Annotated in this window: 49 protein-coding genes; 29 read left to right on the top strand and 20 right to left on the bottom strand. The window is 62.9% G+C overall.

Translation table 11 applies throughout. The annotated features are described in order from the left end of the window. On the bottom strand, positions 1-932 hold a 932-nt coding region (locus ACT4OC_RS29185; protein ID WP_444842528.1), incomplete at its 3' end, for an alpha/beta fold hydrolase. 164 nt (positions 933-1,096) lie between these two features. Continuing rightward, complete coding sequence (locus ACT4OC_RS29180) at positions 1,097-2,653, bottom strand: flavin-containing monooxygenase (RefSeq protein ID WP_444842527.1); 1,557 nt, start codon at positions 2,651-2,653, stop codon at positions 1,097-1,099. Positions 2,654-2,780: 127 nt separating this feature from the next. On the opposite strand from ACT4OC_RS29180, the gene ACT4OC_RS29175 reads away from it, so the two are divergent. From ACT4OC_RS29175 to ACT4OC_RS29160, 4 genes are read left to right on the top strand one after another with little or no spacing between them, the layout of a single operon-like run. Continuing rightward, positions 2,781-3,392 (top strand): TetR/AcrR family transcriptional regulator, encoded by a 612-nt coding sequence (locus ACT4OC_RS29175; protein ID WP_444842526.1) that lies wholly within the window; start codon positions 2,781-2,783, stop codon positions 3,390-3,392. A gap of 24 nt (positions 3,393-3,416) precedes the next feature. Next, a complete protein-coding gene (locus ACT4OC_RS29170) occupies positions 3,417-4,382 on the top strand; it encodes a DUF1932 domain-containing protein (protein ID WP_444842525.1) in 966 nt (321 codons plus the stop codon). A gap of 10 nt (positions 4,383-4,392) precedes the next feature. After that, positions 4,393-5,532: an epoxide hydrolase family protein gene (locus tag ACT4OC_RS29165; protein WP_444842524.1), complete on the top strand. Its 1,140-nt coding sequence runs from the start codon at positions 4,393-4,395 to the stop codon at positions 5,530-5,532. Positions 5,533-5,564: 32 nt separating this feature from the next. After that, positions 5,565-6,797 carry an acetyl-CoA C-acetyltransferase gene (locus ACT4OC_RS29160; RefSeq protein ID WP_444842523.1) on the top strand — a complete coding sequence of 411 codons (1,233 nt, stop codon included), beginning with the start codon at positions 5,565-5,567 and terminating at the stop codon, positions 6,795-6,797. Between the two features lie 131 nt (positions 6,798-6,928). On the opposite strand, the gene ACT4OC_RS29155 is transcribed toward ACT4OC_RS29160, so the two are convergent. From ACT4OC_RS29155 to ACT4OC_RS29145, 3 genes are read right to left on the bottom strand one after another with little or no spacing between them, the layout of a single operon-like run. Beyond that, on the bottom strand, positions 6,929-8,518 hold the full coding sequence (locus ACT4OC_RS29155) for an ATP-binding protein (RefSeq protein WP_444842522.1): 1,590 nt from the start codon (positions 8,516-8,518) through the stop codon (positions 6,929-6,931). Beyond that, entirely contained in the window at positions 8,515-9,219 is a 705-nt protein-coding gene (locus tag ACT4OC_RS29150; RefSeq protein WP_444842521.1) for a response regulator transcription factor, read from the bottom strand. The genes ACT4OC_RS29155 and ACT4OC_RS29150 overlap by 4 nt, the downstream gene beginning before the upstream one ends. Before the next feature lie 24 nt (positions 9,220-9,243). After that, positions 9,244-10,707 (bottom strand): DUF4153 domain-containing protein, encoded by a 1,464-nt coding sequence (locus ACT4OC_RS29145; protein WP_444842520.1) that lies wholly within the window; start codon positions 10,705-10,707, stop codon positions 9,244-9,246. 270 nt (positions 10,708-10,977) lie between these two features. On the opposite strand from ACT4OC_RS29145, the gene ACT4OC_RS29140 reads away from it, so the two are divergent. The 3 genes from ACT4OC_RS29140 (at position 10,978) to ACT4OC_RS29130 (ending at position 14,193) form a co-directional block, all read left to right on the top strand. Next, positions 10,978-12,327, top strand: coding sequence for a glycoside hydrolase family 3 N-terminal domain-containing protein (locus ACT4OC_RS29140; RefSeq protein WP_444842519.1), 1,350 nt, complete (start codon positions 10,978-10,980; stop codon positions 12,325-12,327). Positions 12,328-12,413: 86 nt separating this feature from the next. Continuing rightward, positions 12,414-13,640 (top strand): acyl-CoA dehydrogenase family protein, encoded by a 1,227-nt coding sequence (locus ACT4OC_RS29135; RefSeq protein WP_444842518.1) that lies wholly within the window; start codon positions 12,414-12,416, stop codon positions 13,638-13,640. A 7-nt stretch (positions 13,641-13,647) separates the two neighbouring features. Then, complete coding sequence (locus ACT4OC_RS29130) at positions 13,648-14,193, top strand: flavin reductase family protein (RefSeq protein WP_444842517.1); 546 nt, start codon at positions 13,648-13,650, stop codon at positions 14,191-14,193. 117 nt (positions 14,194-14,310) lie between these two features. Here the strand turns inward: ACT4OC_RS29130 and ACT4OC_RS29125 are convergent, their stop codons facing one another. Together ACT4OC_RS29125 and ACT4OC_RS29120 are read right to left on the bottom strand one after the other, a co-directional pair. After that, entirely contained in the window at positions 14,311-15,843 is a 1,533-nt protein-coding gene (locus ACT4OC_RS29125; RefSeq protein WP_444842516.1) for a CYTH and CHAD domain-containing protein, read from the bottom strand. Positions 15,844-15,870: 27 nt separating this feature from the next. Further along, the gene (locus tag ACT4OC_RS29120; protein ID WP_444842515.1) at positions 15,871-17,265 is read right to left on the bottom strand and encodes a TAXI family TRAP transporter solute-binding subunit; all 1,395 of its coding nucleotides are present in this window, start codon (positions 17,263-17,265) and stop codon (positions 15,871-15,873) included. Positions 17,266-17,400: 135 nt separating this feature from the next. Here ACT4OC_RS29120 and ACT4OC_RS29115 point away from each other — a divergent pair, with 135 nt between their 5' ends. From ACT4OC_RS29115 to ACT4OC_RS29105, 3 genes are all read left to right on the top strand, one after another. Then, positions 17,401-18,456, top strand: coding sequence for a glycosyltransferase family 4 protein (locus ACT4OC_RS29115; protein WP_444842514.1), 1,056 nt, complete (start codon positions 17,401-17,403; stop codon positions 18,454-18,456). Between the two features lie 30 nt (positions 18,457-18,486). Next, positions 18,487-19,176 carry a class I SAM-dependent methyltransferase gene (locus ACT4OC_RS29110; protein WP_444842513.1) on the top strand — a complete coding sequence of 230 codons (690 nt, stop codon included), beginning with the start codon at positions 18,487-18,489 and terminating at the stop codon, positions 19,174-19,176. 124 nt (positions 19,177-19,300) lie between these two features. Beyond that, positions 19,301-19,918, top strand: a complete 618-nt coding sequence (locus ACT4OC_RS29105; protein ID WP_444842512.1) for a hypothetical protein — start codon at positions 19,301-19,303, stop codon at positions 19,916-19,918. Positions 19,919-19,949: 31 nt separating this feature from the next. On the opposite strand, the gene ACT4OC_RS29100 is transcribed toward ACT4OC_RS29105, so the two are convergent. Further along, positions 19,950-21,611: an aminotransferase class III-fold pyridoxal phosphate-dependent enzyme gene (locus tag ACT4OC_RS29100; protein ID WP_444842511.1), complete on the bottom strand. Its 1,662-nt coding sequence runs from the start codon at positions 21,609-21,611 to the stop codon at positions 19,950-19,952. Between the two features lie 35 nt (positions 21,612-21,646). Here ACT4OC_RS29100 and asd point away from each other — a divergent pair, with 35 nt between their 5' ends. Next, the gene (gene asd, locus ACT4OC_RS29095) at positions 21,647-22,525 is read left to right on the top strand and encodes an archaetidylserine decarboxylase (protein WP_444842510.1); all 879 of its coding nucleotides are present in this window, start codon (positions 21,647-21,649) and stop codon (positions 22,523-22,525) included. Here asd and ACT4OC_RS29090 read toward each other — a convergent pair. The 5 genes from ACT4OC_RS29090 to ACT4OC_RS29070 all read right to left on the bottom strand — a co-directional run bounded on the left by ACT4OC_RS29090 (position 22,522) and on the right by ACT4OC_RS29070 (position 25,059). After that, positions 22,522-23,322, bottom strand: a complete 801-nt coding sequence (locus ACT4OC_RS29090; RefSeq protein ID WP_444842509.1) for an SDR family NAD(P)-dependent oxidoreductase — start codon at positions 23,320-23,322, stop codon at positions 22,522-22,524. The genes asd and ACT4OC_RS29090 overlap by 4 nt on opposite strands. 1 nt (position 23,323) lies before the next feature. Continuing rightward, the gene (locus ACT4OC_RS29085; protein WP_444842508.1) at positions 23,324-23,476 is read right to left on the bottom strand and encodes a hypothetical protein; all 153 of its coding nucleotides are present in this window, start codon (positions 23,474-23,476) and stop codon (positions 23,324-23,326) included. Between the two features lie 119 nt (positions 23,477-23,595). Then, positions 23,596-23,817 carry a hypothetical protein gene (locus ACT4OC_RS29080; protein ID WP_444842507.1) on the bottom strand — a complete coding sequence of 74 codons (222 nt, stop codon included), beginning with the start codon at positions 23,815-23,817 and terminating at the stop codon, positions 23,596-23,598. A 146-nt stretch (positions 23,818-23,963) separates the two neighbouring features. Then, on the bottom strand, positions 23,964-24,281 hold the full coding sequence (locus ACT4OC_RS29075; RefSeq protein ID WP_444842506.1) for a hypothetical protein: 318 nt from the start codon (positions 24,279-24,281) through the stop codon (positions 23,964-23,966). 166 nt (positions 24,282-24,447) lie between these two features. Continuing rightward, entirely contained in the window at positions 24,448-25,059 is a 612-nt protein-coding gene (locus ACT4OC_RS29070) for a S24 family peptidase (protein ID WP_444842505.1), read from the bottom strand. A gap of 149 nt (positions 25,060-25,208) precedes the next feature. Between ACT4OC_RS29070 and ACT4OC_RS29065 the strand changes: the two genes are divergently transcribed. Further along, positions 25,209-25,796 (top strand): GcrA family cell cycle regulator, encoded by a 588-nt coding sequence (locus ACT4OC_RS29065; protein WP_444842504.1) that lies wholly within the window; start codon positions 25,209-25,211, stop codon positions 25,794-25,796. After that, entirely contained in the window at positions 25,765-26,340 is a 576-nt protein-coding gene (locus ACT4OC_RS29060) for a hypothetical protein (protein WP_444842503.1), read from the top strand. Before ACT4OC_RS29065 ends, ACT4OC_RS29060 begins: the two co-directional genes overlap by 32 nt. Here the strand turns inward: ACT4OC_RS29060 and bamA are convergent. Then, the gene (gene bamA / locus ACT4OC_RS29055; RefSeq protein ID WP_444842502.1) at positions 26,321-28,672 is read right to left on the bottom strand and encodes an outer membrane protein assembly factor BamA; all 2,352 of its coding nucleotides are present in this window, start codon (positions 28,670-28,672) and stop codon (positions 26,321-26,323) included. The genes ACT4OC_RS29060 and bamA overlap by 20 nt on opposite strands. Before the next feature lie 246 nt (positions 28,673-28,918). Here bamA and ACT4OC_RS29050 point away from each other — a divergent pair, with 246 nt between their 5' ends. From ACT4OC_RS29050 to ACT4OC_RS29025, 6 genes are all read left to right on the top strand, one after another. Next, positions 28,919-29,974 (top strand): hypothetical protein, encoded by a 1,056-nt coding sequence (locus ACT4OC_RS29050; protein WP_444842501.1) that lies wholly within the window; start codon positions 28,919-28,921, stop codon positions 29,972-29,974. 202 nt (positions 29,975-30,176) lie between these two features. Further along, positions 30,177-31,451 (top strand): CaiB/BaiF CoA transferase family protein, encoded by a 1,275-nt coding sequence (locus ACT4OC_RS29045; RefSeq protein WP_444842500.1) that lies wholly within the window; start codon positions 30,177-30,179, stop codon positions 31,449-31,451. Positions 31,452-31,473: 22 nt separating this feature from the next. Continuing rightward, the gene (locus ACT4OC_RS29040) at positions 31,474-32,607 is read left to right on the top strand and encodes an alpha-hydroxy acid oxidase (RefSeq protein ID WP_444842499.1); all 1,134 of its coding nucleotides are present in this window, start codon (positions 31,474-31,476) and stop codon (positions 32,605-32,607) included. Positions 32,608-32,658: 51 nt separating this feature from the next. Next, entirely contained in the window at positions 32,659-32,925 is a 267-nt protein-coding gene (locus tag ACT4OC_RS29035) for a hypothetical protein (RefSeq protein ID WP_444842498.1), read from the top strand. A 243-nt stretch (positions 32,926-33,168) separates the two neighbouring features. After that, positions 33,169-33,522 carry a phasin gene (locus ACT4OC_RS29030; RefSeq protein WP_444842497.1) on the top strand — a complete coding sequence of 118 codons (354 nt, stop codon included), beginning with the start codon at positions 33,169-33,171 and terminating at the stop codon, positions 33,520-33,522. A gap of 170 nt (positions 33,523-33,692) precedes the next feature. Then, positions 33,693-34,652, top strand: coding sequence for a hypothetical protein (locus ACT4OC_RS29025; RefSeq protein ID WP_444842496.1), 960 nt, complete (start codon positions 33,693-33,695; stop codon positions 34,650-34,652). On the opposite strand, the gene ACT4OC_RS29020 is transcribed toward ACT4OC_RS29025, so the two are convergent. Continuing rightward, complete coding sequence (locus ACT4OC_RS29020) at positions 34,649-34,834, bottom strand: hypothetical protein (RefSeq protein ID WP_444842495.1); 186 nt, start codon at positions 34,832-34,834, stop codon at positions 34,649-34,651. The two genes, ACT4OC_RS29025 and ACT4OC_RS29020, sit on opposite strands and share 4 nt — an antisense overlap. Positions 34,835-35,599: 765 nt before the next feature. Between ACT4OC_RS29020 and ACT4OC_RS29015 the strand changes: the two genes are divergently transcribed. The 5 genes from ACT4OC_RS29015 to ACT4OC_RS28995 all read left to right on the top strand — a co-directional run bounded on the left by ACT4OC_RS29015 (position 35,600) and on the right by ACT4OC_RS28995 (position 38,793). Then, positions 35,600-35,818 carry a hypothetical protein gene (locus tag ACT4OC_RS29015; protein WP_444842494.1) on the top strand — a complete coding sequence of 73 codons (219 nt, stop codon included), beginning with the start codon at positions 35,600-35,602 and terminating at the stop codon, positions 35,816-35,818. A gap of 4 nt (positions 35,819-35,822) precedes the next feature. After that, complete coding sequence (locus ACT4OC_RS29010) at positions 35,823-36,116, top strand: hypothetical protein (protein WP_444842493.1); 294 nt, start codon at positions 35,823-35,825, stop codon at positions 36,114-36,116. A gap of 84 nt (positions 36,117-36,200) precedes the next feature. Continuing rightward, on the top strand, positions 36,201-36,629 hold the full coding sequence (locus ACT4OC_RS29005) for a GNAT family N-acetyltransferase (RefSeq protein WP_444842492.1): 429 nt from the start codon (positions 36,201-36,203) through the stop codon (positions 36,627-36,629). Positions 36,630-36,893: 264 nt separating this feature from the next. Continuing rightward, a complete protein-coding gene (locus tag ACT4OC_RS29000; RefSeq protein ID WP_444842491.1) occupies positions 36,894-37,625 on the top strand; it encodes a Crp/Fnr family transcriptional regulator in 732 nt (243 codons plus the stop codon). A gap of 103 nt (positions 37,626-37,728) precedes the next feature. Continuing rightward, positions 37,729-38,793: an IS630 family transposase gene (locus ACT4OC_RS28995; RefSeq protein ID WP_444842490.1), complete on the top strand. Its 1,065-nt coding sequence runs from the start codon at positions 37,729-37,731 to the stop codon at positions 38,791-38,793. 9 nt (positions 38,794-38,802) lie between these two features. On the opposite strand, the gene ACT4OC_RS28990 is transcribed toward ACT4OC_RS28995, so the two are convergent. Further along, the gene (locus ACT4OC_RS28990; RefSeq protein ID WP_444842489.1) at positions 38,803-39,579 is read right to left on the bottom strand and encodes a cyclase family protein; all 777 of its coding nucleotides are present in this window, start codon (positions 39,577-39,579) and stop codon (positions 38,803-38,805) included. 292 nt (positions 39,580-39,871) lie between these two features. Here ACT4OC_RS28990 and ACT4OC_RS28985 point away from each other — a divergent pair, with 292 nt between their 5' ends. Together ACT4OC_RS28985 and ACT4OC_RS28980 are read left to right on the top strand one after the other, a co-directional pair. After that, the gene (locus ACT4OC_RS28985; RefSeq protein ID WP_444842488.1) at positions 39,872-41,977 is read left to right on the top strand and encodes a molybdopterin oxidoreductase family protein; all 2,106 of its coding nucleotides are present in this window, start codon (positions 39,872-39,874) and stop codon (positions 41,975-41,977) included. Positions 41,978-42,049: 72 nt separating this feature from the next. Next, positions 42,050-42,832, top strand: coding sequence for an enoyl-CoA hydratase/isomerase family protein (locus ACT4OC_RS28980; protein ID WP_444842487.1), 783 nt, complete (start codon positions 42,050-42,052; stop codon positions 42,830-42,832). On the opposite strand, the gene ACT4OC_RS28975 is transcribed toward ACT4OC_RS28980, so the two are convergent. Together ACT4OC_RS28975 and ACT4OC_RS28970 are read right to left on the bottom strand one after the other, a co-directional pair. Further along, complete coding sequence (locus tag ACT4OC_RS28975) at positions 42,829-43,257, bottom strand: GlcG/HbpS family heme-binding protein (protein ID WP_444842486.1); 429 nt, start codon at positions 43,255-43,257, stop codon at positions 42,829-42,831. The two genes, ACT4OC_RS28980 and ACT4OC_RS28975, sit on opposite strands and share 4 nt — an antisense overlap. 3 nt (positions 43,258-43,260) lie before the next feature. After that, positions 43,261-46,251, bottom strand: coding sequence for an FAD-binding and (Fe-S)-binding domain-containing protein (locus ACT4OC_RS28970; protein WP_444842485.1), 2,991 nt, complete (start codon positions 46,249-46,251; stop codon positions 43,261-43,263). Positions 46,252-46,421: 170 nt separating this feature from the next. Between ACT4OC_RS28970 and ACT4OC_RS28965 the strand changes: the two genes are divergently transcribed. Together ACT4OC_RS28965 and ACT4OC_RS28960 are read left to right on the top strand one after the other, a co-directional pair. Beyond that, positions 46,422-47,621, top strand: a complete 1,200-nt coding sequence (locus ACT4OC_RS28965) for a pyridoxal-phosphate-dependent aminotransferase family protein (RefSeq protein ID WP_444842484.1) — start codon at positions 46,422-46,424, stop codon at positions 47,619-47,621. A 40-nt stretch (positions 47,622-47,661) separates the two neighbouring features. Further along, positions 47,662-48,459: an enoyl-CoA hydratase/isomerase family protein gene (locus tag ACT4OC_RS28960; RefSeq protein ID WP_444842483.1), complete on the top strand. Its 798-nt coding sequence runs from the start codon at positions 47,662-47,664 to the stop codon at positions 48,457-48,459. A gap of 142 nt (positions 48,460-48,601) precedes the next feature. Here ACT4OC_RS28960 and ACT4OC_RS28955 read toward each other — a convergent pair whose 3' ends face one another. Further along, entirely contained in the window at positions 48,602-49,495 is an 894-nt protein-coding gene (locus ACT4OC_RS28955) for an NAD-dependent epimerase/dehydratase family protein (RefSeq protein ID WP_444842529.1), read from the bottom strand. A gap of 131 nt (positions 49,496-49,626) precedes the next feature. After that, positions 49,627-50,331, bottom strand: coding sequence for a glycosyltransferase family 2 protein (locus ACT4OC_RS28950; RefSeq protein WP_444842482.1), 705 nt, complete (start codon positions 50,329-50,331; stop codon positions 49,627-49,629). A gap of 276 nt (positions 50,332-50,607) precedes the next feature. On the opposite strand from ACT4OC_RS28950, the gene ACT4OC_RS28945 reads away from it, so the two are divergent. Then, positions 50,608-52,383 carry a hypothetical protein gene (locus ACT4OC_RS28945; RefSeq protein ID WP_444842481.1) on the top strand — a complete coding sequence of 592 codons (1,776 nt, stop codon included), beginning with the start codon at positions 50,608-50,610 and terminating at the stop codon, positions 52,381-52,383. Positions 52,384-52,678 lie beyond the last annotated feature (295 nt).

Below are 52,678 nucleotides of genomic sequence, written 5' to 3'. Positions count from 1 at the left end.
TCCGCCACGCGCTTGACCAGCGCGACGCAGCGGTCGGGTTGCGTCATCGGCAGCATGTGGCCGCCTTCCGTCAGTTCCAGATCGAGTGCGGGGCAGACGATCTTCATCGCCTCGCCCTGGCCGCGATAGTCGAGCAGGCGGTCGCCGCGGCCGAACAGCATGGCCATGGGAATGTCGAGGCTCTTGTAGCGCGCCATGTAGGCCGGCAGCACGTCGGGCACTGCCATCAGGTCGGAGGAGGTGGCGAAGAAAGAGCCGGGACGCAGGCCGAGCAATCCGCCGGCGCGCATCGGGAAATCGGCGGGGGCGGCTTCCGGCGCGAATACTTCCTTCAGCAGGATAGGCCCGCGGCGGATGCCGAGCGGCGTCGCCACCGTCCAGGCCACGGCCTTGCGCATCAATGGCGAAGCGATCTCGAGACCCTTGAACACGTCGGGCGCCGACTCGATCGCATGTGTCAGCGGCGCGAGCAGTGCAAGCCCGCCGGCGCAATCGGGATGGTCGAGCGCAATCGCCAGCGACAGCGCGCCGCCGAGCGAATGGCCGACCAGCAGCGGCTGCTTGAGGTCGAGCCGGCGGATCAGGGTCGCGATCGTCTTAGCTTGCGCGGTCAGCGTGGCCGGTGCGTCCTCGGGGCGGGTCGAATAGCCGGCGCCGGGCCGGTCGACGAGGATGACGCGATAATCGTTGGCGAGCTTGTCGGCCATGGCGTAGCCGAAATGCAGCAGATTGCCGCCGAGCCCGTGGATCATGACGATCGGCGGCTTGGCTCCGCCGATGTCGACGTAGTGGATGCGCTGCCCGTCGATGTCCATGAACTGGCCGCGCGGCGGCAGCAGGGCCTCGACGCGCTTGGCGGTGTTGGAGGTGAACCAGACGAGGCCGGCGGCGACGACGGCAAGCAGCAGGATCAGTCCGAGAAGGAAAGCCATGAGAAACCCTCTTCAGAAAACGGGGTCAGTGTAGCCGCGCCGCCCGCGCGGCGCCACTGGAGCATGATCCGGAAAAGTGTGAAGCGGTTTTCCGAAAAGATCATGCTCAAACAATAATCTAACGCGCGATGACGATTCATCCCAATCTCATCGCGCTTTTCAGCTTAGGCGCGCAAGCGTTCCCTGGCGGGCGCTTCCGCCTTGGCAAAGATCAGGACGCCGTCTTCGACCTTGCCAAAGCGCAGCGCCAGCATGTCCTTGGCGTAGTTCTGGTACAGCTTCCACGGCCGCTTCGAGCCCTGTTTTGGCAAAATGTCCTTGGCGCGCTGCATGTAGCCGGAGGAGAGCGGCGGGGTCGCGTCCGGGATGACCTCGGGATCGACATTGCGCGGCGTGCAGTATGCGTGACCGTTGCGATCCATGTGGTTGAGGATGCGGCACATGTACTCGGCGGTCAGATCCGCCTTCAGCGTCCAGGACGCGTTGGTGTAGCCGAAGGTGGAGGCAAGGTTCGGGATGTCGGAGAACATCATGCCCTTGTAGCTCATGGTCGCGCCGGGATTGATGGTCTTGCCGTCGACGACGACCTGCGCACCGCCCATCAACCGCATCACGAGGCCGGTGGCGGTGACGATGATGTCGGCCGGCAGCACCTCACCGGACTTCAGCTTGATGCCGGTCTCGGTGAACGTCTCGATCTCGTCGGTGACGACGGAGGCCTTGCCCTCGCGGATCACCTTGAACATGTCGCCGTCGGGCAGCAGGCACAGCCGCTGGTCCCACGGGTTGTAACGCGGCGTGAAATGCTTCTGCATGTCGAAGCCTTCGCCGAGCTCGGCCTTCGCCATCTCGATCAGCCGCGCCTTGGCGCCTTCCGGCTTCTTGCGCGCGAGATTATAGAAATACATCTGCAGCAGGATGTTCTTCCAGCGCGTCAGCCCGTAGGCCAGCTTGTCCGGGAGTCTCGCGCGCAGCCAGTTGGCGATCACGTCCTTGGCCGGGCGCGAGACCATGTAGGTCGGCGAGCGCTGCAGCATGGTGACGTGCGCGGCGGTCTCGGCCATCGCGGGCACCAGCGTCACCGCGGTGGCTCCGCTGCCGATCACCACGACGCGTTTTCCCGCATAGTCGAGATTTTCGGGCCATTTCTGCGGATGCACGGTCAGGCCCTTGAAGCGCTCCATGCCCGGCCAGCCCGGCATGTAGCCGGCGTCGTAGTCGTAATAGCCGCTGCACATCCGCAGGAAGTTGCAGGTGAAGGTGAGGGGGCCGTCGGGCCCATCGACGTCGAGCGTCCAGCGGCCCTGCCCGCTCGACCACGACGCGCGCTTGACCTTGTGGTGGTACCGGATCTTGCGGTCGATGCCGTTTTCGCGCGCGGTGTCGTTGAGATAGGTGAGGATGGAAGGACCATCGGCGATCGCCTTCTCGCCGCGCCAGGGGCGGAAGCGGAAGCCGAGCGTGTTCATGTCGGAATCGGAACGTATGCCTGGATAGCGGAACAGGTCCCAGGTGCCGCCGAGGGCGTGGCGGCCCTCGAGAATGACGAAGGACTTTTTGGGGCAATCGCGCTGCAGGTGGAACGCCGCGCCAATGCCCGAGAGGCCGCCGCCGACGATGATGACGTCGAGATCGGTCTGTTGCGGTTTGAAGGGGGTGACGTTAGAGGCGCCGGCCGGCTCACTGCCCGCCACGGTTCGCGCCGACACATGCTCCTGCATAGGTTCACTCCCTCGAGCAACTGGGCTAAGCGTGTCCGGTTATATTGTGTTTCTTTTCTGACACGTGGTATTGTCAGAATAAAGCATCTGACAAGAAGCTATGTCAAGCGATCGGTTTGGGGAGAACATGACCACAGCGCGGGCAAGGAACTACGCGGGATTATCGGCCGAGGAACGGCGGCTGGCCCGGCGCGAGCGGCTGATCGAGGGGGCAATCCGCGCCTATGGCGAGCTCGGCTATCGCAATACCACGGTAAAGGCGGTGTGCGAGGCGGCCGGGCTGACCGAGCGATACTTCTACGAGTCCTTTGCCAACAGCGAAGCCTTGCTGGTGGCGGCCTTCGAGACGGTTTCGCGGCGGGTGTTCAATTGCCTGGAGGAGGTCCGGAAAGAGCACAGCGGTCCGGCCGAGGAGCGGGGCCACGCCGTGCTGCGGGCCTACTACCAGATATTGAAGGACGAGCCGGACGGCGCCCGGCTGTTCGTGATCGAGATCGCCCGGGTGGGACCTGCGGTCGATGCGGTCTGGGCCGGCCTGCTGCAGCAGTTCGGCGACGTGCTGGCGCGGATGATGGCGCCCGACAGCGACATCAAGCCGAAGCCGGGCGAACTGGTGCGCGCCGGCGTGGTCGGCGGCGTGGTGCAGATCGCCAAGGAATGGATCAGGAGCGGCTATGCGCGCAGCGTCGATGCGGTTGCAGCGGATGCGCTGAAGATTTGCCGCGTGCTGGCCGCATAGCTCGCCGCTCGATCTTGCCGGCCGATGCGGCTACGCTCCGCCGCAAATCGGAGGCGTTTTCGAACAATGGCTAGTGATCCCAAAGGCTGGAAAGTCGGCCTCGTCGGCTATGGCGAAGTCGGCCGCATCCTCTCCGAAGACCTTCGCAAGGCCGGCGTTGCCGTTGCCGCCTACGATATCAAGCTCGACGACGACCGGGCGCCGCCGTTGCGCGATCATGCCGCTGACATCGGCGTTCAGCTCGCCAGGTCGCATGCCGATCTCGCCAGCCAGGCCGATCTCATCATATCCGCCGTCACCGCAAGCCAGGCGGTTCCCGTCGCGGAAGCCTGTGCGCCGGCAATCCGGCAGGGCACCTGGTATCTCGATTTCAATTCGGCCTCGCCCGGTGCCAAGCAGCGTGCCGCCGCGCTCATTGACGGCGCCAACGGCCGCTATGTCGAGGGCGCGGTGATGACCTCGGTGCCGCCCTATCGCATCAAGGTGCCGCTCTTGCTCGGCGGCGGTGGCGCACAGGAGCTCGCACCGCTGCTGGTCGCGCTCGGCTTCGATGCCAAGGTTTGCAGCGATCAGCTCGGCGTCGCCTCCGCGGTGAAGATGTGCCGCAGCATCATGATCAAGGGCCTGGAGGCGATGGTGATCGAGAGTTTCACCACCGCGCGCGCCTATGGCGTCGAGGACGCAGTGCTTGTTTCGCTCAAGGAAACCTTTCCGGGCATCGACTGGGAAAAGCAGGGCGCCTATTTCTTCCAGCGCGTGATCGAGCACGGCCGCCGTCGCGCCGAGGAAGTGCGCGAGGTCGCCGAAACCGTGCGCGAAGCAGGCCTGACGCCATGGTCCGCGCAAGGCACCGCTGAGCGGCAGGCCTGGGTCGCCGATCTCGCGGATGACGGACTGTTCGGCGCCAGGGGCACCAGGGAGTTTGCCCGCAGCGCGGACTGGCGCACCGAGGCCGACCGCATTCTTGCGATGTTGAAAGACGAGAAGTAGGGGAGCGTCGATGACTGCTGTCAGCCCGTTTCGCATCGCGGTCCCGGACGCAGTTCTGGACGATCTGAAATCGCGGCTGCGCAACACGCGCTGGCCGGAGGCCGAGCTGGTCGGCGACTGGAGCCAGGGCGCGCCGCTGAAATGGATCAAGGACATCTGCACTTACTGGGCCGAGCAATATGACTGGCGCAACCGCGAGGCGCTGCTCAACCGCTTCGCGCAGTTCACGACCGAGATCGACGGGCTCGGCATTCACTTCATCCACACCCGCTCGCCGCACAAGGAGGCGATGCCGCTGATCATCACCCATGGCTGGCCGGGCTCGGTGGTGGAGTTTCACAAGGTGATCGGCCCGCTGGTCGATCCCGTCGCCCATGGCGGCAACGCGGCGGACGCATTTCACGTCGTCTGCCCGTCGCTGCCGGGCTTCGGCTTCTCGGCGAAACCAACGACGACGGGCTGGGGCGTGGATCGCATTGCGCGGGTGTGGGCCGTGCTGATGGATCGCCTTGGCTATGCACGCTATGGCGCGCAGGGCGGCGATTGGGGCTCGGCGGTGACGACCGCGCTCGGTGCGCTGGATGGCGATCACTGCGCCGGCATCCACATCACGCTGGCGATGGCGACGCGCCCCAACGTCGAGGGCAAGCCGACGGCGGAGGAGGCGCGGGCGCTTGAGGGCATCAAGCATTACGCCGACTGGGATTCCGGCTATTCCAAGCAGCAGGCGACCCGGCCACAGACGCTCGGCTACGCGCTGACGGATTCGCCGAGCGGGCAAGCGGCCTGGATCCTCGAGAAGTACTGGGCCTGGACCGATTGTAACGGGCATCCCGAAAATATCTTCACCCGGGACGAGCTGCTCGACAACGTCATGCTCTATTGGGTCACGGCGAGCGCCGCCTCGTCGGCGCGGCTCTACTGGGAGAGCTTTGGCCCGAAGCGGCGCACGGCGCACACCGTCAAGGTGCCGACCGGCGTTGCGGTGTTCCCCAAGGAAATCGTGACGCCTGTGCGCAAGTGGATGGAGGCGAGCTATGCCAACATCGCGCATTGGAGCGAGATGCCGAAGGGCGGCCATTTCGCGGCGTTCGAGCAACCTGACCTCTTTGTCAAGGAAGTACGCGACTACTTCCGGAAAATTCGCTGAACAGTCGCCAACAGAAGAAATCGAGGAACAACATGGCCGACGCATTGATCATCGACGCCTGTAGAACGCCGCGCGGCGTCGGCAAGGCCGGCAAGGGCGCGCTGTCGGGCATTCATCCGCAGCAGCTCGGCGCCACCGTGTTGCGCGCGCTCGCCGAGCGCACCGGCATCGACACCGCCGAGGTCGACGACATCGTCTGGGGCTGCAGCGCGCAGGTCGCGACCCAGAGCGGCGATCTCGGGCGCATGTCGGCGCTCGATGCCGGCTATGACGTGCGCGCCAGTGCCGTGACACTGGATCGCTTCTGCGGCTCGGGCATCACCAGCGTCAACATGGCGGCCAGTTCGATCATGGCAGGTTCGGAGGATCTCGTGATCGCCGGCGGCTGCGAGATGATGTCGATGGAAGGCCGCAGAGGCGGCGGTCCGATGATGATGGATGTCGGCAATCTCCGCCTCCGCGCCCAGCATCCGCAATCGCATCAGGGCGTCTGCGCCGATGCGATTGCGACCATGGAAGGCATCTCGCGGCAGGACGTCGACGCGCTCGGGCTGGAGAGTCAGAAGCGTGCGGACGCCGCCATCAAGGCCGGCCATTTCAAGAAGAGCCTCGTGCCCGTCTATCGCGAGGATGGCACGCTGGCGCTCGACCGTGAGGAGTATCCGCGGCCGCAGACCACGATGGAAGCGCTGTCGCAGCTCAAGCCGGCATTCCCCGCGATCGCGGACTATGCGCTCGATGACAAGGGTACGACCTACCGCAAGCTGATCCTCGACAAGTATCCCGATCTCGACATCAACTTCGTGCATCACGCCGGCAATTCCTCCGGCGTGGTCGATGGTGCCGCGGCGATCCTGCTGGCCTCGACCGAATATGCGAAGAAGCACGGCCTGAAGCCGCGCGCCCGCGTGGTAGCGACCGCCAATATGGGGGATTCGCCGACATTGATGCTGAATGCGCCGGTGCCGGCGACGCGCAAGGTGCTGGCCAAGGCGGGGCTCACCCTCGACGACATCGACCTGTTCGAGATCAACGAGGCCTTTGCGGTGGTCGCGGAAAAGTACATCCGCGACCTCGAGCTCGACCGCGACAAGGTCAACGTCAACGGCGGTTCGATTGCGCTTGGCCATCCCATCGGCGCCACCGGCTCGATCCTGATCGGCACCGTGCTGGACGAATTAGAGCGGCGCGACCTCAAGCGCGGCCTGGTGACGATGTGCGCTGCCGGCGGCATGGCGCCGGCGATCATCATCGAGCGGGTCTAAAGCATGATCCGGAAAAGTGTGATGCGGTTTTCCCTGCGACAAACGCGAAGCGTTTGCGCGGAGATCATGCTCAAACAAGAAGAACTTTAAGCGCGATGACGCTTCCTTCCAGTCTCATCGCGCTTTAAGGACTACGCCGCGGGGAACTGCAGCTCGAAGACGGCGCCTTGCTCGGTGGGCTTCAGCCGGATCGAGCCGCCATGGCTCGCCATGATGGCGCGCACGATGGCGAGCCCCATGCCGGTGCCGCCGGTGTCGCGCCGCGTGGTGAAGAAGGCGTCGAAGATGCGGTCGCGGTTGGCTTCCGAGATCGGATCGCCGTCATTGCTTATGGTTATGCGTATCGCCGCATCGTCATTGGCGGCCTCGAGTCGGACGTGCCTGGCATTGTGCCGGATCGCATTGTCGGTGAGATGCGTGAGCACGATCAGCGCCTTCTCCGCGGACATCCCGATCAAGCGATCGAGGCAGCCGCTGGCAGTGATGGCGCGGGTCGGGTAGCGGCTCTTCAGGGCGTTGACGACAGAGGAAAGCTCGCTGCTCTCGTTCTGCGGCGCGCCCTCGGCGCGGGCGAGTTCCCGCAGCCGCTGCGTCATGGTTTCGAGCCGCTCGGCATCGCCGAGGATGTTGGAGACGAAGTTCTTCTGCTCCATCCGCGTCAGGCTCGCCGTGTGCCCCTGCAGCGATTCCAGCAGCAGCTCCGCGGCGCCCTTGATCGAGGTAAGCGGCGACTTCAGCTCGTGGGTGAGATGGGCCGAGAAGGTCGCGATGTAGTCCGACCGCCGCGAGAGCTGTTCGGCCATGCCGAAGAAGCTCTTCGACAACTGCGCGAACTCGCGCGTGCCGTAATGCGCCAGGGGCCGGAACGCGTCGCGATCGCCGCGGCCGATACGATCGACCCGACTGACGAGCTCGCGCATCGGGCGGGTGATGGTGCGGCGGAAGACGAGGCCGATGAGGATGGTGCCGAGAACGACGGCGAGTGTCGCAAGGATGAACTTGCCGCGCTCCTGGTACAGATGATCGAAGATGTTGCTCGGCGTCCGCGAGGTATAGATCACGCCCGCGACACGGTTGTTGACCAGCACCGGCATGGCGGAGAAGACATGCACACCGACACCGCGGCTGATGGAGTAGATCGGCGGCGGCGTCTTGTCGGGCTTACGGATGCGCAAGGCCGCGTGGTACTGGCCTTTCAGGGCTGCGGCGATCTCCTCGATATGCGCGAGGGACTCGCCGACTTCATGCCGTCCCGCGATGACGACGCCGTTTGGGTCGAGAATGCGGAAACCGGCGAGCGTGACCTTCTGCGTCTCCAGGATGATCGGCATCAGCCGCGCGCCGATCTCGGTATAGAGCGGATTGGCCGGCGGTGCGGGCTTTGCATCGGGGCGGCGCATCAGCAGGTCGTTAGACGCAAGGTCGAGTGCGGGACGGATCGGGGTGACCCGGTCTTCGGGATCCGGGCGCGCTTCGGGCGGCAGCTCGGGACCGAGGACGAGCCCCTTGTCGAGGCGGGCCTCGACCTCGCGGGCATAGACAGCTGCCAGCACGCGACTCTGCGCAATCAGCTCGGCCTGGGTCTGGCGGATGAGCTGGTTGTCGTAGAGGCGAAAGAAGAACAGGCCGACCAGCGGCAGCGTTGCGACCGACGCCAGCACCGCAAAGATGACGAGGCCGAGCGAGGGCCGCCATTTGTCGCGCCCGGCAGCGTCACTCATGTCTGCGGCTCGCAGCGGCCGAGCTTGAAGCCGACGCCATGAATGGTCTCGATCACATTGTCGCAATTCACCGCCGCGAGCTTGGCGCGGATATTTCGGATATGGCTGTCGATGGTGCGATCGGAGACCTGGATGTTGAGCTGATAGGCGGCGGCCATGATCTGCTCGCGGCTGAACACCGAGGAGGGCCGGGTAAGGAACGCGCGCAGGATGCCGAACTCGATCGCGGTCAGGCGCAGCGGCGTGCCGGCGAAGGCCGCGACATGCCGGTCCGGATCGACCGAGAGGGCGCCTTGCGCCAGCGGAGTGTGCTGACCGTTCGCGTCGGTCGCGCGGGCAACCGAGCGCCGCAGGATGACATTGATGCGGGCCACCAGCTCGCGCGGGCTGAACGGTTTTGTGACGTAGTCGTCGCCGCCGATCTCCAGCCCGAGGATGCGATCGATCTCCTCGTCGCGGGCCGAGAGGAACAGGATCGGCACGTCGGAGGATTTGCGGATCTCGCGGCAGACGTCGAGCCCGTCGAACTCGGGCATGCCGATGTCGAGCACGACGAGGTCGGGCCGGTCGCTGGCAAAGCGGCTCAGCGCTTCCTTGCCGTCGCGTGCTTCCGAGACCGCCATGCCGGCCTTCTTCAGCGCGACCCGAATGACCTCCCGGATATGCAGGTCATCGTCGACAATGAGGATGCGGTGCGTCACGCATTTCTCCCGATCGATATTTGCTCAACCTGGCGCACGCTTCTCCTGCCCATCCAGATATCGTTTCAGCCGCCAGTCTCGCAGACCCCAGGCACGCCACGAAGCCGTCTCGCGCTGGAATCTATCTACGAGGGAATCGCGCCGGGAAACAAGCGTCAATTCACCCTCGTGTATTCTTGGCATCTTGTTGATGCCGGGCACGGCCTGGGGCCCGAGGCTGAGCAGGTAGTTGATGTCGGCATCCACGCCCTTTCCGGTCATTTCACGGCTGTGGCTGACATTGTAGTCGGAGATGATGGCGGCAAAGTTCGTCAGGGAACAGGCGTAAAGCGTCGACAACGCTGCGATCAGGTTGAGGCGGATCAGCCAGGCGTTGCCACGCTGCAGGGCGATGCGGGCGACGATCAGCACAAGTCCCGTCGCCACCAGAAGCATCCAGATGAAGGCGGCGATCCGCCAGTAGGTGAGCAGGTAGGTCTGCACATAGAGATCGAGGCGCAGGATGGACGAGATGACCAGCATCACGTTCTGTGCGACCCAGAGATAGACCAGAGGCCGGATCACCTTCGATTGCTCGGCCGGGCCACCGGGGCGCATCGCGACCAGAACGAAGCCGGCGGCGAGCAGCGCAGTCAGGATCAGCGGGTAGGCGCCGCGATGGGCGTAGCCGGCGAAGGTGATGTCGGCGGGCAGCGCGGCGTTGCCCCAGAGGTAGACAATGTCGAGTGCGGTCTGCACGGCGAACAGCAGGTTGAACAGGATCAGCGAGCGCAGGACGGTCGCCGTGCTGAGGAACTCGGTCACGCCGATGACGGGTTCGGACGTGGTAACCTTCGCCTGGGTGCGATGCCAGCGTAGCCAGACGAACGGCCAGATCAGGGAAAGTGCCAGCCCCCAGAACAGGATTCGCGGCAAGCTCAAATTCGCAGTGAGCTTCGCCAGATTGCCCGCGGACATCCACTTCTCGATCAGCGGATTGGCCGACGCGAACAGCAGCAGGAAGACGCAGCTCATCAGCACCGGCACGATCCACACCGCAATGCCGGAGGAGATGCGCGGCAAGTCGAGGGCATCGATGCCATCGCGGGTCAACCTGAGCGGCGCGAACAAGTAGAGTTCGCGCAGCGCGCGGGCGCGATCGGCGAGGCTGTCAAAGCCGGGGTTTGTGAGCATCGCCGCTGCTACGCCCAAAGCCAGCAGCACGAAGCTCAGCGAAATTGCATTCAGATCTTCGATGGCGGGCGCCAGACCGGCAATCAGGACGAGGCCCGCGGGCAGAAGCCGTCCGCGATCCAGCGAGGCAAGGTTGGTCAGCAGCGCACAGCCGGCTAGCACGATCGCGAAGATGACGAGGCTAATGCCAACATGTTCCTCGTAGAACAGCCAGTCGGCGAGCGCTGCCAGACCAGCCGCTGCGGCAAACCTGATCGCGATCACGTTGGTCCGCACAGGAGCAGCGACGGTTTCCGGCTGAGCAGGGTTGTTCATGGCGGCGAAGCCTCTCTGTGTGATGCGCAAGGAGATGGTTGCGGGTGTGACCGGCGGGCTGTCGCACAGCCACCATCCGTCATTGGCTAGTCGTGTGGGAACGGGCATGAAGAATCGATCAGTTGAGTTGCGATGCGGACTGTGAACGGCGGTTGTGCAGTTGACGGGAGCGATGTCTGCAGGAGTTCAGGTATTTCATGCAGAAATCGTGCAGAGGCGATTATTCGCTGGAGCCGCGGAGCCATTGCCGTTACGAGGCGAGCTGCCTCGATGTCGAGGGCTCAGTTCATGGGGCGGCTCGTTCAGATGGTCAGTCGTATCGGCGCTGCGCTGCTGTGGCCTCTCGCGCTGGCCTTCCTGTTCATCGGATTCAACAAGAACGATCCCTACCTGATCTCGCTACGCGGCACGGGCAACATCGCCGTCTGCGCGTCCGGCTTCCTTGTTGCGATCGTCCTGATCTGGCGCGGCTACTGGGCCGGCGCGAGGCGGATTCTGGTCCTGCTGTGGTGCCTCGTGCCGCTATCGATGCTGGCGGCGCATCTGCGTTTCGAGTTGCGCAAGCACGACGTGCTTCAAACGGAAGCTTCCACAGCCCACGAACTCGGCCGGCACTTCGTCGTCGGCTACTCCTCCTTCGACGAGGTGGCTGCCTTGGCGGAGAAGGGCCTGATCGCCGGCGTATATGTCACCCGGCACAATCTCGGGGGCCGCAGCGCGCAAGCCCTCAGATCGGAAATCTCCGCGCTGCAGGCCCGGCGGCGTGCCGCGAACCTGCCGCCCCTGATCGTTGCGGCCGATCAGGAAGGTGGCATCGTATCGCATCTTGCGCCCGTGCTGACCGAACTGCCGCCGCTCGCGACCTTGGCGGAGCTGCCCGGTGACTTGCGCGAGCGCATGGCCGAGGAATATGGGCGGATCCACGGCCGGGAATTGGCGGCCCTCGGCGTCAATCTCAACTTTGCCCCGGTGCTGGATTTGCGCCCCGAGAAGAAGATCACGCGATTCGATTTCAACACACTGATCGGGCGGCGCGCGATTTCGGGCGATCCTGGCAAGGTGGCCGCTGTTGCACTACCCTATATCCGCGGTCTCGAGATGTCGGGGGTCGGTGCGACGGTGAAGCATTTTCCCGGGCTCGGACGCGTGCGCGGCGATACCCATCATTTCAGCGCCGACCTCGCGGCTGACGTCGACGAGCTCGAGATCTCCGACTGGCGTCCCTTCCGGCAGGCGCTGGGAGGCTCACGGGCGGCGCTCATGGTCGGACATGTCAGGCTGACCGCGGCCGATCCGGATCGCGCCGCGTCGCATTCGAAGAAGGTGATCGACGGCATCATCCGCCGCAAATGGAACTATCAGGGCGCTGTCATCACCGACGACCTGGTGATGGGTGCGATCTATCAGAAGGACGTCTGCAGCGCCGTGGTCGAGGCGATCAATGCCGGCGTGGACCTGCTGCTGGTCGCATTCGATGGCACGCAGTTCTATCGGGTGTTCGCCTGCGCTTCGGCGGCGGCGGGCAAGGGAAGGCTGGACGCGGGGATGCTCGAACGGAGCGAAGCGCGGCTGAAGGGTCTCCTGCGGCGTGGGGAGCAGACGGCCGACAACGCGGACTAGCCATGCCCGCCGCCTCCCTTGATCGGCTGACATCAAGGGATAAACTGCAGCCGGCCGGCTGAACTGAGCCGGGCGAGGAAGCGCCGATGCCCGGAAGCACCCGCAAGCCCGATGTTCGCCTTGTCTCGGGGCAGGGCACGGATGGCTATGCCGACATGGTCGCGCGTGCCCGCGCGCTGATCCCGGACCTGCGCGAGCGCGCCTCGCGGACCGAGGCGCTGCGCCGCCTGCCACCCGAGACCGAGCGCGCTTTGCACGAGACCGGCCTGTTCCGCATCCTGCAGCCCAAGCGGCTGGGCGGTGCGGAGCTCGACTATGTCGCGCTGGTCGATTGCGCCGATGCGCTGGGGCAGGCGGATGCATCGGTGGCGTGGAATTTCGCCAATCTTTCCAGCCACCACTGGATGCTCGGCATGTTCGATTCCCGAGCGCAGGACGCGGTGTGGAACAAGGACGTCAACGCGTTGATTGCGTCGTCCTTCATCTTTCCGGCCGGCCGCGCCCGCAAGGCAAAGGGAGGCTATACGCTGAACGGCCATTGGCCGTTCTCGTCGGGCGTCGAGTCCTGCGAGTGGAACATGCTCGCCGGCGTGGTCGAGACCGATGACGAGGCCGACGGCATCGAGTACCGCATCTTCCTGCTGCCGAGGAGCGACTACACCATCAACGACACCTGGAACGCGACCGGCCTTTGCGGCACCGGCTCGAACGACGTCAAGGTGAGCGATGCTTTCGTCGCCGGCCACATGTCGATTGCGATCGGCGAGTTCACCGGCGGACCTACGCCCGGCAGCGCCGTCAATCCGAATGCGCTCTACGCACTGCCGGTGTTCTCGTTGTTTCCCTACGTGCTGTCGGGCGTAGGTCTCGGCAACGCGCAGGCGTGTCTGGACGATTATGTCGAGCTGGCCCGGCATCGCGCCTCGACGTACAACCGCGCCAAGCTCTCCGACTTGCAGACGACGCAGATCAAGATCGCGGAGGCTTCCGCCAAGGTCGACACCGCTCGGCTCCTGATGCGCACCAACTGCATCAACGCCATGGCCGACGCGCGGCGCGGCCACATCCCCGACATCGCGGAAAAGACGCGGCTGCGGCGCGACGGCGCCTTTTCCGTCAATCTCTGCACCGAGGCGGTGACGCTGCTGTTCACCGCGAGCGGCGCGCGCAGCCTGTTCACCTCGGGCACGTTGCAGCGCCAGTTCCGGGATGCGCACGCAGTCAATTCGCATCTCGCTTTCAACTTCGATGCGGCAGGCACCAATTACGGCCGGGTGGTGCTCGGCCTGCCATCCGAAAACCTGACGCTCTGAGGTGCGGATGTCCGATCATCCCAAACATCCGGCCGATCCGGCCAACGAGCTTGCCAGCGACAATTCGGCGATCGATCCTCGGGATTTCCGCAATGCGCTCGGCACCTACGGCACCGGCGTCACCATCGTCACGGCGATGGCGGCCGACGGCAAACCCTATGGCGTGACCTGCAACTCCTTTGCCTCGGTGTCGCTGAATCCGCCGCTGGTACTGTGGAGCCTCGGCATGTTTTCGCAGGGGTTGCCGATCTTTCAGAACGCCAGCCATTTTGCAGTCAACGTGCTCGACGTGTCGCAAAAGGAGCTGGCGCTGAAGTTTGCAAAATCGTCCGGCGACAAGTTTGCCGGCGTGGAATGGCAGCCGGGGCTGGGCAACGCACCGATCATTGCCGGCAGCGTCGCGCAATTCCAGTGCCGCGCAGTCAATCGTTACTATGGCGGTGACCACATTATCTTCCTCGGCGCGGTCGAGGCCTATTCCTACAACGGACAGGAGCCGCTGCTGTTCGCCCGCGGCGGCTTCGGGAAATTTGTGCCCGGCGACGGCAAATAGCCGCTGCGCGGGGATCGGATAGTCCTTCATGGTCCGCACCGCCGCTGCTCCATTCATCGCGCGTCCTCCGAAGTCTCGAAGACTAGCCGAATTGACCGCCTTTTCCAGCGGGGAGGGTCAGCACCAGAACTCCCCGGCGCGGCGCAACTTGCGGGCCGCTTTTTCGGCTGCCGCAAGCAACTTTTCAGTTTCGCCGCGCTCGGTGCCGACCACGGCGCCGGCGGCAAAGGCCACCGGCTCCGACTTGCGGTTCTCGATGTCATTCCTGAACCTGGTCACCATCCGCTGATGCACCGCGATATCGTTGAGAGCTCCGAGACTATCCTGCAGGCCGCCCAGGCAGTCCTTGTAGCGCAACAGCGTCTTCCTGCTCTTGTGGCCGTCGAATAGACTTTCGAAGAAGTAGATGCTGTAACGCAGCTTCTTCATGGCAATGCGCAGCTTGTGCCGATCGTGTACGCTGAGCTTGTCGATATCCTTGGCGCGCTTCTTGGCCTTTGCGATTCGGCGGGCGAACAGATCCGCGGCAAACGGCCTGATCTGCTGCGTGCGCAGCGCCGACCGAAGTCTCAGCCAGGCGCCGTCCTCGATCCATTCGAGGGCATTGAGGATCAGCAGGCGATAGCGCGCGCTGCCGATGGCGGCTTTCGCGGCTTCCGCAGCGACTGCTCGCCTGTATTCGAGCTCGGAGACGAGGTCGCCGAGGCCTTCGATCGGCGGATCGGCGGCTTCGAGACGCTTGACGTGCGTCGCCAGAAAGACGTCGAGGTCACGGACCTGCCCAAGCTTGCCGGCGAGCCATTTGAGATCGCTCCTGATCGATTCGGTCTGCTTGCAGCGAAGCAGGTCCGCGAAGACCCACAGCGCGGCCCGCAGGCGGCGCACGCCGACCCGCATCTGGTGTACGCCTTCGGGCAAGCCGGCCAGCACGGCGGGCTCGTTGGCGGCAATGTGATGCAGTGTGGATCGGCCGATCACTTGAAATGCGGTGGCGAGCGTAGTTCTGGATGGGAGCACGATCTTGGCGGCCGATACAGAGGCTGTCGGTCGGTCCGTGATCAGATCGTAGCCCCGTTGGGACTTCGCCTTCAGCGCCAGCCGTGCCGGTACGAGTTGCGCAACCGTTCGTGCCGTCTTGAAGAGGTCGCCGATCGAACCGTTCTTCAGCTCGAGCTCGACCTCGGCAAGCGGGCTGGAATAGAGCCCGGCACGAATGTGGCCTTCATCGAGCGCGAGCTCGACCCGACTGTTGCCGGGACGCAGCGGCACCAGCGTACGATGAACGTGGGTTGAGAAAACGGCATCGAGATCGCGCTTGAGCCTCCTGGAAAGCAGCCGTTGCAACGGTGTGCCGCGCGCCGCGCGCAGGTCCGGCACGTTGCCGTCAATGCGTTTCTCCCATTCGTCGCGCGCGACGGCGACGCCGTTCGATGCTGTCTTGATGGTCTGGATGCGCTTCTTGCCGACTTGCCTTACGCGCAACGAGATACCTTGGCGCCTGAGGAGATGATCGGGGGTGTCGAAATAGGTCGAGACGAGATGCTGATGCTCGGCAATCTGCCCGTCGCTGGGGCGCAGGCTGCGCGAGGACGCCAGTTTTTGCAGATCGCCCGGGGACACTTCGAACTTGATTTCGGTCTCGATACCCATGGTCGTCTGCTTCAGGCCCTGCGCGTCTCACATCGCTCGCATGCGCGGCATTCCCGGTGCGTCGGATTCGAGCGCCACCCGACGGTCCGTTGCGGCGCGATGGAACTGTTCGAGCGCCAGCCCGATCGCCGCCAGATCACCGTCCTCGATCGCGCCGTTTTCGAAGCAGTCGAGCGCCTCGCGCAGCACGCCGTCGGCCTGACCCTGCATCGCCGACAGAGCTTCCGCCGAATCCGCTTGCCGCGCCTTGGTGATCAGATCGAGAAGATCGTCGCGATGCGTCTCATAGGCCTCGCGCTCATCGCGGCTCCAGTAATGCCGCAGCCAAGCGCCGACCGATCCCAGACCGGAAAGGACGAGAATGACGCCCCAGATGTAATCGGTGTATCTTTCCAGGAACGTGCGCTCGTTGCCGTCGAAATAGGCCGCGGCTCCCTCGTGGGCCGGCAAGGCGGCATCCTTGTCGGTGTCCGGCTTCTCGATCTTCGGCGCGTTCGGAATTTCGCGGGCAAGCTGCTGACGGACGTTGAACGTCTGCCGTGCGAAAGCGCTGACTTTCGTATCGGACAGGGAGCGCGGCGCAATGATCAGGTGATTGACGCTGACTGTGTCGACCTTCTCCACTGGGCGGGCAGGCGACGAGCTGAAAATGCTGGCCGGGATTTCCTCGGATTCGTAGCGCGGATGCTTCCTCGCAATCGTCTCGGAAACGTCGATCGGCAGGAATTTCGGCTCGCCGCGGCTCGCGGCCGTGGCGGCAATGGCGTCTTTGGTGATCTTGCTGTCGAGCGGCCCGACCGTCAGGAAGGCGTCGAGTGTCGCATCGCGGGCCATCTCGGCGATCTGGTTGGTGCCGAACTGAGTTACGGCGACCTTGTCGGCGTTGACGCCGGACTCCGTGAGGATAACCTTCAGCAAGGTCACATTGGCCTGCGTGCGGCCGATAACGCCGACGCGGCGGCCGGCGAGATCGTCGATCGACTTGATCTTCGGCGTGGGCTTGCGTTTCGATCCGTTCGGCGGCTGTCCGGCGGGAGCCCACAGCACGACGACGTTCTTGCGCAGGATGATCACCGACTCGGCGTCGGCCGGAAGGTTCAGATCGCCGCGCGCAACCGCGAGGTCGGTCTTGCCGGCTGCGAAAAGCGCGATGCTTTCGACCGACCCTTCGGTCGCGATCGGCGAGAGCCGGATCGGGGTTCGCTCCCGTGCAAAAAGCTGGGCGAGCGTCTGCACCAGTTTGTGATCGTCGCTGCCGGTCGGGCCCACGGCAATGCGCAGCGTGGTCGGCCGCAGGAACCAATAGAGAGAGCCTGCGGCAATTCCGAACATGAAAATGCCTGCCGCCAGGATCAGGAGCGCATAGCTCTTGCGCCTGCGTCGCCGGCGGGAAACCCGGGAATTATCGTCGGCTTCTGACATCGTTCTGTCACGTTACACGAAAAAGGCCGTTAACGAGTCGAAAAACAACCTGACAGGTGCATGACGTCACACGCCTGAAATATCCATGTCCGAACGTCGGGATTGAGAATCGAGCGCAAATCCTAGGGTCAGGACATGCCGATACTGATTGCGACCGACGCTTGGCATCCTCAGGTCAACGGCGTCGTCAGGACGCTAACCTCGCTTGCCACCAGCGCATCGGGTCTTGGCGAGGAGATGGAATTTCTTACGCCGGAAGGCTTTCCGTCCATGCCCGTCCCGACCTATCCGGGCCTGCGGGTTGCGCTGCCGAACCGGTACGAGATTGCGCGCCGGATCGAGACCGCTTCGCCGGATGCAATCCATATTGCCACGGAAGGGCCGATCGGCTGGGCGGTGCGGGCTTATTGCCGACGGCACAGGCTGGCTTTCACGACCTCCTATACGACGCGCTTTCCGGAATATGTTTCCGTTCGCACCGGCATTCCTGAGAGCTTCGGCTACGCCGTCATGCGGAAGTTTCATTCTGCTTCCTCAATGGTCATGGTCGCGACCGATTCGTTGCGGCGCGAGCTCACCGAGCGCGGATTCCGCCGGCTCGGCTATTGGACGCGCGGCGTCAACACCGAGCTGTTTCGGCCGGATGAGCCTGCGAAGCTCGACTTTCCTCGTCCGATCTTCATGACCATGGGCCGCGTTGCGGTCGAAAAGAATCTCGAGGCGTTCCTCTCGCTCGATCTGCCCGGCTCCAAGGTCGTCGTCGGTGACGGACCGCAAAAGGCCGAGCTGCAGCGCAAGTTTCCGGACATCCATTTTCTCGGGGAGAAGAAGGGCAGGGACTTGTCATCGCACCTTGCGGCCGCCGACGTCTTTGTTTTCCCGAGCCTCACCGATACGTTCGGCGTCGTCCAGCTCGAGGCGCTGGCCTGCGGCACGCCGGTAGCGGCGTTCCCGGTGACGGGGCCGCTCGACGTGATCGCCGATCGCCCGATCGGTGCCATCGATCGCGACCTGCGCGCGGCCTGTCTGCGCGCGCTGCAGATGTCGCGCCAGAACTGCCGGAATTTCGCGCTGGAGCGTTCCTGGGAGAACAGCGCGCGGCAATTCCTCGGCAATTTGACGGCGCTGCAGCCGAGCCGTTCGCTGCGGCCTGTGCGTTCCGTCGCCGGCCGAAGCGCCGTGCAGGGTTAATCAATCATCCGGTCAACAAGGCAGAGTGACATGGCAGAAATCATCAAGCTTGACGGCACGCAGCAACTCGACTTCGACCGTGCAACCGTCGAGCAGGCTTATGACCGCTGGGCGCCGGTCTACGACCTGGTTTTCGGAGGTGTATTCAGCAAGGGGCGTCGGGCCGCCATTGCCGCGACCAACCGGATCGGTGGGCGCGTGCTCGAAGTTGGTGTCGGCACGGGAATTTCGCTGCCGCAATATGCGCCGCATCTGCGCATCTTCGGCACCGATATTTCGGAGGCGATGCTGGAGAAGGCGAAGAAGCGCGTCGCCGAATTCGGCCTCAAGAACGTTGAGGGGCTGGCGGTGATGGATGCCGAGAAGCTCGAGTTTCCGGACAATTGCTTCGACGTCGTGATGGCGCAATATGTCGTGACTGCGGTCCCCAATCCGGAAGCCGCGCTCGATGAGTTCGCCCGCGTACTGCGCCCTGGTGGCGAACTGATCATCCTGACCCGGGTCAGCGCGGATGCCGGCATGCGCCGGTTCATCGAGCAGCGCCTGCAGCCGGTGGTGCGGCCGCTCGGCTTCCGTACCGCCGAGTTCGCCTGGTCGCGCTACGCCAAATGGCTGGCCGGCGCGCAGGGCATGGAGCTGGTGGAACGTCGCCTGGTGCCGCCCCTAGGCCATTTCTCGCTGGTTCGCTTCCGCAAGGTCGGTATAGCTGTGGCCGCTTGAAAAGGCGGACGAGCGCGGATTGCGCATCGCGTCACCAGACCTTGTCACATGTCATCATGATGATGTCACGCGCCGGACATCGAACTCGCGTAGAAAGAATCACGAAAGACCTTGGGGAGACCAGATGATCAAGAATTTCCTGCAGGAATTGCGGACACAGCGCTGGGACGACCATCGCTACTACCACCACAGCCGGATCAACCAGAGCCTGCACTTCGTCAGTGCCGTCAGCTTCCTGTTCGCCTATGTGATGCTGCTCATCGATCCCGTGGTGTCGGCCCTGGTCGGCTGGCTGGTCTCGATGACCACGCGCCAGGCCGGTCACTTCTTCTTCGAGCCGAAGGGTTACGACCACGTCAACGAGGCGTCACACGAGCACAAGGAAGAGATAAAGGTCGGATATAACCTGCAGCGCAAGGTGGTGTTGATGTCGATCTGGGCGCTGTCGCCACTGGTGCTTGCACTCGATCCGACACTGTTCGGCCTGTTCGAGCCCTGGACCTCGTTCACTGATTTTACCCGTCAGGTTGCCAAGATCTGGCTTGCTGTCGGCATCGGCGGACTATTGTTCCGCACCGTGCATCTGTTCTTCATCCGCGATGTCGAGACCGGGCTTGTCTGGATGACCAAGATCATCACCGACCCGTTCAACGACTTCAAACTCTACCGCAAGGCGCCGCTGGCCCTGATCAAGGGCGAGCTGATCGACCCCGGTCTCGAGAACCACGTCAAGCACGCGTAAGATGAGTATGCGACTTCAAGGCGGCTGCGGTTCACCGCAGCCGCTTTCTTGTCAGCATTTCCTTGAGGATCTGACGGCGGATCGCCTTGTTGGTCAGCGCCGCATCGTGCCACCACCAGCCGTCCGCCTTCATCTTCGACGCAGCTGCGACGAAAAGTTCGGCGACGGCGACAAAATCGGCATCGCTGAAATTGAGGCTGAAGATCAGTCGGCCGGTACCGACCCAGCTCAACGCGAGCCCTTCGGCGCGCAGATAGTATTGAAGCATCCAGTTGTAGCGGGACGGCACTGTATAATGAACCATCCAGATCGACGAGAGATTGCTGACGCGGACCGGCAGATCGGCGGAAGTCATCATCTCGTTGAGGTTCCGTGCTCGCGCGTTCCATTGCTGGTCGAGCCCGTCATAGACGTTGCGGAACGAGGGTTCGGACAGCCGCGTCAGGAACTGGTCCATTGCCGTCATGACGTAGGGATGGGAGTTGAAGGTGCCGCGCGCAAAACAGATGTCGGCGGGACGATCGTTGCGGAAGCGGCGCATCAGATCCTTGCGGCCGCAGACCACGCCGATCGGCAGGCCGCCCGCGAGGCTCTTGCCATAGGTCACCATATCGGCGCGGACGCCGAAGTATTCCTGGGCTCCTCCGGCGGCGAGACGGAAGCCGACGAAGACCTCGTCGAAGATCAGCACGATGCCGCGCTCGGTGCAGACCTCGCGCAGCGCCTTGAGCCAAGCCGTGTAAGCGGCGCGGTCGTACTGGCCGACGCGGGAGCTGTCGACGAGCGAAGAATCGCCCGGCGCGTTGCTGTTGGGGTGGAGCGCCTGCAGCGGATTGACGAGGACGCATGCGATGTCGCGGCGCGTCCGCAGCACGCGCAACGTCTTTTCGGACATCTCAGCCAGCGTATAGGTTTCGTGCGGCGAGACGGGATTGCCAACGCCCGGCTGCACGTCGCCCCACCAGCCGTGATAGGCGCCGGCGAAACGCACCAGATGCGTTCGCCTGGTGTGGTAGCGCGACAGCCGAACGGCCTGCATGACGGCTTCAGTACCGGACATGTGGAAGGAAACCTCGTCGAGGCCGGAAACCTGGCAAAGCCGCTTCGCGTTGTCGGATACGACGGGATGATAGGCGCCGAGCACCGGGCCGAGCGCATGGGCACGGCTTTCCGCCTTGGCGATGCACTCCTTGTAGAAGTCATTGCCAAAAATATTGACGCCGTAGGAGCCGGTGAGGTCGTAGAACACATTGCCGTCGACGTCTGTGACGGTGACGCCGGACGAGGATACGACGAACGAACTGGAGCCGAGATATTCCTGTACAAGCCGGCTGTACTGGAACGGCACCCGGTACGCCTTGGTGAACTGCAGGTCGGAAATGCGCTCGGCGGCTTCCGCGGTCATCGCGCGGCCCGTGGGGTAGCGCTGTTCGTAGAGGCTGGCGAGGCGGAAGAAGCCGTCCTGCCGCTTCGTGGCGATGGCGGGCGGTGCGCCGTCGGAGCGGAAGAAATCGTCGATGTCGAATTCGTAGTGCGGGATCAGCCGCGCGACTGCCTTCGACATCTTCGAGTGGCCGGTCAACGACCGGTGCTTGGCGCGCGACAGCGCCAGACGCGCGCTCAATTTTGGGAAGGCCGCGGCGGTTGCGCCGGCGGCTGTGGACAGGGAGAGAATCAGGGTGGGTGAATCCATGGCAAACAGCGCTAACCAGCCCCGCTGACAGTTTCATGACAGTCAAGGGCCTGATCTCCACCTTCACCCAGCAGGAGGACATCAACTTCCTGCTGACCAACCGGATTCCCCGTGCGGCGATCACCCGCTTCATGGGCTGGTTCAGCAAGATCGAGAACCCGCTGGTGCGGGACGTTTCGATCGCCTGCTGGCGGCTGTTCTCGGATCTCGATCTCTCCGAGGCGAACAAGACGGAGTTCAAGAGCTTGCACGATTGCTTCACCCGAGAGCTGAAGCCCGGCTTGCGTCCGTTCGATCCCGACCCGGCGATCGTGGCCAGCCCGAGCGATGGCATCGTGGGCGCATTCGGCGAGATCGCCGATACCGAGCTGTTCCAGGTCAAGGGTGCGCCCTATTCACTGTTCGACCTGCTCGGCGATCCCCATCTGGTGGAGCAGCACCGCAACGGACGCTTCGTCACGCTAAGGCTTACCTCGAGCATGTATCACCGTTTCCATGCGCCGCATGACGCTCATGTCGGGCAAGTCACCCTGATCCATGGCGATACCTGGAACGTCAATCCGGTTGCACTCAAGCGGGTGGAGCGGCTGTTCTGCAAGAACGAGCGGGCAGTCATTCGCGCCCGCCTTCGAACCGGCGAGGCGCTGACCCTGGTCCCGGTAGCGGCGATATTGGTGGCCAGCATCCGTCTGCACCTCCTCGACGTTACCCTCAACGCACAGACACGGGGACCGACGGTCTTCCCTTGCGATGCCGAGGTACGAAAGGGCGAGGAGCTCGGCTGGTTCGAGCACGGCTCGACCATCATCATCATCGCGCCCGGCGATTTCGCGTTCAGCGAGAACATCAGGGAGGGGCAGCGGATTCGCGCCGGCGAGCCGCTGATGCGAAAGCCGATGCGTGAGGCGTTCTAGCCGCGCCGCACGCTGGCCCCGCCGTCGACCGGCAGCGTCACGCCGGTGATGAAGCTCGCTTCATCGGAGGCCAGGAACAATGCGGCATTGGCGACGTCCCAGCCGGTTCCCATTTTCCTGCGCAGCGGAACCTTGCTGTCGCGCTCCGCTTCGACCTCGGCGCGACTCTTCTTGAATTCGCGAGCCCGAGTGTCGACCGCCATTGGCGTGTTCATCAGACCGGGCAGGATGACATTGGCGCGGATACCGTATTCGGCGTTCTGGTAGGCGAGCTGCTCGGTGAAGGCGATCATCGCAGATTTGGTGGCCTTGTAGGCCACGTATGGATAGGTCGTGATGGCCGCCATCGAGGAGATGTTGATGATGACGCCGCTCCGTTGCTGGCGCATGATCGGGATTACCGCCTTGGCCGCAAGGATACAGCTCTTGAGATTGATCGCCACGCAGCGGTCGAATGCCTCCTCGGTGATCGCCAGCAGCTCGGCATCGCCGCCGGAGAGGCTGACGCCGACATTGTTGTGGAGGATGTCGACCCGGCCCCAGTGGCCCTGCGCATCGGCGACCATGGCCTTGATGTCGGCATCCTTCGTGACGTCCGCCTCGAAGGCGACGCCCGTGCCGCCCTTGGCCGCGATCATGTCCACGGTTTCACGGGCTGAAGCGAGATTGTGATCGACGCACAATACCTTGGCGCCTTCGCGCGCAAAGGTCAGCGCTGTGGCGCGGCCGTTGCCGATGCCTTCGCCGGGGCTCTGGCCGGCGCCGACCACGATAGCGATACGATCCTGCAGGCGCATGTCAGTTCACTCCCGGGATGGGGTACTGCCGCAGTACCTCGCGGGCGTTATCCGGCGAATTCACCAGCACCTTGTGCAGATTGGTATTACGCCTGAGCATGTCGCGATGTTCGGACGCGACCTCGTCGGCCTCCAGATCGGGCAGGCGGGACATCTGTTTCTCCCCGTCCGGCTGTTGTGGCGCAACACCGCCTGCAAGCCGTTCTTGTGTCTCGACCGGGAAGTTGAGCCATATCCGGCCGCCCGCGTAAAGGCGGCCTTGGCGCAGATGTCTCAGGCGGCGACGTCCAGCAGCCGCGACGAACCCCGGATCAGAACGCGGCGCCCACGCGCGGTGATGACGGGAAGGCTGCCATCGGTCGATACGAGATCAAGTGCGACCAGGCTTTCCAGAACGCGGCGCGCTCGGGGACGAGCCGCCGGCGCTGGCGCGCGAAGTGCCTTCAATGTTTCCCACTGTTCGAAAGTGAGATCGCAGTCGAGTTCGCTGTCCATGATGCCTCGAACAGGTCGCGGGGTCATTTCTTGCTGCCTCTTACCGAGGGGGCATGAACAACGTGCGACCGAAGCGAGACGGGATTTTGACTCCGCGCGCGGCGTCCGGTCGCGGGCCGTCACTTCATTTTGATGATGGAATCCGTCTAGCTGTGAATCAATTGGTCGGAACCATCGACGGCGCAGTCTTCGTCCGGGGTATGCTTGCCGAGATCGCGGAGGTGATCGAAACGAACGGCTTGCAGGTCGATCTCCTCCGGTTCGACACGGGGAAGGGTGGCCTCGGCAAGAATATCCGACGTGATGTCTCGCACGGAGCAGTCGGAGATTTCATGAATGAAACTGATGTCCCGGTACTCGCCTGACGTTACGCGGGCCACGACTTCGCGCCGGGTAACTTCAGGATCCACAATGGCCTCGCGGCCGCGTCGCCCGTAGTCGATCATGACAACGAAATATTGCATCAGTCTCCGCCCGTGACGGTGAGGCGCTTACGTCGGGCATTGCTACGGAAAATCGGAACAGAAGTCAAGCGAAATTCCGAAAAAATGAAAAGGCGCCGCAAAAGTGTCGCGGCGCCTTCCAATCCGGCCGAATCAGGCGGCCCCGCCGGGGCGGGTTCCGACCCCGTTACCGGCCGCCCTTCTTGGCCCGTTTGGCCGCCTTGGCGCGCATCCGGTTGATCTGGCCGCGCGGCAAGGTGACGAAGATTTCGCCGATCCATTCGGGCTTTACCCCGTTGATGGCTTTGGCGTTGAAGCTGACGAGGTTGACCACGGTCGGCGATTTTCCCTTCTCGATGGTCTTCAGGTAGCGCTCCCCGGTCTTCAGCCGCACCACGGCTTCCTCGCCATAGAAGGACGAGATCGGGTGGCGCTGGTCCTTGTAGACCACGATAATGTCGCCGTTTTCGTGCTTTGGCAGCATCGAATCGCCCATAACCTCGAAGGCGATGGTCTCTTCATAGACCGGGAAGGGCAGTTCGATCTCCCCCAGGCCCTCCGGCGGCACCTGCTCGTATTCTGGCTCGATGATGGCCCCGGCGCCGACCCGCCCCATGACCGGCACCCAGTTAAGTCTCAGATATTCCATGATCGGCTCGACCTCGGAGGCCTTGATCAGCCTGATTCCCGAGAAGATTTCCGATACCGCACCCGGGCGCACCCCCATGGCGGCGGCCATCCCGCCCTTGGACTTACCCGTCTTTTTCAGTCCCCGTTCGATCATTTTAACGTCAAGCATGGCTATTCCCCTTTCCGATTTCCCTACGTTCCGAATTTCATAATGAAAATCAATGCCGTTTTTCGGAAAAATTAGCTTGACCGAATATTCGGAATAGCATAATGAAGGCCGGGGTCTGCGGCCAGTGAAAAGAAACGGGAACGAGACAAGTGGAATCAGCGTACTGGCCGCCCGCGCATTGCGAGGCGTTGAGCGAGTTTTTGACCAAGGGAATGTCGTACAGGGATGCCGCGGACGCCATAAATGACAGATTTGGCACCTCTTACTCCCGCAGCGCCGCCCTCGGACGCGGGCGGCGGATGGGTCTGGGGGAGCCGGAACGGTCCAAGCCGCCGCCGATGGCCGACGCGACGTTTCAACGGCCACCGAGACCCCGAAGCGATGATTCGGCGCTGCTGCAGCTGCTCCAGCGTCGGCCGGTTTTCCAGCGGCGGAAGGCTGTTCGACTTCGCTGCGTCGACGTCAATCCGCGCCATCTGACGCTGGTCGAGCTCGAACGGGGCGATTGTCGCTACCCCTATGGCGGCGAGCTCGAAGGCGATGCCATCACCTTTTGCGGTCATCGGCGCCGCAAAGGCTCGAGCTATTGCACGCCGCATTTTCATCTCACGCGCAACCCCGACGTCCCGACCGAGCGGGCTGCGAGCATCGCGCCGCTCCGGCTGGTCGCCGCGGCCGGAACCTACCGAGTGGAGAAGTGTTGGAATGGTACGCAGGAAGCGCAAGAAACCCTATGATCCGTCCAAGGCTTACGACCGGCGCGCGCAGGAATTGCCGCACAATGCGGAGGTGGCGGCAGTCGAGGTTGACGATCCCTTCGGCGCCGAGCACGGGGACAGGATTGTTGCCTTGCGCTCGACGCGCGGCGATCCCCTGGCGAAGCTGCATTCGCGCCGGCAGATCGACGAGGCGCAATACCGGGGCGGCCGGGCTTTCCAGAACGACTGGGAGAAGGCCGAGCGCGGCCCGCAAGCGGTCGATCCGACGCGGGAGCGCGTCGATGGAGGCCAGATGCGGGAGCCGATCACGGAAGGGCAGCGCCGGGCGGTGATGCGGCTCAATCGCGTGGAGCATGAGCTCGGCGCCGACGGCACGGCGCTCATCCACGAGGTGCTGATTCTGGGCATGAACATGGAGCAGGTGGGCGAGCGGCGCGACCTGCGCGGCCAGCGCTGGAGGGACTACTTCGCCCGGCGCTTCCAGGAATGCCTCGATCGGCTTGCACTGATCTACGGGTTTGCGGCGCCTGCGCGAATACCCGTCAGAAGCCTCCCGCGCTGAAGCGCAGCGATTGCGTGACGTCGTAGGCCGCCTTGGTCAGCGGAACGGCGTAGTCCACCGTCAGCGCGCCGAAGGGCGAGGCCCAGGTGAGGCCGACGCCGACCGAGGAGCGGACGATGCTCTTGTCGGCGACCTGCAGCGACTGGCCCGAGAAACTCGTCGGGCCGCGGTAGCTGAACACGCTGCCGGCGTCGACAAAGGCCGACGCCTTCAGCCCGTATTCGTCGGGCACCCCGGGAATGCCGCTCTGCAGCTCGGCAGTGGTTGCAAAATACATGTTGCCGCCGACATTGTCCCTGGTGGAGCCCGAAGTCAGGTCGCGAGGGCCGAATCCATAGGGTGCAAAGCCGCGCACCATGGTCGGACCGCCAAAGAAGGTGTTCATGAGCGGCGCCTGCTGGCCGCCCCAGCCCGTGATGTAGCCGCCTTGCCCGCGAACCATGGCGACCAGGTCGCCATTGAGCTGGTGATAGTAGCGCACATCCTGGGTGGTGCGGAGGAATCTGACGTCGCCGCCGAGGCCGGCGAGATCCTGGCTGAGCTGCGACCTGATTCCGCTGGTCGGGCTCTTGTTGTTGTCGAGGGTGCTGAAGGTAGTGGTGGTGCCGGCCTGCGAGACCCAGGCTGGACCAGCCGCCGCGGCCTGCTGGATCGGCAGGGATGCGACGAGGCCGTTGCCGTTCGGCGACAGCGTAATGTTCTGGTTGTAGAGCGAGTAGCGCCATTGCACGCCGATCTGCTCGGTCAGCGGCGTGCCGAACACCAGCGCGCCGCCATAGGTCTCGCTGCCATAGGACTGGTAGCTGGTCGGTTGGCTCACCCGGCCGAACAATTCGACGCCGGCCGCAACCCGCATGCCGAGGAAGTAGGGCTCGGAAGCCGAAAGATTGATGCCCTGCGCGTACTGACCGAACGTTGCCGACGCCTTCACGTCATAGCCGGAGCCATAGAGATTGCGCTCGCCGACCTTGACCTCGCCGAGCCAGCCGTCCTGGGTCGAATAGCCGCCGGAGAAATTGATGTCGCCGGTCGGTTGATCGATGGTCTCGACGTCGAGCACCACGCGGTCCGGCGAGGAGCCCGGACGGCTCGCGATTTTCACGGTCTTGAAATAGTTCAGATTCTTCAGCCGGCGCTCCGCCCGGTCGATCAGGGTCTTGTTGTAGGGATCGCCCTCGCCGAAATCGAACTCGCGCCGGATCACATAGTCGCGGGTGCGCGAGTTGCCGTGGATTTCGATGCGCTCGATATAGGTGCGCGCCCCCTGCTCGATGACGTAAGAGACGTCGATGCGTTGCGCGGCCCGATCGCGGGTGATGCGGGGCACCGCGTGCGCAAAGGGATAGCCGAGCTTCGACAGCTCGATCGCAAGGAGCTCGCTCGTCTTGTCGAGGGCGTTGCCGTTGAACAGGGCGCCATTGCGGATCAGTGCCAACCGCAACAATTGGCCGGGATCGACGTCCGGAGTGTTAGAGATGACGTTGACGTTGCCGAACCTGTAGAGCGGACCCTCGTCGATCGCGAAGGTGACCGTGAAGCCCTTCTGCGCAGGATCGTATTCGGTCCTGGCCGAAGTCACGCCGGCGTCGGCGTAACCCTTGCTGCGATAATAGGCGCGGATCAGGTCCCGGTCCTGCGCGATGCGGTCGGGGTCATAGGCGTCGCCTCCGGTAAGGAAGCTGAGCATCGAATGTGCGGAGGTCTTGATGACCGCGTTGAGTTGCCGGCTGCCGAACGCCCGGTTTCCGGTGTATTCGATCCTGCGCACCGGCGTCTTGGCACCTTCCGCGATCGTGTAGACGAGATCGACGCTGCCATTGCCGCGGTCGATGATCTCGGGCCTGACATTGACCTCGCCGCGCCCGGCGCGCCGATAGATTTCGATGATGCGGTTGCTGTCGGACTGCACCTTGGCGCGCTGCAGCGTGCCGCGCGGCTTGGAATCGATCGCTGCGGAAAGGTCGCTGTCCTTGACCTTCTTGTTGCCTTCGAAGGCGATCCGTCCCAGCACGGGCGCCTCGGTGACGCGTACGACGAGCCTTTCGCCGTTACGATCGATCGAGACGTTCTCGAACAAGCCGGTCGCGATCAGTGACTTCAGGGCCGCATCGCGTGAGACTTCATCATAGCGGCCGCCGGGAGAGGCATGGAAATAGGAACGGATAGTCTCGGCGTCGACGCGGCGGTTGCCCTCGACGACGATTGCATTGCGTGACGATGCGGTTTCGGCCGCGATCGCAATCGACATCGTTGCGATTGTCGCGGCCAGTATCCCGCCCATCGCCAGCAGCAGGTTTGCACGCTGGCGGTGGATGCTGCGTCTGTTACTCACGTCCCTGCCGCACTCCCGATTGTTCCGCCTGTGATGCAATTGCCACCGCAGGGCAAAAGAATGTCCGGCTCAGGGAGAGATGCGGGCCGAACCGGCCAGCGCCTGCCACAATCCGGCCGCCACAATTTGGCCGCCAAGCTTAACGTGCGCTTTCTCAGAATTGTCGCAATGCGCGCTTCATGTCTCGCCAGCAAATATCGGGAGACGTTGGCCATTATCTCCGCCGACGCCCGCCAGGAGCATCACATGCGTTACGTAGTTCTCATCGCCGCCTCGATCCTGCTTGCCCAGCCCGCTTGGGCTGAGAAGCCACCGGAGATCGACCCGCGTGCGTCGCTCGGCGTGGTGCAGCAGTGGATCTACAACTACCGGGCCAAGCCGGATTATGCCCACGTGCCCGCTGCCGTGCGCGTCCTGTTCCACGCCCAGACCTTCAAGGAGCCGGAGAACGCCGGCATCTACCTCGGATTCATCGCGGGTGCGATCGGATCCAACCCGGCAAAGGCCGAAAAGCTGATCGCGAGCTTCTTTCCGGTTGCGCCGGAAGACGAGTGGGTGATCGTCCGCGCCATCGCCTATTCGGGGCATCCGGACTGGCGCAATCTGCTGCGCCGCGTGGCGCCGCGGATGCCGGCGCGTCGCGTCATGATTGACAATTATCTGGCCGGCAAGCTGCCGATCCTGAGCCAGATCCCGCTGGAGGAGACCAAGCCCGGGGTGATGGACAAGCTGAAGACCACGTTCACGAAGAATCCCTTTGCCAAGGAGGAGAAGAAGGTCAGCACGACGGTGACCTTCGCCGGCAGCCAGGATCTGCTCGATACGCTGTGGGGCTATTACTTCGCGACCGGCTCGCACATGCCGATCAAGCGCATCGTGGAGATGCTGCCGTGGAGCAAGAGCCGCGATACCGTCGACAAGCTGACAGTTGGCAGCATGGCGCGCTACACGCTGGCCAGCTACGCCATTCGCGACGCCAAGTTGCGGGAATATTTGCGCGGCGAACTGGCGCGTGCAAAGGAGCCGGTACGGGCACCGCTGGCGGAGGTGGTCGAAGCTGCCGACACCGTACAGATCGGGGCGCTGCGCCGCGATGCCGTGGCCGCGGTGGAGGACCTGAAGGCCAAGGGATCGGACGCCCGGCGCAATCTCGATTTCTGGGGCCAGGTTGGCGTCGGCGCCGTGGCGCTGGGCTGCGTCTCGGCCGCGGCGCTCGGACAAGTCGCCGTCGGCATCCCCTGCGTGATCGGAGGATCGGCTTCGCAGGGCCTGTTGTCGTTCTGGCAGAAGAACCAACAGTAGCGGCCGGTGGCCGGTCGGGACGGCAGGCTGCCGGCATGATTTACCGGCCGTGCCGTCACGGGCCGGTCGGCCTGTAGCTATGCCTGCGAAAGGTCCGGCCCTGCAAAATCCGGATTTGGCGTTGTCTTCGGCCTTCGCTAAAAAGTCACAAAGCGAAGGCCCGGCGCTGTTGCGTCTGGGCGAAGCAACGGGAAACGCCTGAATGACCGCCGGACCGCATCTGCCGGAGCGCACGCCGCGCGCAAAGGATCAGCCGACGGCGCTCGACGGCCTGCTGGTGGTCGACTTCACCCGCGTCGTCGCCGGGCCGGCCTGCACCCAAATGCTGGCGGATTTCGGCGCCGAGGTCATCAAAATCGAGAATCCCGACGGCGGCGACGATACGCGGGCGTACGAACACGCGGAAATCGCTGGCGAGAGCGCGGCCTTCCTCAGCCTCAACCGCAACAAGCGCGGCATCGCGCTCGATTTCACCAATCCGAGAGCGCTGGAAGTCGCCCGTGCGCTGATCGCCAAGGCGGACGTGGTGGTGGAGAATTTCTCCGGCGGCGTGATGAAGAAGTACGGGCTCGACTACGAGTCGGTGGCACCGATCAATCCGCGCCTGGTTTATTGTTCGATTTCCGCTTACGGCCGCAAGGGAGCGTTCGCGCTGCGTCCGGGCTTCGATCCGATCACCCAGGCCGAGAGCGGTTTCATGTCGCTCAACGGCTTTCCTGACGGAGAGCCGGTGCGCACCGGCCCGCCGATCGTCGACATGGCGACGGGCATGTCCGCTTGCAATGCCATCCTGATGGCGCTCCTGGCGCGCGACAAGCTCGGCCGCGGCCAGCGCGTCGAGGTTGCGCTGATCGACATCGCGGTCGCCATGACCGGCTTCTACGGCATGGCCTATCTGATCAGCGGCAATAATCCTGGCCGCTTCGGCAACTCGCCGAACGGATCGCCAACGGTCGGCGTCTATCGCGCCTCCGACGGCCCGCTCTACATGGCCTGCGCCAACGACCGGCTCTATCGCCGCCTGGTGACGGAAGTGCTGGAGCGGCCGGACCTCGTCACCGATCCGGATTTCTCCCACCGCAAGGCAAGGACAGCCAACAGGGAAAAACTGCGCGCCATCATCGCCGGTGTGTTCGCCACCGACACGCTCGAGAACTGGATGGCGAAGATGAAGAAGGCCAACATTCCCGTCGGCTATCTACGCACGGTGGAGGAGGGATTCAATGCACCCGAGGTGCGCGATCGCGATCGCTTGAGCCGAATTCCCCACCCGACGGCAGGCGCAGTGCCCAACATCGAGACGCCGCTCAACATGAGCCTGACCCCGACGGTCGATCCGGTGGCCGCGCCGCTGCTCGGGCAGCATACCAAGGACGTGCTGCGCAGGACGCTTGGTTACGACGATCGCCGTATTGCCGAGCTGGCCGAGGCCGGCGCTTTCGGCAAGGCGATTCCGACGCGCGGGACAGATGAATAGGAAGATTCGAGGAGCGAAGCACATGAATGACGGCACGCCGATCCGGCCGGAGCGCAACGTCGAACTCGGCGCCAGCGGCGAGGAATTCCAGAACCTGCACGAGTTCGTGCGCAAGGCGCGCGCCCGGCTCAACCAGAATGCCTGGGACTATATCGTCGGCGCGGCCGAGACCGAGACTACCATGCGCCGCAACCGCATGTCGCTCGACGAGATCGCATTCCGCCCGCGGGTGCTGCGCAATGTCGCCAAGGTCGATGCGTCGGTCGAGGCGTTCGGCCGCAAGCTGCGGCTACCGGTAGTGCTGGCACCGGTCGGCGCACTCGAAATCTTCGATCCCAATTCCGCGGCGGCGGTCGCACGCGGGGCGGGCAGGTTCGGCGCATCTCACATGTTGAGCTCGGTCTCCGAGCCGGGTCTGGAAAAGACGGCGCAGGCTGCGCCCGACGCCCTGCGCTTCTACCAGCTCTACGTCCGCGGCGACGACGCCTTCGTCAAGGACGTGGTCAGCCGCACCGTTGCCAACGGCTATGCCGCCTTCTGCCTGACCGTCGACACCGCGCATTACAGCCGGCGCGAGCGCGACATCGCCAAGCGTTACGTGCGCGACAGCCGGATTCGGGCTACCGGCGGCGATTTCCAGAAGGGGCTGGATTGGCGCACGGTGAAATTGATCAAGGACAAGTTCAGGATTCCACTTGTCATCAAGGGAATCGCGACGGCCGAGGATGCCCGGATCGCGCTCGATCATGGGGTCGAATGGATCTACGTCTCCAACCATGGCGGGCGGCAGCTCGATCACGGCCGCGGGGCGATGCATGTGCTGCCCGAGATCGTCAATGCGGTTGCCGGACGCGCGAAGATCATGGTCGATGGTTCGTTCTGCCGCGGTACCGACATCGTCAAGGCGATCGCCGCCGGCGCCGATCTCGTCGGCATCGGCCGGCTGCAATGCTGGGCGCTGGCAGCGGCCGGCGAGGAGGGTATCGTCCGCATGCTGGAGCTGCTCGAGGACGAGGTGATCCGCTGCCTCGGCCTGCTCGGTGTGACCAGCTTCCGCGAACTCGACAAGTCCTATCTGCATCAGGCTGCGGCGACCAATCTGCCAGATGTCTTCAGCGCCTTCCCGCTGCTGGATATCGAGCCGTACCGGTATTAATACGGGCGCCTACTGCAGCCACAATCCCGACATCATTCGGCGTCGCGCGTTTTGCCGCGATGCGCCGATATTGATTGGGAAATTTCGGCTGCGTTCCGATGGCCGGGCGTTCGTGTCGCGCAGCAATCCAACAAGTTCCGCTGGATCGTCCTGAAAATGCGCCAAGCGCTGACGTTTTCGGCCACATTCGAAAACGACCATCGAAGCATGAAAACGCTCGCCGTCATTTCGATTCTGGCGCTGCTCACCATCTCGGGCGCCGCCTATACCGATCAGATGCTGGTTTCCGACCAGCACGCGGTGCAGCGGGGGAATTGACGCTGGCCGCCGGGGGCGGGCGTCGGGGACAAGTGGGGCGAACGATGCTTTCGGTGGATCAGGTTCTCAGGCTCATCAGCGTGCCGGCCGTCCTTCTGGCCCTCCATATCGCAACGCAGGTTTCGGGCGGCTGACCGCCGAGCCGGGCCGGTCTTGCTTGCCGCCTCAACCGATCCGCCAATCCGGCGGAGACAAGCGCCGGAAATATGGTAACGTCCTTTCGAGAACCGGAGGGCGGCGATCATGATTGAACCGAAGTTGGAAGTTCCGGCGGAATTGCGAGATCTGGCCGAAAAAACCATCGACCAGGCTGAAAAAGCGTTCGGCATGTTCTTCGATGCCGCCGCCAAATCCATGGCCTCGATGCCGAGCCCGGGCACCGAGATTTCCAAGCAGGCGCTGAATTTCACCGAGCAGAACATGAAGGCGGCGTTCGAACATGCCCGCAAGCTGGTTCATGCCACCGATCTTCAGGAGGCGCTGCGCATCCAGTCGGAATTCCTGCGCAGCCAGTTCACCAATGCCGGCGAGCATATGCGCCAGATCTCGGGCGAGGCGATGTCGGCGGCCAAGGACGCCACCAAGGGCAAGTTCTGAAGTTTCGAAATTCCCCTTGACGCGTCGGGCAAATCAGGTGTATCTGGTCATCATCGCGAAGAGCATCTGAGCCCGCGCCGGAGACGGCGGCGGGCTTTTTGTTTGCATACTCCGTCGGTTGAATGTGCACCTTCCGTCGGTGTAACGTCCCTCTGGCCAAGGGGTTTGTTATGGACGGTGTGGGCGGAGCGTGTGCCGGCAGGGGCATTCGGCGCTATCGGATGCGCGCGGTGGGCTGCATCGCGATCGTCGCGCTTGCGGTAATCGGCGGCGGCGAGGCCTTCGCCGACGAGGATCCCGACGGCACGACGAGTCCGGCGCTGCCGAACGTCTATATCGACCTCAGAACCAATTATGCGACCGTGCCGGCAAACTCGCTCTCACTTGGTATCGGAACCGGGTCGCTGTTTTCTTCGCTGTCGAACATTGTGAGGCTGGTCCATCCGGCGGCGCTGCCGACAACGCCTGTCTTGCCGGGCCTGCCGACGCTGTCGTCCCCGGCAAGCCAGAGCGCGTGGATCGACGTGCCGCTGACCGTGGACGTCAATGATCGTCTCTCGCTCTATGGCGGGATCACTGCGAGCACCTCGAACAGCGGTTCGGGATGGTCATCGCTCGACGTCACGAGCTGGAATGTCGGCTTGCAGGCCGACATCTACGAGCAAGACGGCGGGTACTTCCCGACCGTGACGCTGCAAACGACGCTGACGCGGTCGGCGCCGGATTCGCCGGTCGCCGTCACATCGCTCAACAACGTCGTCGAACTGGGCTACGCGCTCGATGAGGACGAGACGAGAGGATGGCTCGCCGGCGTACAGCACACCTGGGTCGAGGTGGACTCGCAGCTCATCAGGGTCAACGACAACATCGTCGGCTATGTGGGCGGCTATTATCAATGGCCGAACAACTGGAAGTTCACCGGACGGGTCGGCGTGCAATCGTTCGGCGGAGCGCATCTCACGAGGCTGGTGCCTTTTCAGCCTTTCACCCAGCCCATCGTGCGGCTCGATCTCGACCGCATGGACGACAACGACAACCGCCTGTTCGGCGTGACCGCGCAGATCGCCTGGGTGCCGAAGCCGTCCTACACGCTGACGCTGCGCACGCCGCTCTATCTGGTGCGCAATTAGCGAATGCTGACGAACTTGCCCCAGACGGCGGCAAGACCGGCGGCGACCAGCACGATCGACGGGTTCTCGCAGAACATGCCGCCATAGCGGCAAACGTCGGCGCTGTATGCACCGAGCTCGCGATGACCGGCCGCGTAAAGCACGCCGGACAGGATCAACAAGGCTACAGCAGCAAAGTACATTGGCCGTCTCCCTTGGCTGGAGGTATGCGCTGTGTTTTTCCGCATCGAGCGCGCTGAAGAAAGATCGCGCGCCAGACGCGCCGGGCAATCAGCGGCATCCCGATATCGTCGCACGGTTGCATGGCCCCGCACCGCAGACCGGCGGCGGGGCTTTTCGTTCGACCCTAGTTGAGGCCCGTTGCAATTCATCGAACCCGTTCCTTCAATTTGCTCGCAACCGGTTTACGAATTCGCAACGACCGGCATTGAGCAGTGCAGCCGGGTCCCGGCCGGCCCATCCGGGGCCCGTGGCCGGCAAAGGCCGCCAGCGCAAGGCTTAGATATTTCAGAAAAAACTTTTGTAAATATAGAATTTTCCACTTGACCCGTCGGGCAAATCAGGGGTATAAGACCAACATCGCAAGAATTGTCGAAAGCCCGCGACGGAGCCATCCGCCGCGGGCTTTTTGTTTGCCGCTTCGCCAATCGGACGGCGGCCGCGCGTCACGACGCCACATCTCCCCTTGTCCTGCCCGCGTCGCAAGCGCGCCGCCGTCCGAACTCTCGTCAACACGCCACTGGCCGGCGCGCGCGAACGCGCCGGCTCCGCGGCGGGGCTCGTCCCTCCGCCGCACGCGGCCCCTCCGATTGAGGGATACGGTTCGCGCCGGAAATGATCCAGGGAAAGCGATCATGCCGCCACTTCATCTTTTCCAGGAGGTGCCCCGTGACTGCCTATCTGATCTCGCTCGCGCTCGCCGGGCTCCTCGCCATCGCCATCTGGGAATGCCTCGAGTGAGCAGATCCAGGACACTGACCGAGATCCGTTCGATTGCACGGAGCCACACCAGGACCGCGATCAAGCTCTTGATCTGGGACAAGGTGCTTGGGCTCGGGGCCACCGACCCGCTTGCAGGCTTCGCGGCCGTGACGTCAAACCTGGTCGTCTCATTTTACTTTGCAAAGCGCGGCTTCGAGAATGTCGCACGGATCATCAGGCGGTGACGGGATGAACGAGGCCGACATGAAAGCCATCGTTGCGGAAACGTTGGTGGAGCAGCAGCGACTACAGTACAGCAACATCGACGCGGCAGTGCAGAGGGCCGTCGCAGCGATCCTGACCTCGTTTGGGTTGGAGGAGGAGGATCGGAGGGAGTTGCGGGCCGACCTTCAGCATCTTCGGCGATGGCGCAAGAGCGTCGAACAGGCGCAAAGCTACACTTTCAAGGCTGCGATTACCGTGATCGTGACCGGTCTTGTCGGAGCAGTCTGGCTTGGCTTCAAGGCCCTACTGGGAAAATGATCGGACTGCGTGGCCGGCGGCCGTCCTGGCTTTCCTTCCCCCGCGCCTTCCGTAGGGCGACGACGCATGCCGAGGTTTTGAGGAATGTATCGGATTCACGCAGTCGATGGTCAGGACGAAGACGTCGCGGACGCACTCGCCGAAATCCACCGCCTCACGTTCTTCGAAGCGGCGACCGTCCCGAACTTCGAACAAGGGCATTGGTGGCTGGCCTACCGGCGCGGAGTGCCCGTCGGATTCGCCGGCGTGATCGCTTCGACCCACGCCCGCAACGCCGGGTATTTTTCGCGAGTTGGTGTGCTGCGGAGTCACTGCGGCAACGGCCTGCAGTTGCGTTTCATGCGAGCAGTGGAGGCGCAGGTGCGGCGAAATGGCTGGACGGCAGTGGTCTCGGACACCACCGACAACCTGGCCTCGGCCAACAATTTCATCAAAGGCGGCTATCGCTTATACCGGCCGAACGACCCGTGGGCGTGGCCGCACACGCTCTATTGGCGCAAGCTCATGAGATGACCGCCGGCTCGAAGGTGCCGGTGCCCGTCCAGGGTCGCTGCGGATTCAAGTTGGGCAAATTCTTCAGCCCGGTGGCCGTTTGGCCACCGGGCTTCTTTTCATTTTGGCCCTTACATCGTGGTCGCCGCAACCGCAAGGTAGCCGTCATATTCGGCCTATGACCCCCCGGGGCGCGCCGATGAAGGTGGTTTCCGGTTGAAAAGCCGGGCTGGCTTGATTACGGAGGGGGTGCCGGCGCGGCCATCCTCTCGGGAGTGAATCAGCGTGCCTCAGGACAACAAGGGCGAAGCCCGCGGGTTTTCCAGCAGCAAGCTGTCGGTCCTGCGCAAGCATCCGTATTTTGCCGATCTCGAGTCCGCCGCGTTCGAGCAGCTCTGTCGCTATGCCAAGCATTCGACGTTAAAGCGCGGCACGCCAATCTTCGCCAAGGGCGATCCTCCGACCAGCCTGTTTGCGGTGATCAGCGGCACGGTGAAGATCAGCATCTCCTCGCCCGACGGCCGCAACGCCATCCTCAACTTGATCGGTCCCGGTGAGATCTTTGGTGAGATCGCGCTGCTTGATGGCCAGGAACGCAGCGCGGATGCTACCGCAAATACCAACTGCGAACTGTTCACCATCGACCGGCGCGAGTTCGTGCCCTTCGTTCGCAGCCAGCCGACGCTGGCGATGAAGTTCATTGAACTGCTGTGTGCGCGGCTGCGCTGGACCAGCGACCAGGTCGAGCAGGTCATCCTGCAGGACCTGCCCGGCCGGCTCGCCAGCGCGCTGCTCCGCCTGACGGAGCGGCGCAAGCTGACCGAAGGCGAGCGAACGCTCGCCATCACGCAGCAGGAGATCAGTGAGATGGTCGGCATGACCCGCGAAAGCATCAACAAGCAGTTGCGTTCCTGGGCCACCCGCGGTTTGGTGCGCCTCGAGCACGGCGCCATCGTCGTGCTGAAGCCCGAGCCGCTGCAGGCGTTGATCGAAGCGGGACCAGACGACGGCGACTGACACTGCGCCATCCTTGTTGGCGTCATGCGCCACAAGCCGGTGTGGGCCCCACCGCATCTAGTACCCTCTTTTCTTAGAGGGTGAGTCGTGATTCAAGATCGGGATGATACCCGAAGCAAGAGAAGTCCACCTTTCGAGGAAAGATCGCAAGGTGCTTGAGGCGTGCTGTCGCTCACCGATGACGTTGCAGCGCGATTTGAAGCGGGCGCGGATAGTCCTGTTGGCGGCGGCCGGTCGCAGCACCCGATCGATCGCCAAGGAAGTTGGGGTCCAGCCGCGGATTGTCAGCCTTTGGCGGCACCGCTATGCCGATCATGGCCTTGAAGGGCTGCAAGACAAGCCGCGGCCCGGCAAGCAGCCGATCTATACGAAGGCCACCGACAAGCGGATTCTGAAGCTGCTGGATAAGCCGCCCCCGCAAGGATTTGCGCGCTGGACCGGCCCTCTGCTGGCCGAGGCGCTGGGCGATGTTGACGTCCAATATGTCTGGCGGTTCCTGCGCAGCCACAAGATTGACCTCGCGGCTCGCAAGTCCTGGTGCGAGAGCAACGACCCGAACTTTACGGCCAAAGCCGCCGATGTTGTTGGCCTCTACGTCGCCCCGCCCGCGAAGGCCATTGTACTCTGCGTAGACGAGAAGCCCTCGATCCAGGCCTTGGAGCGAGCGCAGGGTTATCTGAAGTTGCCCAATGGCCGCGCCTTGACCGGCCAGAGCCACGATTACAAGCGGCATGGCACCACAACATTATTTGCGGCGCTCGAAGTCGCCACCGGAAAGATCATCGCGGCTCATTCAAAACGCCGTCGCCGTGTCGAGTTTCTCGACTTCATGAACAGCGTCACAGCGGCCTTTCCGGGCCGAAAGCTTCACGTCATCCTCGACAACCTCAACACCCACAAGAAAAACGAGCACTGGCTCAAGGCCCACCCCAACGTGCAATTTCATTTCACGCCGACAAGCGCGTCCTGGCTCAATCAGGTCGAGGTCTGGTTCTCGATCTTGCAGGGGCAGTCGCTTAGCGGCACCTCCTTCACAAGCCTCAAGCAGCTTCAGGAACACATCGATGCCTACGTCAACGCGTACAACGACAAAGCCGAGCCCTTCGTCTGGACCAAGAAAAAGGTCCGTCAACGCCGATTCAAAGGCCGCCGTATCACTCAGCTCTGATTCCGGGTACTAGCTATCGAGAATGGCAACGGCGCGCGTCCAGCCAGCGGAAGCATGCTCGATCTTCACCGGAAAACACGATACCATGAAACCGGTCGAGGGCAGCAGCTCCAGATTGTGCAGCTTCTCGATGTGGCAATAACCGATGTGACGCCCGGCCTTGTGACCCTCCCAGATCAGGCTGGCATCCCTCGTCTCGGCGTACTTCCTTGCGGTGTGGAAGAATGGCGCGTCCCAGCTCCACCCGTCGATTCCGGTAAGCCGCACGCCGCGCTCGAGCAGATACATCGTCGCCTCATAGCCCATGCCGCAACCCGAATTGACGTAATCCTGTTGACCGTACTTGATGCCGGCGCTGGTGTTGACGACGACGATCTCCAGGGGCGAAAGCGCGTGGCCGATTCGCTTCAGCTCGTTCTCGACATCCCCGGCAGTCGCGACGTAACCATCCGGCAGATGCCGAAAGTCGAGCTTCACGCCGGGCTGAAAACACCACTCCAGCGGCACCTCGTCGATGGTCCATGAGCGCTCGCCGCGGTTCATGGTGGGATGGAAATGCCACGGTGCATCGAGATGCGTGCCGTTGTGGGTGGAAAGCTGCACCTGCTCAACCGCCCAGCCTTGTCCGTCCGGGAGGTCCTCGGCCTTCAATCCTTCGAAGAACTGCAGCATGCGCGGCAGGCCTTGCTGGTGGTCGATGTAGTGGATCGTCGGGTGATTGCCTGGAGGATCGGCCGGTACGTCATTCTGCAGTGGCACGGAGATGTCGATCAGTTTGCGCGTCATGGTAACTTCCTTGGTCGCATAAACTTGATTGCTGCAGTTAAACGCTCAGACGCGCATCCGTTCAAGACGGCTCTTCAGCCCGGCCGCCATCACCTGCCGCCATGGCTTCCAGAAATCCCGCAGGGGCAAGCAATTCGTGACGCTCGGCCGCATACTGCGGCGCGCAACATCGCGGGGAAGGCGATCCACGCCGATGGCGGCGCCTATCCGGCGCCTGACGCATGGCCTGTGCGCCAAGTTGGCCGGGGAAAGCCACTCGGCTGTGACGGATTTTGATGATAGTATTGGAGACATGAACCAGCACGCCAAGATCGACATCCGCCATTCCACTTGTCCGCACGATTGCCCATCCGCCTGTGCGCTGGATGTTGAAGTGATCGACGGTCGCGCCATCGGCCGGGTGCGCGGCTCGAAAATCCAGACCTATACGGCCGGTGTTGTCTGCGCCAAGGTCGCCCGTTACGCCGAGCGCATTCATCATCCGGACCGGCTGCTCTATCCGATGCGCCGCACGGGCGCCAAGGGCTCCGGCCAGTTTGCGCGCATCTCCTGGGACGAAGCGCTGGATGAGATCGCTGACCGCTTCTTGAAGATCGAGCGCGAGTTCGGTGCCGAGTCGGTCTGGCCCTACTACTATGCAGGCACCATGGGCCTAGTGATGCGCGATGGCATTAATCGCCTCACGCATGTGAAGAAATATTCCCGCTTCTACTCGACGATCTGCGTCAGCACCGCGCGCAGCGGATACGCCGTCGGCACCGGCAACATCGCCGGCGTCGACCCCCGCGAGATAGGTGTCTCCGACCTAGTCGTGATCTGGGGCACCAACCCCGTCAGCACCCAGGTCAATGTCATGACCCACGCGATGCGGGCGCGCAAGGAGCGCGGCGCGAAGATCGCGGCGATCGATATCTACAACAACGACACCATGAAACAGGCTGATATCAAGATCATCCTGCGGCCCGGCACTGACGGCGCCTTCGCGTGCGGCGTCATGCATCTGCTGTTTCGCGATGGCTTTGCCGATCGCGACTACATGGCGCACTATACAGATTGCCCCAGCGAGCTGGAAGCGCATCTGAAGACCCGGACGCCTGAGTGGGCGTCGGCGATCTGCGGCGTGCCGGTGGAGGAGATCGAGGCGTTTGCCCGCGCCGTCGGCCAGACCAAGCGCACATTCTTCCGTCTCGGCTACGGTTTTACCCGCAGCCGCAATGGCGCCGCACAAATGCATGCCGCGCTGTGTATTCCGGCGGTGACCGGCGCCTGGCAATATGAAGGTGGCGGCGCGTTCCACAACAACTACTCGATCTGGCAGTTCAACGAGTCGCTGATCGAGGGGCACGACGCAATCGACCGTTCAACGCGGGCACTCGATCAGTCCAGGATCGGGCGCATCCTCACCGGCGACGCGGAAGCGCTGCAGGGCAAAGGGCCGGTCAAGGCGATGCTGATCCAGAACACCAACCCGATGACGGTGGCGCCGGAACAGAATCTGGTTCGCCAGGGCTTTGCCCGCGAAGACCTCTTTGTCGCGGTGCACGAGCAGTTTATGACCGAAACAGCTGCGATGGCCGACATCATACTTCCGGCCACCATGTTCCTCGAGCATGACGATCTCTATTACGGCGGCGGTCACCAGCACATCTCCGTCGGGCCCAAGCTGATCGAGCCGCCGGGCGAATGTCGAACCAATCATGAAGTATTGCAGGGGCTTGGCAGGCGGCTCAACGCGGTGCATCCCGCCTTCGAAATGACACCCCGCGAATTGATAGACGCCACGCTAAGGAAGAGTGGCCATGGCGATATCGCGACGCTGGAGGCCGACCTCTGGCGCGATATCCAGCCGAATTTCCGCACCTCGCATTATCTCGACGGCTTTGCGCACGCCGACAAGAAGTTCCACTTCAAGGCCGACTGGGCGCACCCGCCCATCGGCATTGCCGGCAAGGGCCCATGGGAGCAAATGCCGTCGCTACCGGATCACTGGGCCGCCATCGAGGAGGCGGACGAGCAGCACCCCTTCAGGCTAGCCACTTCGCCGTCGCGCAGTTACCTCAACACCAGTTTTAACGAGACGCCTGGCTCGCGGGCCCGCGAAGGTGCCCCGACCGTGATGATCCACCCGGAGGATGCGGCTTCTCTGTCGATTGCGGAAGGCGATGCCGTGACGCTCGGCAACACGCGCGGCGAAACCACCCTGACGGCAAGACTGTTCGACGGCCTGCGCCGCGGCGTGCTGATCGCCGAGTCGATCCATCCGAACAAGTCCCACATCGGCGGCCGCGGCATCAACACATTGACTGGAGCGGATGTGGTGGCGCCGATCGGTGGTGCCCCCTTCCACGACAACAAGGTCTGGATCAAGAAAGTCGCAGCGCCTGCGCACAAGAGCTAGTTGGCGCTTGCAGTCCACCGTCGTCCTGCCGCAAATGCGTGTCAGCATGTGGCAGAACAGGCGAGTGCGACCATGACCGATCATACGAGCGTCATCCGCGAGAAGCGCGGGCAGGCTTTCTGGATCACGATCAACAGGCCCGACAAGCGCAACGCGCTCAACGGCGACGTGATCGCGGGCATCGCCAGGGGCTACCGGGAAGCACATGACGATAAGGACGTGCGCGTGATAGTGCTGACCGGTGCCGGCGACAAGGCTTTCTGCGCCGGCGCCGACCTGCAGAACAGCGGCGCCGCCTTCGCGATGGATTTTTCGCGGCCCAATGTCGACTACGCGGATCTGCTTCGCCTGTCGCAGAACGCGACCAAGCCAGCGATCGCCCGAGTCGGCGGCGTCTGCATGGCAGGCGGTATGGGGCTGCTCTGCATGACCGACATGGCAGTGGCCGCCGACAACGTCATCTTCGGATTGCCCGAGGTGAAGGTCGGCGTGTTCCCGATGCAGGTAATGAGCCTGTTGCAATCGATGGCGCCGCCGCGCCTAATCAACGAATGGGCGCTGACCGGCGAGCCCTTCGACGCCAAGGCCGCGCTAGCCGCAGGTCTACTCAATTACATCGTTCCGGTAGCCGAACTCGACGCCAAGGTCGATTGGCTGATCGGCCGCATCGTCGACAAGTCGCCGACCGCAATCCGCCGCGGCAAGTATGCCATGCGCGCGATTGCCTCGATGTCGTTCGACGAAAGCATCGCCTATACTGAAAGCCAGATCGCGCTGCTGGCGATGACGGAGGACGCCAAGGAGGGCCTCAAGGCCTTTGGCGAGAAGCGCAAGCCAACCTGGCCGGGGCGCTAGCCGGTATTCGCCTTCAACCCCGCTGCCTCGATGCCGGCGACGGCGCAAATCTCGTCATTGTCTGACGTGTCGCCGCTGACTCCGACGGCGCCGAGCAGCGTTCCGCCGTCCTGGATCAGCACGCCGCCGGCCACCGGCACAAGCCGGCCCTGCGCAAGCGCATTCACGGCACTCACGAAATAGGCCTGCTCCTGCGCACGCTGGAACAGCGCGCGCGAGCCCATCCCCAGCGCCAGAGCACCGTAGGCCTTGCCGTGCGCAATCTCCGCTCGCATCAGGCTGGTGCCGTCCTGCGCTACGGTTGCCTTCACCGCGCCACGCGCGTCCAAAATGGTGATGACCAGCGGCTTCAATTTCCGTTCGATGCCTTTCGCCAGCGCGGCATCCAGAATCTTGCGGGCGACGTCGAGAGTCAGTTCAGGCATCACTTATTCCTTTGAATCTGCGGATGTTAATTTCGCGTTGTCGAGGCTATAGGCCAGTACGCGCGCGACGTGGATCGCCTCGCGCGCTGCGCCGTCCTTGATCTGGTGCCGACACGAGGTGCCGTCGGCAACGATAATGGTCCGTTCATCGGCACGCCGAACGGCCGGAAGTAGCGAAAGCTCGGCCATGTCAATCGAGGCTTGATAGGTGTCCGCGCCATAGCCGAAAGCCCCGGCCATGCCGCAACAGCTGCTTTCCACGGTTTCGACCGATAGTTCCGGGATCAGCCGCAGCGTCTTCTCCACCGCCTTGAAGGCGCCGAACGATTTTTGGTGGCAGTGGCCGTGCACCAGCACCTGGCCCGCGATGGCGCCGAGCGAAAGTTGCAGGCGACCAGCTTCGGTCTCGCGTACCAGAAACTCCTCGAACAGCAGGGCATGGGCGCTGATCGTCCTGGCATCATTGTCCAAGCGCAGCGATGGCAGTTCGTCGCGAAGGGTGAGGAGGCAGCTGGGCTCCAGGCCGACGATCGGCACGCCGCGCGCGGCGAACGGCGCGTAGGTCGAAACCAGGCGTGCCAGCTCCGCGCGCGCCTGGTCGACAAGACCCGCGGAAAGGAACGTTCTGCCACAGCACAGCGGCCTGCCACGATCCGCGGCTCTCGGGACGTGGACGCGATAGCCGCCTTCGACCAGCACTCGAAGTGCTGCATCGACGTTTTCGCGTTCATAGAAGCGATTGAACGTGTCGGCAAACAGCACGACCTCGTTGCCATCGGCCGCACCGAACACGTCCGTCTCAGGCGCGAACACATCGCGGCGGAAGGCGGGGAGGGCGCGCTTGGCGCTGATCCCTGCAAATTTCTCGAACAGGCTTCGCAGCGACGGACTGTTGTTCCGCCAGTTCGCGATCGGCGCGAAGCGCGATGCAAAGCCGGCATAGCGCGGCAGATAGCCGACGAGCCGGTCGCGCAGCGAAGGCCCGTGCTTGGCTGCCCGCGCCGCCAGCACCTCGATCTTCATCTTGGCCATATCGACGCCGGTCGGACATTCATGACGGCAGGCCTTGCAGGAGACGCAGAGCTTCAGCGTCTCTATCATCTCGTCGGACGAAAGCGCATCCGGCCCGAGTTGGCCTGAGATCGCAAGCCGCAGCGTGTTGGCGCGACCGCGTGTGACATCCTTCTCGTTGCGGGTAGCGCGATAGGACGGGCACATGACGCCGCCTTCGAGCTTGCGGCAGGCGCCGTTGTTGTTGCACATCTCGATCGCGCCTTGAAAACCGCCGCCGGCGCCGGGATAAGCCGACCAGTCCAGCGCCGTCTTCAATTCGCCCACGAGATAGTCCGGCGCATATCGGAATAGCGAGCGGTTGTCCATCTTGGGCGGGTCGACGATCTTGCCGGGATTGAGCACTTGGCCGGGATCGAAGCGCTGCTTAACCTCCCTGAAGTCGGCGATAATGCGCTCTCCGAACATCGCCTCGTGGAATTCCGAGCGGACCAGGCCATCGCCATGCTCGCCGGAATGCGAACCCTTGTATTCCCGCACCATGGCGAAGGCTTCCTCGGCGATGGCGCGCATCGCCTTGACGTCCTTCTCCAGCTTTAGATTGAGCACCGGGCGTACATGCAGGCAGCCTTCGGAGGCGTGTGCATACATCGTTCCGCGGGTGCCGTGCTTGGCAAAGATCGCGTTCAGCCGCTCGGTGTAGTCCGCCAGATGCGGCAACGGCACCGCGCAGTCCTCGACAAAGGAGACGGGTTTTCCTTCCTGCTTCATCGACATCATGACGTTGAGGCCGGAGGTGCGGAAATCCGCAATAGCCGCCTGCGTAGTGAGCTCGACGACATCGACCACGCCACCCCATTTACGCCGCGGATTACTCCAGCCGAAGCCGAGGTCCAACATCAGTTCCGAAAGCTGCTTCAGCTTGCGCAGATTGTCGGCTTGATCCTCTTCGGCGAATTCTACGATCAAGAGCGCATCGGGATCGTCGCGCACAGTCGCATCGATCACCGGGCGGAACATTGCGATATCGCGCCCGAGTGCGATCATGGTGCGATCGACCAGTTCGACCGCGATCGGTCGCAGCTTCACCAGATGCTGTGCAGCGTCCATCCCCTCGTAGAAACTGCCAAAGTGGCAGACGCCGAGCACCTTGTTGCGGATAGTTGGCCACAGCTTTAGTTCGACTTGCGTGGTGAAGGCGAGGGTGCCTTCGGAGCCGACCAGCAGATGCGCCATGTTGTTCGGCGCGTTGCGCGGCACGAGCGCATCGAGATTGTAGCCGCCGACCCGGCGCTGCACCTTCGGGAAGCGTGCAGCGATTTCGTCAGCCTCGCGCTTGCCGAGATCGAGCATGTCGCGGACCAGTGCCAGGCCGCTCTCCGGAGAATTCACCCGCGCCAGATCGCGCGGCACCTTACCGAAGTGCAGCCGCGTGCCGTCGGCCAGCGCCGCGTCGATCGACAGCGTGTTGTCGCGCATGGTGCCGTAGCGCAGTGAACGGCCGCCACAGGAATTGTTGCCGGCCATGCCGCCGATGGTCGCGCGCGAGGCGGTGGAGACGTCGACCGGAAACCACAGCCCATGCTTCTTCAGCTGGCGGTTCAGGTCATTGAGCACGATGCCCGGCTCGACAACGCAAGTGCGGTTTGCCACGTCGAGGGAAACAAGCCGTTTCAGGTGCTTCGAGAAGTCGACGACGATACCCTCGTTGATCGTTTGGCCGCATTGCGAGGTGCCGCCGCCGCGCGGGGTGACGATTCGACCCTCGTCCCGGCAAATGACGAGCGCCTTCAGCGCCTCGTCCATGTTGCGGGGCACCACGACCCCCGCCGGCATGATCTGGTAGAAGGAGGCATCGGTGGCGTAGCGGCCGCGGCTGAAGGCATCGAACAGTACGTCACCCGTGATTTCGCGCGAAAGCCGCGCGGCAAGCGCGCTGTTTTCCGCCGAGATTCGGGACTTTTCGGCCCTCGTAGCCACCATGGATGGTCTCACCTGATGTCCTTGAACTGTCATGCCTTCCGGCCCCCGGCTTGGCAAGGCAGAGCCCTGCCCAAAGCGCACTGGCGGGCCCCACCAGGCGTGGGACAAGTCCGCCGAATAGTGGTATTCGAGCGGCTCGCAAAGCCAAGGCTAGACCGGGAAGGACGCCCATGACCGTGCATACTGGAAGGCATTTTCTGCAGATTCCGGGACCGACCAATGTGCCGGACCGTGTGCTGCGGGCCATGGACATGCCGACCATGGATCACCGCGGTCCGGAGTTCGCCGGGATCGGTTTTGCCGTGCTGGCCGCCATGCAGCGGGTGTTCCGCACCAAGCAGCCCGTGATCATTTATCCCTCGTCGGGAACCGGAGCCTGGGAAGCCGCGATCGTTAACACGCTCGCCCCCGGCGACAAGGTGCTCATGTCGGAGACGGGGCAGTTCGCCGTGCTGTGGCGCGGCATCGCCGACAAGTTCAAACTCGACGTCGATTTCATTCCGGGCGATTGGCGGCACGGCGCAGATCTTGCCCAGATCGAGGCGAGGCTGTCGGCCGACAAGGCGCACAAGATCAAGGCGGTCTGTGTGGTCCATAACGAGACCTCGACCGCCTGCGTCACCGACCCGCGCGAAGTCCGCAAAATCATGGATGCACACAAGCATCCAGCGCTGCTGATGGTCGATACCATCTCCGGCCTCGGCTCGCTTGAGTATGAGCACGACGCCTGGGGCATCGACGTGTCGGTGGCGGGTTCGCAGAAGGGCCTGATGTTGCCGCCTGGCCTCGGCTTCAACGCGATTTCCGAGAAGGCGCTCAGCGTGGCCAAGGCGAACACCGCGATGCGTTCCTACTGGGACTGGCAGGACGTCATCAACATCAACAAGGCCGGCACCTGGCCCTATACGCCCGCGACTAACCTGCTGTTCGGCCTGCGCGAGGCGGTCAAGATGCTCGAGGAAGAGGGCCTTGAGAACGTGTTCGCTCGCCACAAGCGCCACAGCGCCGCGACGCGTGCCGCGATCAAGGCGTGGGGGCTGGAGACGCAGTGCCTCGACCCTAACGCGCACTCGCCGGCGCTTACGGGCGTGCGCATGCCCGACGGACATGACGCCGACGCGTTCCGTAAGGTGGTGCTGGAGAATTTCGACATGTCGCTCGGCACCGGCCTCAACAAGGTCAAGGGCAAGCTGTTCCGTATTGGCCACATCGGCCACTTCAACGACCTCATGCTGATGGGTACGCTGTCGGGTGTCGAAATGGGCCTTGACCTCGCCAAGGTGCCGCATCGCAGCGGGGGCGTGCTGGCGGCAATGGACGTGCTCAAGGGCCGCGACGTTGTGCCGATGCCGAAGGTGGCGGTCGCCTGAGGCCGCGCGCGGTCTTCGTCAGAGAAGAGAAAGAGCCAAGATGAATGCGCCGGTCGCAGCTACCGAAGACCTTATCCATTCCGTTGAGGACGGCATCGCGCGGATCACGTTTAACCGCCCGCAGGCGCGCAACGCGCTTACCTTTGCGATGTACGAGCAGATGGCCTCGATTTGCGAGTCCATCAACCAGGACCGCTCCATCAAGGCGCTGATCCTGACCGGCGCAGGCGACAAGGCATTTGCATCCGGCACCGACATCTCGCAGTTCCGCGCCTTCAAAACCGCGCAGGATGCCCTCGATTACGAGGCACGGATCGACCGGGTGCTGGGCACACTGGAATCCTGCAGGGTGCCGGTGATTGCGGCCATCGCCGGCGCCTGCACCGGCGGCGGCGCGGGCATCGCCGCCTGCTGCGACATCCGCATCGGCACGGAATCGACGCGCATGGGGTTCCCGATCGCGCGCACGCTTGGCAATTGCCTGTCGATGTCGAACATCTCGCGCCTGGTTTCACTTGTCGGTCCCGCGCGCACCAAGGATCTGATCTTCAAGGCGCGCCTCGTCGAAGCGCAGGAAGCGCTTGCGCTCGGTCTGCTCAACGAGGTCGTGCCTGACGTTACGGTGCTGCAACGCCGCGCGGACGAGACGGCAAGGCTCGTCGCCGACCATGCCCCGATCACCCTGGAAGTCACCAAGGAAGCGGTTCGCCGCATCCGCCGCACGCTGTCGCGCGACGAGGGTGAAGACCTGATCCTCAAGGCTTACATGAGCGAGGATTTCCGCGAGGGCATGGATGCCTTCCTCAACAAGCGGACTCCCAACTTCAGGGGTAAGTAGCCGATCAAAGCAACGGTTGGCATCTGCGCATTGGATCGGAGCAGAAAACCCGCCGCACCATTGGTGCTGGACCGATCTTTACCAGAAGAATGGCTTGCTGCGCGATGCGGTGGCAGCCGGAGGGTACCTCGATCCTGCCCGCCTAGGGCGCAGACAGCGCTTCGGCGTATCGGCGGCAACCTTCCTCGAATCGAATTTGCGGCACCCAACCAAGCTCGCGACGCGCTTTTTCCGTATCCATGACAATGTGGCGGGCGCGATCCGCGTTTTGCGGTTTCCACTCAATTTCAAGCTTTCGGCCGAGAATCTTTGCCATGGTCTCGGCCATTTCAACGATCGTAACGACCTCCGGTCCGCTGACACAGTAGATATGCGCGCCGCGAGGCCCGACGCAAGCTCTCTTGATGACATCGACAACGTCGGAGACGTGGAGCGGTTCTCGCATTTGTAGCCCGTCTCCTTCGATTTGGACCGGCAACCCGTCAAGAAGCCGCCGCATGAAGGTGGCCACGGCGCCCTGAAAACCGCCGGGGCCATAGGTATTGTTACAGCGCAAGATCACGGCGGAAGCGATTTTGTCGCGGCGGATCGAATCTGCTATTAGGCGTTCGGCAGATAACTTCGCGTGGCCGTAGAGCGTTTGTGGATTCGTCGGCGTTGATTCCGACAACCTGCTGCCCGAAAGATCCGACCACACCGCTGCTGTGGACATGAAGACGAGATTCGCAATCTTGCGGCGCTCCATGATTTCCAGGACGTTTCTCGTTGTGGTGACATTGCTGTCCAGCACGGCCTCGATGCTCGAAGCATGAACTGCACCGGCCAGGTGGATGATGGTGTCGCAGTCGCCGGGAATCTTCCCTGAGAGTTCTTCGTCGTTCAGGGCCCCTGTAACGATACGGGCGCCGGGATGTGCGGCCACCGCGGTCGCTACGGATACGGGCTTGGCCGCATCCCTGATGTGGGCCGTTACCGCGAGCGACGAATCTAAGGCGCGGAGCAAGTGAGGCGCAATGAATCCTCCTCCTCCTGCAATGAAGACACTCTTAATGACCGCCCCCGCGCAAGATCAGTTTCGGCTGCAGATCGCCGTCACCGAATCCAATTTTCGAGGACGGCCCTTGCGTGTCGAGCCAGCGGACTTCCCGGCACAGATGGTACATCGGCCTATACCTTGCGGAGCCTGAATTTCGTCAGCTTTCCGATGGACCTGGTCGCCTGTCGCCAATCGGTCTTTTTTCCATCCTTGTACCATCGCGGAACGTAGGAGATAGGCACGTCGACCACCCGCATGCCAAACTTGCCGAGCAAGACGGCTACTTCCAACTCAAACTCGATTCCGTTCGACTGCAGATGGGGAAGCAGCGCGTTGAGCGCCTTGCGCGAGTACATCTTGTAGCCAGTCCAGACGTCGGTCGTCCGGTAGCCCGTGATGAGATTCGTCGCGAAGGTAAACAGCCGATTGATTCCGTAGTGGACGATCATCGTCGGGGACGACGCCTTGTAGGGTCCCAGAAATCGGGAGCCAAAGACGACGTCGGCGGAATTGGCCAAGATTGGTTTGAGAAGTTCCGAAAAATCATTCGGGTTCTGTTCCAGGTCCGCGTCTTGAACGATGATGAAGTCTCCCTGGCACATAGAGAAGCCCCGGCGGCACGCTCCGCCCTTTCCGAAATTATCGGTGTGAAGAACCTTATGGCGGCCTTCGAACGGCTTCAGCGCTTCCGCAGTCTGGTCGGTGGAGCCGTCATTGATCACGATGATTTCCCGGCTGAACCCGCTCGGCAGATCGCATGACTCCACCCGCCCAATCACCTGGGCAATGGTTGCGGCCTCGTTATAGGCGGGAATAATCACTGACAGGAGCGGCATGATCTAACTATCGTGCTTTCAAGAGCGCTTACTGGGACTTCTAGCCCAAGCCGGAACTAGTGGATAGTTTGTTTAGCTGGCCGAGGCAACCTGATTCGATGTGCTAAACGTCAGGTGCCCCAGCGAATATCCGGGAAATTTCGCCCGGCGCGCGCTATGTTTCATGGCCCCGAGGATCGAGGAAACCAGGTCTCGCGGCGTGAAAAACTCGCTGTCGAGTATTGGACAATGGGAGGCTGAGTTGAAGATCAAGAAGCGCGGGGGCGAAGCTCTCTAATGGCCGGGTTCTTTGGGTTCGCACCCATTTATCTAAATGGGGTGCTGGCGGTGCTTTTTGTCCTGGTGTTGCCGGGTGTGGTATTCGTTCGCGCTCTCAATATTTCGAATTTTCCGCAAAGATGGTTTGCCATCTTTCTGAGCAGTCTGGCCGCGAATCATTTCCTGGTTACGCTGATCGCGGCACTCCATCTCCAGCCACTGCAGGCTTATCGCGTGGCAGCCGTCGTATTGATCGCAGCCTTCATCCTGTTGACGTTGAAGGCAAGGGCCGGGCGAGCGCCGTCGGCTGATCCAGGCCGTTCCACTATCTTGTTGTCGGATATTTTTTGGTTCGTTCTGACCGTCGTCCTGCTTGGACTTGTCTATTTCAACGTTTGGAAACGCGGAGTTCCAAACATATTCGAGGCCGGCGATGTCTCGGTCAGTTGGAATACCTGGGCTCTGATCTGGGCTCAGGGGCAGTTTCCGATCTACTCGGTGGGATATCAACAATTTGTTCCGACGATTTGGGCGGTTACGTACATTTTCACCGGATCGACCGAACAATACTTTGCTTTTTACATATACCTCTCTTTCATCGTGGTGCCTGTTGTTCTGAGTGCGATGAGCTTGGGGCGTCTTGGCTACTGGCAGCCGCTGGTTCCTTGCATTGCGCTTGCCTGGCTGGTGGCCGAAATACGCAATCCATGGTTGAGGGCTTGTCTGGAGCAAGGCTTTCCGGATTGGGTTGCCACGATCTTTGCGTTTTGTGGCGTCGTGTTATTTGTCTCGGATCCGCCTGAAGGTCGGTACAACCGAGAAAAGATTATCACGGCTCTGATATCGCTCGGCCTGGTCTCCATCGCCGCGGCTACGAAGCCCCAGTACGGGGTGTTCACCGCGGCAGTATTGATCGCCCTGTGCATCGACGCCGTAAGATACTTGCCGCCCAGCGAGCGAACCAAATTGATTGCCGTTGCAGTCGGGCTCGTCTCGGCCTTTGCCGTTGCCTATGTCGTCTACTATCAGCACATTGCGTTCCGCCGGATTCCCGATCATTCGCTCCCGATCTCAGAGAAACTCTCGCAGGCCCTGGCGCTTTTCAATTCCAACTTTACGCTGCCGTTTCGGATTGTGCTGTATTCCGGCGTCGCGATCAGTCCATTTGTTCCCCGTGTCCGATGGCTTTCCCTGCCCCTGATCATCGGGATTTCGGCTTGGGCGTTTGCGCTGAGTTATGATTTGCGTAATCTCATCGGCTTTCTATTGGTAAGTGCCTTTATTCCGCTCTTTGTGCTGGCGCGAGCTTTTGCATCGACGAGATTGTTCCCGCTTGATCGGCGATGGAGGGTGCCGGACGGCGGTGTCGTCTGCTGTCTGGCGTTGCTCTGTATCGGCCTAAGCCTTAGCTTGGCGAAAAGTGACGAAGAACTGAAGCGCAGGTTCGCCGCTGAACAACTCGTGAAAGGCGCCGGGCTTAAGGTCAACCAGAAGATAGAGCAACTCCTTCGCAGCGGCTGCACCATCATCAACGCGGATGACTACCTCTTTACGATTTCGGCGTTTCAGCAATTCAAGGACAAGATGCCATATTTCCATTTCGAGGCCCCTATTACTGATGGGTTGAAGGTCCTGCTCGACAAAGCGTCGGGATGTACGGGAATTATTTATCCATTCAACATCACGCATTCTTCGATCTTGAGTTATGTGTCGACCAAGCCCGAATTTGCCGAGGTGGTGGAGGATAAAGGCTGGATGTTGCGCGTAGCGAACTCCGCCAGAGGCGGAAGCTAGGAATCGGGTGATGCAAGACGAGCAAACAGGGAGAAAACAAGTGTTCTTAGTGGGCTGTGACGGCCGCGTGGGCTGCACCGGCGCCCGCCGCCCTGGGGCCGACCAAGCCGGTCGAGATCGCCACCGCCGCCAGGGCCGCAAGCGCGCCATTCAAGATGGGCGGCTCAACAGCCTGATCCTTCACTTGTCCGCATGGCCGTAACCCGCTATGCGGGCACGCACCTTCTCAATCTCATCCTTCGACAACAGCGGCGGTTTCCCGATCTGCAGGGACGCATGGTATTGCCGCGCCAGC

It is taken from the genome of Bradyrhizobium sp. (assembly GCF_052389815.1).
In the GTDB taxonomy this organism is placed as follows: domain Bacteria; phylum Pseudomonadota; class Alphaproteobacteria; order Rhizobiales; family Xanthobacteraceae; genus Bradyrhizobium.
Note: the sequence above shows the minus strand (reverse complement) of the source record. Positions and strands in the feature narration are given on the sequence as shown.

What these genes read in the sequence shown, in the direction of transcription:
- ACT4OC_RS29130 (WP_444842517.1), top strand. Translation starts at nt 13,648, where the DNA reads ATGTCCGATCATCCCAAACATCCGGCCGATCCGGCCAACGAGCTTGCC.
- ACT4OC_RS29165 (WP_444842524.1), top strand. Translation starts at nt 4,393, where the DNA reads ATGACTGCTGTCAGCCCGTTTCGCATCGCGGTCCCGGACGCAGTTCTG.
- ACT4OC_RS28995 (WP_444842490.1), top strand. Translation starts at nt 37,729, where the DNA reads ATGATACCCGAAGCAAGAGAAGTCCACCTTTCGAGGAAAGATCGCAAG.
- ACT4OC_RS29045 (WP_444842500.1), top strand. Translation starts at nt 30,177, where the DNA reads ATGACCGCCGGACCGCATCTGCCGGAGCGCACGCCGCGCGCAAAGGAT.
- ACT4OC_RS29030 (WP_444842497.1), top strand. Translation starts at nt 33,169, where the DNA reads ATGATTGAACCGAAGTTGGAAGTTCCGGCGGAATTGCGAGATCTGGCC.
- ACT4OC_RS29075 (WP_444842506.1), bottom strand. Translation starts at nt 24,281, where the DNA reads ATGCAATATTTCGTTGTCATGATCGACTACGGGCGACGCGGCCGCGAG.
- ACT4OC_RS29110 (WP_444842513.1), top strand. Translation starts at nt 18,487, where the DNA reads ATGGCAGAAATCATCAAGCTTGACGGCACGCAGCAACTCGACTTCGAC.
- ACT4OC_RS29015 (WP_444842494.1), top strand. Translation starts at nt 35,600, where the DNA reads ATGCCTCGAGTGAGCAGATCCAGGACACTGACCGAGATCCGTTCGATT.
- ACT4OC_RS29180 (WP_444842527.1), bottom strand. Translation starts at nt 2,653, where the DNA reads ATGCAGGAGCATGTGTCGGCGCGAACCGTGGCGGGCAGTGAGCCGGCC.
- ACT4OC_RS29050 (WP_444842501.1), top strand. Translation starts at nt 28,919, where the DNA reads ATGCGTTACGTAGTTCTCATCGCCGCCTCGATCCTGCTTGCCCAGCCC.
- ACT4OC_RS29080 (WP_444842507.1), bottom strand. Translation starts at nt 23,817, where the DNA reads ATGGACAGCGAACTCGACTGCGATCTCACTTTCGAACAGTGGGAAACA.
- ACT4OC_RS29155 (WP_444842522.1), bottom strand. Translation starts at nt 8,518, where the DNA reads ATGAGTGACGCTGCCGGGCGCGACAAATGGCGGCCCTCGCTCGGCCTC.
- ACT4OC_RS29170 (WP_444842525.1), top strand. Translation starts at nt 3,417, where the DNA reads ATGCGGCTACGCTCCGCCGCAAATCGGAGGCGTTTTCGAACAATGGCT.
- ACT4OC_RS29115 (WP_444842514.1), top strand. Translation starts at nt 17,401, where the DNA reads ATGCCGATACTGATTGCGACCGACGCTTGGCATCCTCAGGTCAACGGC.
- ACT4OC_RS28980 (WP_444842487.1), top strand. Translation starts at nt 42,050, where the DNA reads ATGACCGATCATACGAGCGTCATCCGCGAGAAGCGCGGGCAGGCTTTC.
- ACT4OC_RS29005 (WP_444842492.1), top strand. Translation starts at nt 36,201, where the DNA reads ATGTATCGGATTCACGCAGTCGATGGTCAGGACGAAGACGTCGCGGAC.
- ACT4OC_RS29090 (WP_444842509.1), bottom strand. Translation starts at nt 23,322, where the DNA reads ATGCGCCTGCAGGATCGTATCGCTATCGTGGTCGGCGCCGGCCAGAGC.
- ACT4OC_RS28965 (WP_444842484.1), top strand. Translation starts at nt 46,422, where the DNA reads ATGACCGTGCATACTGGAAGGCATTTTCTGCAGATTCCGGGACCGACC.
- ACT4OC_RS29140 (WP_444842519.1), top strand. Translation starts at nt 10,978, where the DNA reads ATGTCGAGGGCTCAGTTCATGGGGCGGCTCGTTCAGATGGTCAGTCGT.
- ACT4OC_RS28970 (WP_444842485.1), bottom strand. Translation starts at nt 46,251, where the DNA reads ATGGTGGCTACGAGGGCCGAAAAGTCCCGAATCTCGGCGGAAAACAGC.
- asd (WP_444842510.1), top strand. Translation starts at nt 21,647, where the DNA reads ATGACAGTCAAGGGCCTGATCTCCACCTTCACCCAGCAGGAGGACATC.
- ACT4OC_RS29145 (WP_444842520.1), bottom strand. Translation starts at nt 10,707, where the DNA reads ATGAACAACCCTGCTCAGCCGGAAACCGTCGCTGCTCCTGTGCGGACC.
- ACT4OC_RS28985 (WP_444842488.1), top strand. Translation starts at nt 39,872, where the DNA reads ATGAACCAGCACGCCAAGATCGACATCCGCCATTCCACTTGTCCGCAC.
- ACT4OC_RS29010 (WP_444842493.1), top strand. Translation starts at nt 35,823, where the DNA reads ATGAACGAGGCCGACATGAAAGCCATCGTTGCGGAAACGTTGGTGGAG.
- ACT4OC_RS29085 (WP_444842508.1), bottom strand. Translation starts at nt 23,476, where the DNA reads ATGTCCCGCCTGCCCGATCTGGAGGCCGACGAGGTCGCGTCCGAACAT.
- ACT4OC_RS29135 (WP_444842518.1), top strand. Translation starts at nt 12,414, where the DNA reads ATGCCCGGAAGCACCCGCAAGCCCGATGTTCGCCTTGTCTCGGGGCAG.
- ACT4OC_RS29025 (WP_444842496.1), top strand. Translation starts at nt 33,693, where the DNA reads ATGGACGGTGTGGGCGGAGCGTGTGCCGGCAGGGGCATTCGGCGCTAT.
- ACT4OC_RS29120 (WP_444842515.1), bottom strand. Translation starts at nt 17,265, where the DNA reads ATGTCAGAAGCCGACGATAATTCCCGGGTTTCCCGCCGGCGACGCAGG.
- ACT4OC_RS28945 (WP_444842481.1), top strand. Translation starts at nt 50,608, where the DNA reads ATGGCCGGGTTCTTTGGGTTCGCACCCATTTATCTAAATGGGGTGCTG.
- ACT4OC_RS29125 (WP_444842516.1), bottom strand. Translation starts at nt 15,843, where the DNA reads ATGGGTATCGAGACCGAAATCAAGTTCGAAGTGTCCCCGGGCGATCTG.
- ACT4OC_RS29100 (WP_444842511.1), bottom strand. Translation starts at nt 21,611, where the DNA reads ATGGATTCACCCACCCTGATTCTCTCCCTGTCCACAGCCGCCGGCGCA.
- ACT4OC_RS29060 (WP_444842503.1), top strand. Translation starts at nt 25,765, where the DNA reads ATGGTACGCAGGAAGCGCAAGAAACCCTATGATCCGTCCAAGGCTTAC.
- ACT4OC_RS28950 (WP_444842482.1), bottom strand. Translation starts at nt 50,331, where the DNA reads ATGCCGCTCCTGTCAGTGATTATTCCCGCCTATAACGAGGCCGCAACC.
- ACT4OC_RS29070 (WP_444842505.1), bottom strand. Translation starts at nt 25,059, where the DNA reads ATGCTTGACGTTAAAATGATCGAACGGGGACTGAAAAAGACGGGTAAG.
- ACT4OC_RS28960 (WP_444842483.1), top strand. Translation starts at nt 47,662, where the DNA reads ATGAATGCGCCGGTCGCAGCTACCGAAGACCTTATCCATTCCGTTGAG.
- ACT4OC_RS29175 (WP_444842526.1), top strand. Translation starts at nt 2,781, where the DNA reads ATGACCACAGCGCGGGCAAGGAACTACGCGGGATTATCGGCCGAGGAA.
- ACT4OC_RS29105 (WP_444842512.1), top strand. Translation starts at nt 19,301, where the DNA reads ATGATCAAGAATTTCCTGCAGGAATTGCGGACACAGCGCTGGGACGAC.
- ACT4OC_RS29020 (WP_444842495.1), bottom strand. Translation starts at nt 34,834, where the DNA reads ATGTACTTTGCTGCTGTAGCCTTGTTGATCCTGTCCGGCGTGCTTTAC.
- ACT4OC_RS29160 (WP_444842523.1), top strand. Translation starts at nt 5,565, where the DNA reads ATGGCCGACGCATTGATCATCGACGCCTGTAGAACGCCGCGCGGCGTC.
- ACT4OC_RS28975 (WP_444842486.1), bottom strand. Translation starts at nt 43,257, where the DNA reads ATGCCTGAACTGACTCTCGACGTCGCCCGCAAGATTCTGGATGCCGCG.
- ACT4OC_RS29040 (WP_444842499.1), top strand. Translation starts at nt 31,474, where the DNA reads ATGAATGACGGCACGCCGATCCGGCCGGAGCGCAACGTCGAACTCGGC.
- ACT4OC_RS28990 (WP_444842489.1), bottom strand. Translation starts at nt 39,579, where the DNA reads ATGACGCGCAAACTGATCGACATCTCCGTGCCACTGCAGAATGACGTA.